Consider the following 47,793-nt stretch of genomic DNA (forward strand, 5'->3'; position numbering starts at 1 on the left):
GACTGAGCATGCAAGGAGTTATTCAAAGGCTCCCTAGGTGGTCTGTTTGATCTGGTATTTACGAATCAGTGCATCGCGCCGTGCCGGATCAAAGTTGATGTTGGCGGCTTCATAACCGGCGTGTTCCAGCATGCGTCGGTCCATGACCTTGAACCACAGCGGCGGTATATAGCTGATCAGGAACATACCGAAGTAGCCGTTGGGGAGCGTCGGCAGGCCCTCGAAATGACGCAGGCTCTGGTAACGGCGTGCGGGGTGCGCGTGATGATCTGAGTGGCGCTGCAAATGAAAAGATGCCCAGTTGGAGAACATGTGGTTGCTGTTCCAGCTGTGGTGCGGCTGGGTGCGTTCATAGCGACCATTGGCATCCTTGTGGCGGAGCAGACCGTAGTGTTCCACGTAATTGGCGGAGGTCAGCTGCAGGTAGGACCACAAGGTAGCGGCGGCAATAATGGGCAGCATTTTCCAGCCAAACAGGGCGATGATGCTGCCCCAGATGATCAGGCTTAGCACACCCGGTTGCAGAATCTCATTGTCCAGGGACCACACGGATTTGCCTTCCTTGTGCAGCCGCGCTTTTTCCAGGTGCCAGGCCCGCTTCATGGTGCCGGGAATTTCCCGCAGGGCAAACTTCCAGATGGATTCTCCCAGACGAGAGGATGCCGGGTCTTCCGGGGTGGCCACATCACGATGGTGGCCCTTGTTGTGCTCAATGGGGAAGTGGCCGTAGCCCACCGGCGCCAGTACCAGCTTGGCCAGCCAGCGCTCGGTGCGCGTTTTCTTGTGGCCCAGCTCATGGCCCAGGTTGATACCGGCGGCACCGCAGATGGTGCCGGTGAGCAGTACCATGGCAATGATGCCATGTAGTGGAAGTGAGTGGGTGCCAACAAACCACATGCCGAACAGGTACGCGCTCAGCAGGATCGGCACCAGGGCATAGGTCATTCGCCGATAGAACAGGTCGGCTTCCAGCTGTGGCACCACCTCTTCCGGCGGGTTGCTGCGGTCCTGGCCAATCAGCATATCAAGCAGCGGAATAGCCAGATAATAGAATGCCAGTGGTAACCACAGCAGCCAGGGCTCTCCGGTTGCCATCACCAATAGCGGGCCGAGGAAAACGGTGCCCGGAACAAAGAGAGACACAATCCACAGGTGCCGCTTGCGATCGCGGTACTCGACGCCGGAAGGGCCGACAAATACGCCAGCTTGACTCATGGTATGACCTCATTGGTTATTGGTGGTATCTGAGTTTCTTCATAGTGTTCCGGAAAGACCGGGGCGAGCACCCCTAGAGGTGGCAAAAAATCGTCATAAAGTGACAGATTAAACAGGGCGTTTAGGGGTAGGCTAGGGACTCACTCACTGACAGAAGAGGATCCGATGGCGCTTGGGGAAATGGACCGGTTGAAGCCGGCCATTCATCCGACCTACAGCCGTGTGCTCTGCGCGCACCTGAAGCGGGAGGGCTTCTGCGATGGGGATATCTTTTCCGGTACCCGGCTGGCCTGGCAGGAATTGTTGAGTGAGCATCGCTATCTTAGCCTGGAGCAGCTGTCGCGGTTGATCCGTCGGGCCTTGCGGTTGACCCAGGAGCCTTGGATCGGGGTGAAGATTGGCGGCAATACGCCGGTGTCATCGCACGGCGCTCTGGGTTATGCGGTCGCCTCGGCGCCGGATATACGCACATTGTTGTCTGTGGTGGCCCGCTTTGTGGGGGTGCGCCTGCAGCTGATCGAGCTAACCTTTGAAGAGCAGGATGGCTGGGGTCGGCTACAGCTGAAGGAACAAACGGACCTGGGTGACTGCCGGGAATTTTTGCTCGGTGCCCTGCTGGGCAGTTTTTTCCAGATGACCGATGCGGTGTCCACCGGCCGCTCCCGTGGCGCCCGGGTCCACCTGCCTTTCGAGCGCCCGGCCTGGGCGGAGCACTATGAACGTTTGCTTGGCTGTCCGGTGGCGTTTGATGCGGAGTGCTTTCTGATTGAGGTGCCAGCAGAGCAACTGGCATCTCCTTGCCTGACCGCAGACCCGGCCATGCACCGCAATGCCATTCGTGATTGTGAACACCAGCTCAAACAACTGGAAAAAGGCGGGCCGTTCAGTCAACAGGTCAGCCTGGTGCTACTGGATTGTCAGGGTGAGTTCCCTTCCCTGGAAATCATGGCGGAAAAATTTGCCATGTCGCCCCGCACCCTGATCCGCAAGTTGAAAGAGGAAGACACCCGTTATCAGCAATTGCTGGATGATGTGCGCAGTGAGTTGGCAGCCTGGTGGTTGACGGAAACCCAGTTGCCCATAGAGCGCATCGCCGAAAAGCTTGGCTACCAGGATACATCCAACTTCAGCCGAACCTTTCGACGCTGGTTTGGAATGCCCCCTCTCGCCATGCGCAAGGAGGGGGCGCTGTAAAAGACCCCGGCGTACACGGGGGGGATATTTAGGTTCGCCGGGGTTGTCCTCTCAGTGTTTCCTGAGGACAAAATCCACTTTTTCGCGCACCGCACAATCCGGGCACGGCCAGTCATTGGGGATTTGCAGCCAGCGGGTGCCCGGCGCAAAACCTTCCTTTTCTTCGCCGCGACTCTCGTCATACACATAGCCGCAATTGGGGCACTGGAACTGGTGTGGGGTGTCGATTTCCTGCTCCGCCTGATGGGCTTCCGCCACCGCGCCTTCCGCCACATCCGGTTCCGAGTCGGCGCTGTGATAGGTCACCGCCGGCTGTTGCCATTTCTTCAGCAGCTTTTCCCGTTTGCCCGGCTGCAGGTTGGCCTGGGTCAGGTCACCCTTGTAGTGCTGGTATACCAGCGGGTCCATCTTCTGGTACCAGACAAAAGGAATGTAGGCCGGCATCAACATGGAGGCATAACCCGAGGGCAGTTGTGGGCTGTCATCAAAGTGGCGCAGCGCCTGGAAACGCCGGGTCGGGTTGGCGTGGTGATCAGAATGGCGCTGCAGTTGATAGAGGAACAGGTTGGTCACGATGTGGTTGCTGTTCCAGGAGTGTCTTGGTTCGCAACGCTCATAGCGGCCGTCGGCTTTCTTCTGGCGCAGCAGCCCGTAGTGTTCCATGTAATTGATTACCTCCAGCAGGGAGGCGCCGTAGAACGCTTGCAACAGCAGGAAAGGCAGCACAATCCAGCCCAGCCACAGGGTCAGTAGCCCGAACAGCAACACTGTCATCAACCAGCCCTGCAGGTTTTCGTTTTTCAACGACCACAGCGGATCCTCGCAACGCTCCAGACGCTGGGCCTCGATGTGCCAGGCGGATTTGACGCTGCCGATCATGGTGCGCGGCAGGAACCGCCAGAAGGATTCACCCATGCGGGCACTGGCCGGGTCTTCCGGCGTGGCCACGTTCTTGTGGTGGCCCTTGTTGTGTTCCACAAAGAAATGCCCGTAGGCCACTGGTGCCAGGGTGATCTTGGCCAGCCAGCGCTCGGTTTTGGTTTTCTTGTGGCCCAGTTCGTGGGCGGTGTTGATGGCGATGCCGTTCACCGCGCCGACACTGAAGACAAGGCCTACCAATCCCCACATCGGCGTTTGTCCCTGGGCTACCAGCCAGGCGCCCATAATGGTGGCGAGATATTGCGTTGGGATATAGGCATAGACGATCAGGCGATAATACTTGTCGTCTTCCAGTTGCGGGACGGCAGATTCCGGCGGGTTGTTGGTGTCGGTGCCGATGACCCAGTCGGCCAGGGGAATGAGGCCGTACACCAACAGGGGGCCGCCCCAGAGCAGGCCGGGCCAGTCCCAGATAAACATGTAGATGAGTAGAAACGACACAGCCAGTACCGGAATGGCGGGGCTGAGTAACCATAGGTAACGTTTGCCGTCATGCCAGTCTGTAAAAGCGGTGGTTTGTTCTGCTGATTTCATGTCTCCACCCTGCATGCAAAGTTATCACTTTGAACCTTAATCGCTGATTTCAACGTGGCGGCAAAGGCTCATGTCATGCGCCGCGATGAAATCACGGTTTCAGTTTTAAGCTATACCCAATATTGCGGATGGCCAAGCCATGGTTTGTATTAACTTGGCAACCTTGCGGGGCTTTTCGCGGAAAGAATTTGCAGTGCGGTGGTGCGAATAAAAAGATTGTTAACGGCGATAAATTACGTTGGGATAGGGAGGGAAAGGAAGCGACACTGTTGCCGCAGAAGAAGCGACAGGGCCGGGTTTTCGCGGATTTTTCGGGAGACAACGGATGGAGAAAAACAGTAGCCACCACGAATTTGATGTGCTGATCATCGGCGCCGGGCTTTCCGGCATCGGCGCCGCCTGTCACCTGCAGAAAGAATGCGCCGGCAAGACTTTTGCCATTCTGGAGCGGCGTCAGGCCATGGGCGGCACCTGGGATCTGTTTCGCTATCCCGGCATTCGTTCCGATTCGGATATGTTCAGCTTCGGCTATGGGTTCCGCCCCTGGAATGAACTGCAGGTGCTGGCGGACGGGCCATCCATTCGCAACTATATTCACGAGACCGCCGATGAATACAGGGTCAGCCCGCATATTCATTATGGTCTGAAGGTCACCGGGGCGGCCTGGTCCTCCTCGGAGAATCGCTGGACTGTAACGGCGGAGCGCGAAGACAGCGGGGAAACGGAAACCTTTCTGTCCCGTTTTCTGATCGGCTGCACCGGTTACTATAATTATGATCAGGGTTATCTGCCGGAGTTTCCCGGTATGGACCGGTTTCAGGGTACCTGCGTGCACCCGCAGCAATGGCCCAAAGACCTGGATTACCGCGACAAGAAGGTGGTGGTGATCGGCAGCGGTGCGACAGCGGTGACACTGGTGCCGGCCATGGCGGAAGAAACGTCGCACATCACCATGCTGCAGCGATCACCGTCCTATATCTTTTCTGTTCCCGCCTACGACAAGTTTTCTGAATTACTGGATCGTGTGTTGCCGTCCGGTTGGGTCTACCGCATGGCCCGCTGGCGTAATATCAAGTTGCAGCGACTGATCTATGTGATCGCGAAAAAGTATCCCGACTTTACCCGCAAGCTACTGCTGTCCAACGTGAAACGTCATGTGGGGAAAGATTTCGACATGACACATTTTCAGCCCGTTTATCAGCCCTGGGATGAACGGCTCTGTGCGGTGCCGGATGCGGATCTGTTCCGGGATTTGCGCGAAGGCAAAGCCGACATAGTGACCGACCATATCGATACCTTTACGGAAAACGGTATTCGTCTCAAATCCGGCCGCGAACTGGACGCGGATATCATCATTGCCGCCACCGGTCTGAACCTGCAGGTGCTGGGGGGAATGAGCCTGTCCCTGGATGGCGAGCCCCTGGATGTGAGTGAGCGGATGACTTACAAGGGCGTACTGATGGAAGGCGTACCGAACATGGCCTGGATATTCGGTTATACCAATGCGTCCTGGACCCTGAAAGCGGATATCGCCTCGGCCTATATTTGCCGCTTGCTCAATTACATGGACGCGGAAGGGCTGACGGTCGTCACCCCGGAAGGGGACAGCGATCTGACCCTGGCAGACAGATCCATCATGGACGCCCTGGCCTCCGGGTACGTGAAACGTTCAAGCCATAAACTGCCGCGCCAGGGGAGACATCACCCGTGGAAGGTGGTCAACCATTACGGCAAGGATAAGCATATTTTACTGGAAGAGCCGGTGGAGGATGGCTTGTTGCGGTTTTCGTGACGGGAGAGAATTAGCTACGAGCTACGAAGTAATTCCACTATTTTTTTCTGTCTTGTAGCTCGTCCCTGGTAGCTAGAAGCTGATCATCACCCGCAACACTTCTTGAATTTCTTGCCGCTACCGCAGGGGCAGGGATCATTTCTGCCACGCTTTAATGCGCTGACTGAGGGTGTGCCGTCCAGGTAATACCAGTGGCCGTTTTCGCGCACGAAACGCGAGCGTTCTTCGAGTACGCTCAAGCCCTGACGATCCTTGCTGGTGGCGCAAAAGTGTACCCAGCCAGTATCTCCCTTTTCGCCACTGGCGATGATCTCCAGAGCCAGCCACTGCTGGTCGTCATCCAGGTCCAGCCCGACAGGGCGCTGGCTCAGGTGCCAGCTGCGGGCGATGTAGTCGGTATTTTTCATCGCAAAGGCGGAAAACCGCGAACGCATCAACGCTTCCGGTGAGGCTGCCGGCTTGCCCTGGTGGAGGGGCTGGCAACAGTGTGCGTAGTCCAGTCCGGACTGGCAGGGGCAAGCGCTCATGGGGTCTCTCCACTAAAGCAATCGAACAGCGCCAGCAGATCCTGGCGCAAGCGGGGCAGATTCTCGGCCCAGGGATCATTCAGTACCAGCGCATTCATGGCGCCGTTGAGCAACACGGTCAGTCCTTCGGCGCTGCCGGAAAAGTGCAGGGCGCCTTCTTCCATGGCTTCGCGAATGCCCTCACGCAACAGCGGGAAGCTGTAACGCTCGTCCAGGGCCCGCCAACGCTCCTGACCCAGCACCGAGGGGGCTTCGACGACCAGGATGCGTCGCACATCGTCCCGGGCCATGAAATCCACCCAGGCCAGGCTGCCAGCCTTCAGGGTGGCCAGGCTGCCGCGCTGCCCGGCGACGGCTTTCTCGATGGCTGCCATGGCTTCCCGGCTGAGCAGATCGCAAACCGCTTCGAACAGCTCCGCCTTGTTGCGGAAATGGTGGTACATGGCGCCCCGGGTCACCCCGGCACCGGACAGAATGATCTCCGTGCTGGTGTCCGCGTAGCCCTGTTCGGCAAACAAATGGCGGGCGGCATTGATCAGGCAGCCGCGGGTCTGGGCGCGACGTTGGGCATTGGTAGCCATGATGTCCTCTTCTGGTTGACAAACAGACTACCAGTTTGTTTTTATTTACTCAAAACAAACTACTTGTCTGTTTTATTCACAAGGAGGTATCAGATGAAGATCAGCGACCGTTACCCCATCGTGGTCACCGAGCATAAAGTGGCCTGCCGGGATTTCTGGCAACAGCATTTCGGCCTGGATGTGCTGTTCGACAGCGACTGGTTTGTGCTGCTGGGGGACGAGCAGCAGGGCAGCGTGGTGGCGTTCATGAGCCCGGATCATCCCTCCGCCCCACCGGGCCCGGAGACCTTTGGCGGGCAGGGACTGTGCCTGGAGATCGAAGTGGAGGATGCCCGTCAGGCGCTGGCGGATTTCCAAGCCAGTGACGGCCAGGTGGACTACCCGCTCAGCGACGAGCCTTTCGGCCAGCGCCGCTTCGGCCTGCGTGACCCGTCCGGTTTGTGGGTGGATGTGGTGGAGCAGATCGAGCCGCAGCAAGGCTATTGGGATCGGTATATGCAGGCGGTGTGAGGGGAGACGGCAAAGCCTACAGGCTCAGCAGGTGCCGTTCGATGGTAAAGACATGGTCGTCGTCAGCGTCCATGTCCCGCAACGCCTCGGCCAGCTGCAGCAGATAATCCCGGTTGCTGCCGCTGGGGCCCTGGCTGGTGGCGATGTGACGGGCAATCAGCAGTTCGTCGGTCTGTCCGAGAAAAGCGGCATTATCCTCGGTGGCAATATAGACCAGACCGTCCGCCTGATCCCCGTCGGCAAAGGTGAGCGGGGTGCGAAAGCGCAGGTAACCGTTTTTCTCCCGATGGTCGAGATGCTCGAACACATCCGGGGTAATCCGATACGCCATGCCGGTACAGAGGGCGCCCGGTGTCTGAATCAGGGTGACCACCCGGCCGGGGCGGTCAGGGGTGCCACGATGGTCATGGGATCCCTGCCAGAAACGGCGTGCCCAGTCGTGGATGGTCGCGGGCCGTCGTTCCAGAAAGGGAAAGTCCGCCTTGTAGATCAGCGAACCATAGCCAAACAGCCACACCGGCTGATGTGGGTCCAGGGAATGGCGGCGGCGGTTTTCTGCGGAGGTATCCAGCATGGTTTTCTTGATCCCGGTTCGGTGTCTTCACGGTAGCGGCGCTATACTGTTTGCTCAGTCTGAACGCCGGGGAGACCATGAAAGACGTACGCGAAGAATATCATGCCGAGGGCCTTAGCGAAGGGCACCTCCACGACAATCCCGTAGAGCAGGCCCGGCGCTGGGTGGATGAAGCCATCGAAGCCGGGTTCCCGCTGCCCAACGCCATGACCCTGGCCACGGTCAGTGCTGACGGCCAACCCTCTACCCGGGTGGTATTACTGAAAGGGATCGAAGGGGGCGGCTTTACCTTTTTTACCCATTACGACAGCCGCAAGGGCGAGGAGATTGCGGCCAACGCCAAGGTATCGTTCACCATGTTCTGGCAGCCCTTTGACCGGCAGATGATTGTGATCGGTGAAGCCAGCAAGGTGGATGAAGAGGAATCGGAAAGCTACTTTGCGTCGCGCCCCTACGCCAGCCAGATCAGCGCGGCCATTTCCCCGCAAAGCCAGCCGACCAGCCGGGAATGGCTGGAAGCGGAAGTGGAAGCCTTGCAACAGCAGCACCCGGAAGCGCCAGTGCCCCGACCTGCCAACTGGGGTGGCTATCGCATCACGCCCACGGAAATCCAGTTCTGGCACGGTCGGCCAAGCCGACTGCATGACCGTTTCCGTTACCGCAAACAGGCGGACGGGAGTTGGGTGAGGGAGCGGCTTGCGCCGTAAAATCCGCTCGAAAGGCCTTGTCGATCTATCGTTGTGCCGTCGCGGCGCGGTTGTGCTCGTTGAATGCAAGGACTTGCCGTGGAAATAATCTTCACTGTCTAATAAGCTTATAACCAGGATCGGGATAAGGCAGTACCGTTGAAGATTTTGATTGTGGACGATCATCAGCTGTTTGCTGATGCGTTAAGCATCACGCTCAAGCATGCCTATGCAGAGGCGAGTATTACCACTTGCGAACAGCCAAAGTGGTTGCTGGATAATCGCCAATTATTACCGGCGTATGATCTCGTGATTCTTGATCAGTCCATGCCTGATCTGGATGGGCTTACTCTGTGGAGCTTGATTGGCCGCCTGATGGGCGAGGCTAAAGTGCTGGTGTGTTCTGGCTCTGCCACAGAAACCACTGTGCGCCGGGCCGTGCAGTTGAAGGTCAATGGCTTCGTGGACAAAAGTGAATCGGTAGAACAGATCCTGTTTGCCATTCGTGAAGTCATGACTGGCCGTAGCTATTTTTCTGAATCCTTCCGGCTGATGGCCGGCACTGCCCCGGAAGAAGCGCTCACCCTCACTCGTCAGCAACTTGCCATTCTGGCCATGCTTCAAGATGGCCATGGCAACAAGGAAATCGCCCGCCAGCTGTTTGTCAGCGTGAACACCATCAAGACCCACCTGCGCCTGCTCTACGAAAAACTGGATGTGCCCAACCGCACTGCCTGTATCGAAAAAGCCCGTCAGATGGGGCTGCTTTAGGCTACGCTGCTGGGCGCGAGCATTTCCTCCAGTTTTGCGGTCAGGGTATCAGCGGCAACCGGCTTGAACAGCACATCGATGTCATCAGGCAGAGTCTGGATAAAATCCGGATTGGTGTTGCCGGTAATGATGAGTGTTGGCACGGGCTGACGAAATAAGGCGGTGACAGCTTCGATCACCGAGCCAGCATTGGTATGCGGCCCAATCTGATCATCGGTGATCACCACTGACGGCGGTGAACCGCGCTCTTTCAGTGCCTGCATGGCCGGTTCCAGTGCATGGTGAGCAGATACCGTTGCGCCCAGGCTGCCCAGCAACCCGCTCAGGGCTTCCGTGACGCGTTTGTCATCATCTATCAACAGCACTGTCAGTGTTTCAAACAGCGGCAGCGCATTGACCACGTTGTCAGCGGGCGGCGGCAGGCAGGTGGCCGCCGCCGGTAACGTCAAGGTGAAGGTGGTGCCTTCCCCCTTCCGAGACCGCATTTGCACCGGGATCTCGCACAGGGCACCCAGCCGGCTGACAATGGCCAAGCCCAACCCCAGTCCGTTCTGGATCGAACGTTGGTCATTGTCTATCTGCATGAATTCCTCAAACACGTCAGACTGGTAAATGTCGTCAATGCCGATGCCGGTATCCTCGATGTCCAGCAACAATTGTTTGTCTTGCTGCCGGGCGACGATACGGATATGGCCCTGTTCGGTGTACTTGAGGGCATTACTGACCAGGTTGCGAACAATGCGGGCGAACATGATGCCATCGGTGAAAATATGCTGGCCGGCCAGGTTTTCGATGATCACCGTCAATTGCTTGGCGCTTGCCTGGGGGCGTACCTCATCAAGGATCGGCTGCAGGGTATTGAGCAGATTGATAATACGCTTACGCGGTTTCAGTCGCTGTGACTGCAAGCGTGACAGCATGAGCAAGTGCCCCAGCAGTTCATTGCAGGAGGCAATGGCGGTATCCAGTTTGGCGACGATCTCGGGTTGTGGGGCGGCATTGTTTTTCAGCATGGCGGCATACAAGGTGGCCGCCTGCAGCGGTTGCCTCAGATCGTGGCTGGCCGCGGCGAGAAAGCGGGTCTTGCTTTCGCTGGCCTTGCTGGCGCGTTCACTGGCCTGTTCGGCTTCAATGCGCAGGGCAATGGTGCTGATTTGTGAGCGGTGGATGTAAAGGCTGAACAGCACCATGAAAATCAGATTGATTAGCGGGATCATTTTGATGATCCCGGGCGCCTCCGGTACGTAAACCAGAATAAAGGCCAGCCAGGCCAGATAGACCGGAGTAATGAAGCCGATAAAAATATCCGGATACACCCCCATGGACACGGACGGAATCGAGGTGGCCACCGACAGGATAACCAGACAGGTCAGCAGGGTTACCGGCGTGGCCCCTTGCAGGAAGAGATAAGGGAAACTTGACCAGAGCATCGCCCAGATCATGGCCAGGTAGAGGTTTAGTCGATGCCATTTTCGGGTTTTAGGCGCTTCGTGTTCCCGATGGGCGTTGTAAAACCGGATCAGGAAAAGCGATTGTGCTGCGACACAAAGCAGCACGGTATACCAGCCGATAAAGGGCGGTTCGGTACGCATCTCCAGAAAAAATAATGGCAGTGCCGCCGCAATAAAAAACGACAGCACCATGCGTGACCCCACCTCTTCCATGAACAGGTTGTGGCGCTCTTGAAGGATGCGTTCGCGATTTTCCGTCACCGCACGACGAAGGGTTTCTGGCATGGCTGGCAGGTTTGTAAAATGACGACGACCAGTCTAGCCCGATTATGACGGCGTGTAAGTGGCTCCCGGTGAAATTCACCCATCAGGGTGAAGAAGCGGCGTTCCCCCCGATGCTCTAATGAGCGTCTCTCTGGGATGAGTCACTAATCGGGGTAAACGTAATGATCAACAAGCAACTCACTCAACTGGCTGCCGCCATCGGCGTGGCCACCATGATGACCGCCTGTGGTGGCGGTTCTTCCAGCTCTGGCGGCGGTGGCACCACCGTGGCAGAAGGGGGCAATGGCTTTGTGGTATTTCCTGCGGCTGAAAGCGCCGGCGCCATTGCGGTGCTCCGTGCCACGGCAAGGGCGGCGCTTCCCACGGAATACCTTTACAAAACGGACGGTACCCCTGCCGGCACCAGCAAGATTGTTGATGACAATAACAACGGTTTTGAAGTGGGCCGCTTCGGCAGTGGTTACATGGCGGAGCTGGGCGGCACCTTCTATTTTGCAGGCAAGGACAGCAACGGCGATGTGGAGCTGTGGGCCACCGACGGCTCCGGTGCGGGGACAGAGCGTGTGGCGGACATCTACGCCAATGGCAGCGCCCAGCCGCACAATATGGTGCCGGCGGCAGGGAAGTTGTTTATGAATGCGGTGGTGGATGACGCCAGTGGTGTGGGCCGCGAGCTGGTGGTTTTCGATCCTGCTTCCGGTGCGGTAGAAGCACTGACGTCGACTATTGATGGCAGCCCGACCAGCAATGATGATCCTGAGTCCCTGACCCCGGTGGATGGCGGCCTGTTCTTCTTTGATCAGGATGCCGGAGATGTCTACTTCACCGATGGTACTGCGGCAGGAACCGCAAAGATTGCCACCAATAACGGCACCATCACCGGCGGCTCTCTGGCGAAATACCCGGAACTGATTGGCGATGATGATTGGCTGGGATATAACGGCAAGCTGCTGTTTACCGGGCGTTTCAACGCCACTGATGCTGAAACCCGCCTTTACGAGCTGGATAAGAATGGCAATATCGAGGAAATTGTCTTTGTTAATAACGGCTTCAACGTGCGACTGGATATCACCCAGAATGTGGTGACCAGCAACGGCAAGGTGTATTTCGTTGCGGATGCGGGCGCGAGTGTCCCGGACCTGCATATCTTCGAATATGATGGCAGTTCCGTCGTTAGACTGACCGGCGGCGAAGGCAGTCGTCCTTATAATGATGACCTGGTAGGCACGTCACTTGGTGTGTTCATGTACGCGGATCCAGGGTCAACCCCGTATCTTCTGCGCATTGATAACACAAATGGCTCTGCAGGCTCTCCTGCCGCACTGCTTGGTAGCGGAGATTACTCCTTCTCTGATGTTCAAGCCTTCTCCATGGTGGAGGCTAACGGTACGGTGTTCTTTGCGGCGGATACCGAGGGCGCCGGTGGCAGTGATTTCGGTACCGAACTGTGGAAGACCGATGGCACCTCGCAGGGGACGGAGCTGGTCAAGGATATCAATGATACTGCGGCGGGTGCAGGTTCGGAGCCTTTCCCGCTGGCGTTTATGTATCAGGTGCCTCCCACCGTGAATGGTGAGCTGGGCAGTAAGTACCTGTTCATTGCGAATGATGGCAGTTCAGGCTTGGAGCCTTGGGTGTCCGATGGTTCGGCCACGGGAACGGTTATCCTGAAGGATATCAGCGCTGGAGCGGGTAGCAGCGTGATCGACTGATTCAGGTTGTGAGCAATATCAAAGCGGGCCTCTGGTCCGCTTTTTTTATGGGCAGGGCCTTGCTCCCAAGTGATTTTGCTAATGATGCTATTCGTTGTCGCTACAAATGTTTGAACCAGAAGTATCATGTTGCCAGATTGTGGCCAGGAAGGATCCGGAAAAATTGTGCCAGATACTGAATAGCGCACCGGGTAGCGCGGCCATGGCACTGAAGTGCTTCACCGCCAGAGCCACTCCCAGCCCGGAATTCTGCATGCCCACTTCAATGGCGAGGGTGCGGGCGCGCTTTTTATCCAGGCGCAACAGCCGTGCGATGCCGTAGCCGCTGGCCAGGCCGAGACCGTTGTGGGCCACCACTGCAATAAAGATGGCCATGCCTGCCTGGGCAATGCGCCCCTGGTTCAAGGCCACGATAATCCCGATCACCACCACAATGGCGGCCACAGAAACCAGCGGAAAGACATCCCGTAGCGGTGCCAGCTGGCGGGCAAAGCGGGTATTGAGGAAACAGCCTACGGTGACTGGCAGCAGCACGATTTGCAGCAACGAAATCAGCATGCCATCAATGGGCACCGGGATGCGTTCCCCCAGATACACCCAGGTCAGCAATGGCGTGGCAACCACCGCCACCAGGGTAGAGGCAAAGGTAATGGCCACTGACAGAGCTACATCCGCCCGCGCCAGATAGGCGATCACGTTGGACGCGGTGCCGCCAGGACAGGCACCCACCAGCACCAGCCCCACCAGTAATTCCTGGGGAAGCTGCAGGGCGATGCCGATGGCAAAGGCGAGCAGCGGCATCAGGCTGTATTGCAGCAGCAGCCCCAGGCCGATAATGCCCGGCTGGCGTAGCACCCGCTGAAAATCCTCCCAGGTGAGCGACAGGCCCATGCCGAACATGATCAGCATGAGCAATGGCACAATAGCGTCTTTGCCGCCGACCAGCAGGGCTGGTTGCCAGTAGGCCAGCAGGGAAAACAGCAGGGCCCAGAGCGGGAACAGTTGGGTCATGCGGTTGAGCATCAAGGTCGCCTGTTCGTTGGGAAAGCGCCCAGTGTAAGCTGTCAGACGAAATCACGCACAGGAGTAAACCGTGAAAGCGGTGATTCAGGAAGAGGTATCCGGCTGTGGTATTGCGGCGGTAGTGGCCCCTCCCCTATGAATATGGCTTCTGATTGCAGCAGTGTTCTGATTGTTAGCATGGGCTTCCTGCAGCATGTGCAGGGTAATGTTGCGGACGGCATGTCGGGAGGATTCGATGTGGCTCTGCAGATGATGCTTGGCATCTTCAGCCTGGCCATTCTCAACGGCCTTGAGGATGGCGGCGTGTTCGTCATAGGTCGCTGCAATGCGGTCTTGCTGGGTGAAATCCAGGCGCCGGATGATACGCAGTCGTTCGGTAAGATCCTGATGAATGCGTTCCATTTCCCGGTTGCCCGCGGCGGCGACAAGTTGGCCGTGGAAGTTCTCGTCCATGACACTGACAGCAGGGCCGTCTGTTGGTCTTTCGATGGGTGATAGGCTCCATTGTTGCTTCAGTTGCTGCAGCGTTTGGTTTGCTGCAGCTCCCCTTGGGAGCTGGCAGAGGGTATCTACTGCTGCGCATTCGAGAACGGTGCGAACACCGTAGAGTTCTTCGAAATAGCGAAAATCAAACGGTTTCACCTGCCAGCCGCTGCGGAACAGCACATCCACATACGATTCACGCTGTAAACGAAATAACGCTTCGCGAACTGGGGTGCGTGAGGAGCCCATTTGTTCGGCTATATGGTTTTCGGTGAAACGGTCTCCGGGCAGCAGACGATAATTAAAGATGTCTTGCTTGAGTCGTATGTATATTTGTTCTGCCAGACTGGGATCTCTGTTGCCGGAATATCGGGTCATGAGAGTGTCTCCATCTGTTTCACTATGCAGCGGCCTATCCTTATCGGGGAGCGGTCTGATTCAGTGAATCGATATAGTGTTGCCACCCGCCCAGTTCGGTAATGTCGGTGGCGTCGTCGATAGCCCAGGGCTCGCAGATAAACCCTTTCACCCAGCGACCCTCCACGGTTTCCAGGCTGCCAATGCCCAGCGGGGCGGGGATCAGGCCGACAAAGCTGCCGAAGTGTTCGATGGGCATCTGCCACAGTTCGATGGGAATGCTGGTGCCGCCGTCCTTTTCATTGCGGATCAGGCCGGGCTTGGCGGGCACTGTGTTGGCCAGGGCGTAGAGGCGGTAGCAGGGTGCGGTGTGAGTGGCTTCCAGCAGCACCGCATCACGCTCGGTGAGCTGGCTGTTGAGTGGCATGCCGGTGAGGTGGGCGCCCACTACGGCCACGGTGATGGTGTTGTCATCGTCAATGGTGGTGGGTGTTTGTGGTGCGGGCAGATCCAGTCCGGTGGCGCCGGCCTGCCAGGGCTGGTGTTGTTGCCAGCGTTGCCCGAAGTCGGCCAGGGCATGGTCGTGCCAGGCCGGGGCGATCAGGGTGAAGCCACCGGGCAGGCCGTCATCACGAAAGCCGCCGGGTAATGCCAGGGCACACAGGTCCAGCAGATTGACGAAGTTGGTCCAGGTGCCCAGTTGGCTGTTCAGGGTGATGGGGTCGTTGCGTACTGCGTCGCGGGTGTAGATGCCCGGCGCCGTGGGTAGCAGCAGAGCATCCACCTCGGTCAGCAGAGTGTCGGACTGTCGCTTGAGTTCGGCGAGCCGGTATTGGGCGCGGAAGCTGTCAACGGCGGTGAGTTGTGCGGCGGGCTCGAGGATGTTGCGAATAACCGGCAACACCGCGTCGGGCTGCTTGTGCAGCAGGGCTTCGGTGACGGTGAAGCGTTCGGCGACCCAGGGTCCTTGATAGAGGAGGGCGGCAGCATCCTGCAGCACCATGGTGTCCACGGTAACCAGTTCGGCAATGCGGCTGAGGCTTTCCAGTTGCTGCTCCCAGAGCGCTTTCGCCCGGGTATCACCGAACCAGGGCAGGTCTTTGGGGATGCCCAGTCGGGGGCGGGACGGAAGCCTGGTGCTTTGTCGAGAGGGTGCCTGGCGACAGTAGGCATCGTCGCTATCGAACTGGCCGATGATGCGGTAAACGGTCTGGGCGTCTTCCACGTTCAGGGCAAAGACGCTGACACAGTCCAGTGTTCGACAGGCTGGCACAACACCTTTGGTGCTGGCGGCACCGCGGGTGGGTTTTAGGCCCACGGTATTGGTAAAGGCGGCGGGAATGCGCCCGGAGCCAGCGGTGTCAGTACCCAGGGAGAAGGGCACCAGCCCCAGGCTGACACTCACTGCAGACCCGGAACTGGAGCCGCCACTGAGGTAGTCGGGGTTGAACGGGTTGGGCACCTCACCATAGGGGGAGCGGGTGCCAACCAGCCCGGTGGCGAACTGATCCAAGTTGGTTTTGCCCACCAGAATCGCGCCGGCCTCGCGCAGTAGTCTGACCACGGTGGCGTCTTCCTGCGGCGTGTAGGCAAAGGCGGGGCAGGCGGCGGTGGTGGCAATGCCGGCCACATCAATGTTGTCCTTCACCGCAAAGGGAACGCCATATAAAGGCAGATCCGGGTCGGTCAGGGCGTTGGCCTGGGCAAGCAGAGAGGACTCGTCCAGCAGGTGAATCCACAGGGCACGCTCGCTGTCGTGCAGCCGCGTTACCAGTTGTTTCATGGCCTGTACCGGGGTGAGGTCACCGCTGCGGTAGGCCGCCTGCCATTGTTGAAGAGTCCAGCCAATCATTCGTTTGCACACCTGGTTGTACACAAGTTGGTATGCGGACTTGTGCAAAGGCGGTGCCAAGCCGATAAAAATATTTTAAGTGGCTGTTTTTACAAAAGTTAAATCTCTGATGGCTGACGTTATCGGCTGCAACCGTCAGGCTGGTATGCGCCACGCTGATGCAGCTGCGCCGTAAGAGTGCAAAAGGTTGCGTGGCGGCAAGTCGCTGCCATTGCCGGTAACGATGGCGGGAAAAGTGAGGTGCTATTTCCGCTTTTGGCCGTGTGTTGGCAGAGTGGACAAGGATGTCGGATCAAACAGGAGGCGTGCATGTCCTCGCGAGCTCTGGTTGTGGAAGGGGGCGCCATGCGCGGCATTTTTGCCGCCGGGGTGCTGGATGCCTTTCTGGAAAAAGATTACCGGGAATTCGATTTTGCGGTGGGGGTGTCCGCCGGTTCTACCAATCTGATTGGTTACCTGGCCGGAGATCATGGGCGCAGTCGGCACATCATTACCGATCACGCCTGCCGTGCAGAGTTCATCAACTGGCAGCGCTTTATGAGCGGCGGTCATCTGTGTGACGTGCACTGGTTATGGCATCAATCCTTGCAGGATGTGCCGCTCAGCCTGGGTCGGCACTGGCAGTCGCAGACGCCGCTATGGGTGGTCACCACCTCGGTGGAAGATGGTGCGCCTCGCTACCATCAGGCGACGCCGGATAATCTGAATGAGATCATGACAGCGTCCTGCTCCATTCCTTTTGCCTACCGTCAATTTCCCACGGTGAACGGGCATCCCATGACCGATGGCGGGCTGGGCGATTCCATTCCGGTGCGTTGGGCCTATGAGCAGGGCGCCAGGGATATCACTGTGGTGCTGTCCCGGCATCAGGGGTATCGCAAGAAGCCCAGCGCGCTGACGCCGTTGCTGAAACCCTGGGTCAAGGATATGCCGGGGTTGTATGCGGGTATGCTCAAACGCTCGCAAGCCTACAATGACGCGCTGGAATTCATCGATAACCCGCCGGCGGATTGTCGGATAACCGTGATCGCGCCGGATCGGGATTTTCCCGTGAACCGCTTGACCACCAATGGACAGAAGCTGGAACAGGGCTATTGGCAAGGGCATCAGGCGGCGTCGGTGGCGCTGGGCGTGCAGCCATTAGAAGCGGTGGGTTAACTGGTGGGTTACGCCCTTCCGGCTAACCCACCCTACACCAGTCAGGTAAGGTCAGCGCACGCGCGGCGCTTGCAACGCAATCTGCGGTCTCGAAACCCGGCGGCTTTCCATTATCAATTATTCATTATCCATTTTTAATGGTTCTTCACAGCGCCACGTCCACGCTTCCAGCTCCATGCGTTGAATGCCGCGATGATGGTTGTCCATCAGAAATACGCGCCGGTCTTTCAATACTGCCCGGTTGCCATCGGCTTTTTTGACGGCCTTGAACAGTTTCTTTTTGGCGTTGTTTTCGATCCAGGCGTCACTGAAAAACAGCCCCTGGAGTTTGCCGCCGGTTTCTATGGTGACGGTATCGCCGGCCTGGCAGCCGCTGGGTGCGGTTTTCAGAAGATAGACCTTGTCGGCCTGGCTGCTTGAGGCCAGTAATAACAGCGCGATACTGAGCAACCTGCGCATAGGGGTTCCTTTTTTTGTTATTCGCCGCAGGCGCGGCGTGCTTTTTCCACGTTCTCCCGCAGATGTTGCGGGTTGATGGTGCCGGCTATAATACTGCCGACGCCAGCGGTGCCAAGGATCTTGTTCATGCTTTCCTGCACCGGGTCCTTCCCCTGGTTGTGCAGATGGCCGCTGGCAAAGGCTTTCTTGATCAGGATGCCCTTGTTCCGGGCGGCGGCATGTTCGATCACCGGTAGCTCTTCATCATGGGTCAGGTTGTAGGTGACCATGGCCACGTCCGCCTGGTTGAGGGTGTCGATGCCGCCGGCCACGGTTTTGCTGGACATGCCGGTGGCGCGGATCAGGCCGGCCTTCTTCAGATCGTTCAGTGCATCCAGGGTGCCCATGTTGAGGACATCCAGATCGTTGCCATCGGAATGCACCAGCACGCAATCCAGGTAGTCGGTGTTGAGTCGCTTGAGGCTGCGTTCCACCGAGGTGCGCACATGCTCCGGGGAGAAATCGAAGTGGCTGTCGCCGCTATCGTTGTCGAATTCCTCGCCCACCTTGGTAACGATGACCCAGTGCTGGCGATCCTGCAGCAGTTGCCCCAGTCGCTCTTCGCTGCGGCCATAGGCCGGTGCCGTGTCGATCAGGTTCAGGCCCAGATTCCGGGACTGGGCGATCAGTTCTATTACTGCCCGGTCATCGGGAATGGTGAAGGCGCCAGGATATTTCACCCCCTTGTCGCGGCCGATCTTCACCGTGCCCAGACCGAGAGCGCTGACGGTTAACCCTGTGTTGCCCAGCGGGCGCATGAAGGACATTAAGACTCCTGAAACATTCTCGCTGTAGGAGCGCCGCTTGAGGCGCGAATTGTACTTGGGAAAGCCGTCGCAAGCAGTTTCGCGCCTCAAGCGGCGCTCCTACAGAGGGTAATTAAAAACAGCGGTGCCAGTACGGCACACCCATGGGCGCCTGTTCCAGCTCTGCCGGTACCGTTAACGGTGCCCCCGGCTCCAGCCCGCTCTCTTCCACCAGTGCCATCACTCTGTCGCCCAGATCCGGGGCCAGGGTGAGTTTGGTGGGCCAGGCGACGATCAGGTTGTGATCGCGGTGGGCGTAGGCGTTGTCCGGTTTTACCAGCGCCTGTTGTTTCGGTTCGGCGCGGGTCACGTTGAGGACGGCAAACTCGGCCTGGCTGAAATCGAGCCAGGGAAACAGCTGCTTTATTTCGGCACGGCCGGCGGCCAGTTGTTCCTGATCGCTGCGTTCCACGCCGCGCTCGGCCAGGTCGCCGCCCAGATACCAGACCACCTTGCCATCCGGGCAGTCATGGGTGGTCACGGTGAGCACCGGCTTGTTGCTGGTGCCGACGCAGTGGGCGTAAAGGCGGTGGCCCAGGTCGTGTTTCACCAGCAACATTTTCAGCGGGCGTAACTGGCTGTGTTCCTCGGGCAGCAGATGGGCCTGATGGGCGCCGTCCAGCAGTGCCGGGTTGCCATTGCCAGCGGACAGGATGGTCAGGGCCGGTTCGATACGCTGGCCATTGACGGTCACCGCATTCAGCCCTTTCTCTCCCCATTCCAGGGTATCGCGTCCCATATCGAAGGCCAGCAGGCGTTCACGCACCGGCGCGGCCAGGGCGTCGATCAGTGATTCGGTATTGATGACCAGGTCATCCAGCTTGTAGACATTGCCCTTGAAGGCTTTGTCCGCCAGGGCGGAAGGGAAATGGTCCCGCTTCAGTTTTTCGATGCGCCCGCGCAGCATCTTGCTGGCGAAGAAGTTGGTCATGCGCGAGGCCACCGAGCCACTGGACCACATGTGCTGGGTATCGCTGAGCACTTGCAGCTGGCGCAGGTCCACCGGATCGTCGCCGGCCATGGCGGCGCGCCACCGGTCCGGCATGGTGGCAATGGATTCCGATTCACTGGACAGGTTGCCGCTCAGGGCATACTTGAGGCCGCCGTGGATAATGCCCTGGCTGGCCAGGGTCTGGTCGCCGCCCAGGGTGTCGGTTTCCAGCAGCAGGCACTGGTAACCGGCGGCGTTGAGCCGGTTGATCAGCCACAGGCCGGCAATGCCACCGCCGAAGATCAGAATGTCGGGTTTCAGAGGGGAGTGATTCATGGCTCACCATCGGAGAAAGTTGCCGCTATGCTAGCATAGGCTGCGCTGCGGGCACGCAAGCAGGCAACAGGCATGACCCTGGTTTTCCTGTAGCGTGATGCAGGCAAGCAGTCCTTACATCGAGACAAGAGCGCCTATGCAAACCCTTTACTCCTTTCTTTGGTATTTACTGCTTCCGTTACTGTTTTTACGCCTGTGGCTGCGCGGTCGGCAGGCGCCGGCCTATCGTCAGCGCTGGAAGGAACGCATGGCCTGGGGATATCGCCCCGGCACCCTGAAAAACAGTATCTGGGTGCATGCGGTGTCGGTGGGGGAAACCCTGGCGGCGGTGCCGATGATCGAGCGGTTGCTGGCGGATTATCCGGATACGCCACTGCTGGTGACCACGACGACACCCACCGGTTCGGAGCGGGTGAAAGCCCTGTTCGGAGATCGGGTGACCCATGTCTATTGTCCCTGGGAATTGCCCACTGCGCTGAATCGCTTCCTGCGTGCCTTTGATCCAAAAACGGTGATCGTGCTGGAAACCGAACTGTGGCCGAACCTGTGTGCGGCGGTGAAACGTCACGGTGCCAAACTGATGTTGATGAACGGGCGCTTGTCGGAGAAAAGCTATCGGGGCTACCGCAAGCTTCCCCGCCTGGTGCGACCGATGATGGCGCGCTTCGATGCCCTGGCGGTGCAGACGCCGGTGGAACGGGAGCGTTATATCGCCCTGGGTGCCTGGCCGGAACGGGTGCATGCCATCGGCAGCGTGAAATTCGACATGAGCCTGGACGATACGGTCCGGCAGGCGGCGGCGAGCTTGCGTGGGGAGATTGGCGAGCGACCGGTGTGGATCGCTGCCAGTACTCACCCCGGCGAGGATGAGCCTGTACTGGCAGCCCACCAGGCATTGCGGCAAGTACTGCCCAATGCGCTGCTGGTGCTGGTGCCCCGGCATCCGGAACGGTTCGACAGCGTAGCGCAATTGATTCGCCAGCAGGGGCTCGAACTGGCCCGGCGCAGCAGGCAGGAGGCTATCGCTGCCGACACCCGGGTTTACCTGGCCGATACCATGGGCGAACTGCTTATGCTGTTCGGTGTCGCGGATGTGGCGTTTGTGGGTGGCTCGCTGGTGCCGGTGGGCGGACACAATTTGCTGGAGCCTGCCGGCTGGGGCAAGCCGGTCGTCACCGGGCCCCACCTGCACAATTTTACCGCCATCGCCGGACTGCTGGATGACGCCGACGCCCTGGCTCTGGTGGATAATGCGGATGCTCTGGCCATCGCCCTGCAGGCGCTGTTCCGTTATCCGGAACAACGCCAGCGTCAGGGGCAGGCGGCAGCGGCGGTGGTGGAAGCCAATCGTGGGGCGCTGGAGAAAGGGCTTGAACTGATTAGTGAACAGTTATAGATAGGGCTGTTGTAGGAGCCATGCTCGCATGGCGAACCCCTCGAAATGAGGTGAAAGCACCGCAAAGCGAGAAGGCGTATCCGATTCCTAAAGTGAGATTCGGGGAATGCTGCAACGCCTTTTCCTCGCTCAAGCATGGCTCCTACATTGCTCTTTCAGTACCGCGCGTCCGGCACCAGCGCGTCGCTGCGGCCTTCCAGATCCGGTTGGTAGATGTTCAGGGTGTTGGTGTCCGAGAGCCACTGGTTGATGCCTGCCAGGTCTCCCTGCTGAAGGTCACCGGTGGTGGATTTCAGGGTCAGGGAGTTGATGATGTAGTCGTAGCGGGCATTGGCGTAGTCGCGTTCGGCGGCGAACAGCGCCTGCTGGGCGTTGAGCACGTCCACCACATTACGGGTGCCTACCTCGTAACCGGATTGGGTGGCTTCCAGGGCTGAACGAGCGGAGCGGATGGCCTGCTTGCGGGCGCTTACGCGCAGGGCATCGGACTCCACTGTGCGGTAGGCGCTGCGGGACTGCTGAATGATATCGCGCAGGGCCTGCTGGTATTGGTAGACCGCAGCATCTGCACGCAGGGCGGCTTCTTTGCGACGGCTGTTGAGGCCACCGCCCTGAAACAGAGGCATGGTGACTTCTACCCCGATCTGTTTGGTGTCGCTGTCCGGGTTGACCCCGGTAGCAAAGCCTGTGGCGCTATTGTCTTCAGGGATGGAGTTGGCGTTCTGGTACTGGGCAACAAATTGAACCTGGGGAAGCTGGGCTCCCAACTGGCGTTTGGCCGTTTTTTCTGTCAGTTCGGAATTATACCGGGCGGCCAGAACCTGGGGGTTTTGGGACTGGGCCTTGTCGATCCAGTCATTCATGTCGGCCGGTTGCGGGCCTTTCATGGGCAGTTCGTCTTTGAGTTCAGAGAGGGTTTCCCAGCGTTGACCGCTCAGCGATTCAAGCTGATCGCGGGCGATGTCATATTGTTGCTGGGCGACAATCAGGTTCACCCGGGTCAAGTCATAGGTGGCCTGGGCTTCTTCCACATCGGTGGCGGGCACCAGTCCCACATCGAAACGTTCCTGGGTCTGTTCCAGTTGTCGGCCGATGGCTTTTTCTTCGGCCTTGGCGGAAACCAGGGTGTCCCAGGCGCGCAGGACACCGAAGTAGCCCTGGGCCACGCGCAGGACAAAATCCTGTCGGGCCTGTTGGAAATTGGCCTGGGCAATATCGGTGCTCGACTTGGCTTCTTTGTAGCCGTACCAGGCATCCATGCGGAACAATGGTTGCGTCAGTTGCACCGTGGTGGTCTCGGTGCCGAATTCCTGGGTGACGCCCAAGTCCTTCAATTCACGCTCTGTGTCATACCGGCCGTAAGTGGCGGAAACAGTGGGGAACAATGCCGCGCGGCCTTGCACCAGCAGTTGCTGGTCCGCGTCCCAGCTCATGCGGGCGGCTCGCCAGGTGCCGTCATAGCTCCAGGCGGCGTTGGCGATCTCGACCAGATCGGCGGCGTGGACGGAACTGGCCAGTGAGGTCAGCATGAGAACGAGGATCTTGGTTGGGCTGCGCTTCATTCTGGTGCACTCTTTCCTGGGTGAGTTTGGTCATTATAGTACTGGGTGGTACAGAAAATTGATACGGCTTCTGTCACACCAGTGTCGCGGTTGTTTGGCCGATAGGCGCTGGCGTATAGTGTCCGCCATCCCTGTCTTTTCCCATGTTTTCCGGAGGCCGACGTGCCAGACGATCAGCGCCCCATCACCGCTAATACGATTGATGAATCTTGCCAGCCTATCGCCGGCTCGCAAAAAATTTATGTTACCGGCTCTCGCCCGGACATTCGTGTCCCCATGCGAGAAATACACCAGAGTCCGACCCCGCTGGCGGACGGAAAGTTCGAGGATAACCCACCGGTTAGCGTCTACGATACGTCTGGCCCCTATACCGACCCGGATGTGACCATTGATGTGCGGCAGGGCCTGGCGCCAATCCGCATGAACTGGATTCAGGAAAGGGATGATACCGAGCAACTGGAGGGTTTGACCAGTGAATACGGGCAAAAGCGCGCCAAGGATCTGAAAACCGCCGGGTTGCGCTTTCAGCACACCCGCGTTCCGCGTCGTGCCAAAGCCGGCAAGAACGTGAGCCAGATGCACTATGCCCGCCAGGGCATCATTACCCCGGAAATGGAATTTATCGCCATCCGCGAGAATCAGCGGTTGCGTGAGCACCGGGAAGCGGGGCTGCCGATGGACCAGCATCCGGGGCAGGATTTTGGTGCCAGTATTCCGGCGGAGATCACCCCGGAATTTGTCCGTGACGAAGTGGCTCGGGGTCGGGCGGTGATTCCGGTGAATATCAACCATCCGGAAATCGAGCCGATGATCATCGGCCGTAACTTCCTCACCAAGATCAATGCCAACATTGGTAACTCGGCGGTGACCTCTTCCATTGAGGAAGAAGTGTCCAAAATGACCTGGGCTACCCGCTGGGGCGGCGATACGGTGATGGACCTGTCCACCGGCGACAATATCCACGAGACCCGCGAATGGATTCTGCGCAACTCACCGGTGCCCATCGGTACGGTGCCGATCTACCAGGCACTGGAGAAGGTCAACGGTGTGGCCGAAGACCTGACCTGGGAAATCTTCCGCGATACCCTGATTGAGCAGGCCGAGCAGGGGGTGAGCTACTTCACCATCCACGCCGGCGTACTGCTGCGCTACGTGCCGATGACCGCCAACCGGGTCACCGGTATTGTGTCTCGCGGTGGGTCGATCATGGCCAAGTGGTGCCTGGCGCACCATAAAGAGAGCTTCCTCTATACCCATTTCGAAGACATCTGCGAGATCATGAAGGCCTACGATGTGACCTTCAGTCTCGGTGATGGCCTGCGCCCCGGCTCCATTGCCGATGCCAACGATGAAGCCCAGTTCAGCGAACTGCGCACCCTGGGTGAACTCACCAAGATCGCCTGGAAGCACGACGTGCAGGTGATGATCGAAGGCCCAGGCCACGTGCCCATGCACATGATCAAGGCCAACATGGACGAGCAGCTGAAGCACTGTGGCGAAGCGCCGTTCTACACCCTGGGCCCGCTGACCATCGATATCTCTCCGGGCTACGATCACATTTCCAGCGCCATTGGCGCCGCCATGATCGGTTGGTACGGCACCGCCATGCTCTGCTATGTGACGCCGAAAGAGCACCTGGGTCTGCCCAACCGGGAAGACGTGAAGGAAGGCATCATCACCTACAAGATCGCCGCCCATGCGTCTGATCTGGCCAAGGGACATCCGGGCGCCCAGCTGCGCGACAATGCCCTGTCCAAGGCTCGCTTCGAATTCCGCTGGGAAGACCAGTTCAATCTGGGCCTGGACCCGGACCGTGCCCGGGAATTCCACGATGAAACCCTGCCCAAGCAGGCCCACAAGGTGGCGCATTTCTGCTCTATGTGCGGGCCCAAGTTCTGCTCCATGAAGATCAGCCAGGAAGTCCGTGAGATTTACGGCGATGGCAGGGAGCAGGTGGCGCAGGCGGACGCGGAAGCGGGCATGGAAGAGAAGTCCAAGGAGTTCCGTGAAAAGGGCAGCGCCCTTTACCATGAAGCCAATGAGTGATCTGAAGCCGCTGTTCGGCCCCGATGACGTGGAAGTGCTGGAACGGGTTACCCCGTTTCAGGGCTTCTTTCGTGTCGACACCCTGACCCTGAGACACCGGCAGTACAGCGGCGGCTGGGGCAAACCGGTACGCCGGGAGCTGTTTGTGCGCCCGCAGGCGTCGGCGGTGCTGCCCTATGATCCCCGCCGGGGTGAAATCCTGCTGGTGGAGCAGTTCCGTGTGGGCGCGCTGGAATGGCGCCAGTCGCCCTGGTGTCTGGAGTTGATCGCCGGCATTGCTGACAAGGACGGCGAAAGTGCCGCTGACCTGATCCGCCGTGAAGCCATGGAGGAAGCAGGCATTACCCTGGGCGAGATGGAAACCATCGCCGCCTATATGCCCAGCCCCGGTGGCACCAATGAGCGTCTGCAGGTATTTGTCGGCCAGGCAGATCTGGCTGACGCCGGCGGTATCTTCGGGTGCCCGGACGAAGGTGAGGACATTCGTGCCCTGACCGTGCCGGTGGCAGAGATTCCCGAATTGCTGGCGTCCGGTCTGGTGGATAACGCGGCGTCGCTGATTGCTCTGCAGTGGCTGCTGCTGCACCGCGACCGGCTGGATGCAGCCTGGGACGGAGTATGAAACGCCGCGATCGCTACCGGCTGGATTTTCGGGCCCTGATGAGCCAGTGCGAGGAAAACTACGCCCGCATGCTGCCGTTGATGAACGCCATGGGTGAGCGCGACAGCATGGATGTGGAGCTGGGTCACACCCAGCATACTCATACCTTGCAACTGCGGGTGCTGGAACGCTCCCCTTATACCACCACCGTACGCCTGGAAGACCAGGAGTTGCTGGATGTGTTGCCGGCCTCACGCCTGACCGTGCGGCTGTATCACGATGCGCGCCTGGCTGAAGTCACCGAGGCGCGTCCTTTTCGGCGGGTCAATGCCCGCTATGCCTATCCCAATCGCCATATGCACCAGCGTGATGAAAAAGTGCAGTGGAACCGTTTCCTGGCCGAGTGGTTGCGCCATGTCCACGACCATGGTCGTGATGCCGGCAACGGCTGGCGACAGCAGGTGACCGGTAATTCCTGAAGGTAGCTGTAAAGAATTGCTAACCATGTCCTGATCTTGGACGTCTTTCCTAGAAAAGTGCCATCATCTTGGTTATAAGTGATCAATGAGCGTTGAGGGAATGCTCGGGAGAGCATTCGGTGCCTCCCAAACGGGAATAATAAATCGAGGACGGGAGCGGGGATCTTGACGCAGCAGTTGCAGCCCCTTCGAGTGGTGCAGTTATCAGACTGCCATCTGTTTGCCGATACACAAGGCAAGCTGTTGGGCCTGAATACCCAGTTCAGTCTGGATAAGGTGTTGGAGCTGATCCGTGGTGAGCAGCCCAGCCCGGACCTGATTCTGGCCACCGGAGATCTGTCTCAGGATGCTTCCTTCGAGTCGTATCAGCGGCTGGAGCAGGCTCTTTCCGGCTTCCCTGCGCCGGTGTACTGGCTGGAAGGCAATCACGACAAGCCCGCCCCCATGCTCCAGGCCCTGGATTGCCATCGCGAGCGGATCAGTCCCTGTGTGCTGGAGATTGGTAACTGGACCATCATCATGCTCGACTCCACCATCCCCGGTGAAGTCCCTGGCGACCTGTTTGACGAAGACCTGAAATTTCTGGATGACGCTCTGGCCAACGCCCGAGGTGAACACCTGATGGTGTGTCTGCATCACCATCCGGTGCCGATGGAGTGTGCCTGGCTGGACACCCAGGTGGTGGGTAGTGCCGAGCAGTTTTTCGCCGTCATCGACCGCCACCCCCGTGTGCGCGCCATCATCTGGGGCCATGTGCACCAGGAATATGATGACCTGCGCAACGGCGTGCGCCTGCTGGCCGTGCCCAGCACCTGCGTGCAGTTCAAACCGAAAAGCGAAGACTTCGCCGTGGACGACAGCAACCCCGGCTATCGCTGGCTGGACCTGTACCCGGACGGCCGCATTGACACCGCCGTCAGCCGGGTGGAGGGGATTACCTTTGAGGTGGACTTCTCGGTAAAGGGCTACTGATTAATTGAAAATGGATAATTGATAACTAAAAACCTCGAATCCTGAATTGATAATGGACAACTTGTCCGGGGCCTGAGAGGCTCTTTCGTCATCAATTATCCATTCTCAATTATCAATTGGCTCTTCATCATGTCGGTTCCCGAAACCTCTCTCATCTACGTTCACGGCTTCAACAGCTCCCCAGCGTCCCACAAGGCGGGCCTGTTGCGAGAGGTGTTCGAACGCGCTGGCTGTCCTGAGCGGTTGCACGTGCCCGCGCTGCCGGTGGAGCCCAAGGCGGCCATGGCGGAGCTGGATGCGGTGATTGCCGGGGCCGGGCCGGTGGCGTTGCTGGGCTCATCCCTGGGGGGCTTCTATGCCACCTGGCTGGCTGAGCATCATGATTTGCAGGCGGTAATCGTAAATCCTGCCGTTCGACCCTGGCGACTACTGGACAAATACACAGGTATCCAGCATAACTATCACACTGGCGAGGCCTGGGAATTCAACCCGGCCTGGCTGGACGAGCTGAAGCGCTATGAAGTGCCGGCCATCAGCCAGCCGGAAAACCTGCTTCTGCTCACCCAGACCGGCGATGAAACCCTCGACTGGGAAGACGGCTGGGACTATTACGGGGACTGCCACCGCTATTGCGGCTTGGGTGGCAGCCACGGCTTTGATAACTTTGACGCCTTCATTCCGCTGATACTGCGGTTTTGTGGTATTGAAATACACGCCTGATGCCCGAGGCCAGACGCCAGACGCTTGATCCTGCCAAGCGTTCAGCGTCTGGCGTCATGCGTCTGGCGCTTCTGGAAACTCTATGGCCAATACGTATACGTCCGAAAATATTGAAGTGTTGTCGGGCCTCGACCCGGTGCGCAAGCGTCCGGGGATGTACACCGATACCTCCCGCCCCAACCACCTGGCCCAGGAAGTCATCGACAACTCGGTGGATGAAGCCCTGGCCGGTCATGCCAAATCCATCAAGGTCACCCTGCTGAAAGATGGTGGCGTGGAAGTGGAAGATGATGGCCGCGGCATGCCGGTGGACATGCACCCGGTGCAGAAGAAGCCCGGGGTGGAAGTGATCCTGTCCACGCTGCATTCCGGCGGCAAGTTCTCCAACAACAACTACCAGTTCAGCGGTGGTCTCCATGGCGTAGGCGTGTCCGTCGTCAATGCCCTGTCCACCAAGCTGGAAATTCTGGTGAAGCGGGACGGCCAGCTGCACCGGATGGAATTCGGTGACGGCGAAAAACGCAGTGACCTGGAAGTGGTCGACACTGTTGGCAAACGCAACACCGGTACCATTCTGCGTTTCTGGCCAGACGCCAAGTATTTCGATTCACCGAAGATTTCCGTTTCCCGACTCAAGCATTTGCTGCGCGCCAAAGCGGTGTTGTGCCCGGGATTGCTGGTCACCCTGGACAACCAGGTCAGCGGTGAAACGGATACCTGGCAATTCGCTGATGGTCTGATCGAATACCTGCTGGAATCCGGCCGTGGCTGGGAGCGGGTACCGGGTGAACCCTTCAATGGCGCCATGAGTGCGGAAACCGAAGCGGTGGACTGGGCGGTGATGTGGCTGCCGGAAGGCGGCGAGCTGGTGCAGGAATCCTACGTTAACCTGATTCCCACCCCCCAGGGCGGCACCCATGTAAACGGTCTTCGCTCTGGCTTGCTGGAAGCCATGCGCGAGTTCTGTGAATTCCGCAACCTGTTGCCCCGTGGCGTCAAACTGACCCCGGAAGATATCTGGGACCGGGTTGCCTATGTGCTCAGCGTCAAGATGCAGGACCCGCAGTTCGCCGGCCAGACCAAGGAGCGTCTCAGCTCCCGGCAGACCGCCGCGTTCGTGTCTGGTGTGGTCAAGGATGCCTTCTCCCTGTGGTTGAATCAGCACACCGACGAGGCAGAGAAGCTGGCGGACCTGTGCATCAACAACGCCCAGAAGCGTCTGCGCGCTGCCAAGAAAGTCACCCGCAAGAAAGTCACCAGTGGCCCGGCATTGCCCGGCAAATTGGCCGACTGTACCAGCGATGATCCTTCCCAGAGTGAAATCTTCCTGGTGGAAGGGGACTCGGCGGGCGGTTCTGCCAAGCAGGCCAGGGACCGGGTCTACCAGGCCATCATGCCTCTGCGCGGCAAGATCATGAACACCTGGGAAGTGGACTCCGCCGAAGTGCTGGGCAGCCAGGAAATTCACGATATCGCCGTGGCACTGGGTATTGAACCGGGCAGCGATGATCTGAGCGCCCTGCGTTACGGCAAGGTGTGCATCCTTGCCGATGCGGATTCCGACGGCCTGCATATCGCCACCCTGATCTGTGCTCTGTTCCTGCGCCACTTCCCGGCACTGGTGAAAAACGGCCATGTGTTTGTGGCCATGCCACCGCTGTACCGCATCGACGTGGGCAAGGAGGTTTACTATGCCCTGGACAAGGAAGAGCGTGCAGGCGTGCTGGACCGTATCAAGGCGGAAAAGAAGCGCGGCAAGGTCAACGTCACCCGCTTCAAGGGCCTGGGTGAAATGAACCCGCTGCAATTGCGTGAAACCACCATGGCGCGAGATACCCGCCGACTGGTGCGCCTGGATGTGACCGGCGGCGACGACACCCACCAGCTTATGGATATGTTGCTGAGCAAGAAGCGCGCCTCCGATCGCAAAATCTGGCTGGAAGAGAAAGGTAATCTGGCGGAGATTTGAGTGGCAAGTTGAAAGCTTCAAGTTGCAAGGCGCGGAACAAAACGTACAAGCCGGCAAGGTCGTGCACGCGAACCATCGTTAATGGCCAGCGCGAAACGCATACCGTCCAGCGAACAACGACACGGCCTCGCGTTGTAACTTTCAACTTGAAACTTGCAACTCCTTGCGCCGAAAAGAATGTATGGCCTATCGGCACTTACCGGTGCTGGGTAAATAAGAAGGCATTGAACAAATGGCTGATGAATTTGAAAGTCTTCCCCTAAGGGAATACACCGAAAAAGCGTACCTGGATTATTCCATGTACGTGATTCTTGATCGGGCCTTGCCCAATATTGGTGACGGTCTGAAACCGGTGCAGCGGCGTATTGTTTACGCCATGAGTGAGCTGGGGCTGAAGGCAACCTCCAAGTACAAGAAATCCGCGCGTACCGTAGGTGACGTACTGGGTAAATATCACCCCCATGGTGACTCTGCCTGTTACGAGGCCATGGTGCTGATGGCGCAGCCATTCAGTTATCGCTATCCGCTGGTGGATGGTCAGGGTAACTGGGGGAGTGCAGATGACCCGAAGTCGTTTGCTGCCATGCGTTATACCGAATCCAAGCTGGCTCCTTATGCGGAAGTGCTGCTTGCCGAGCTGGGCCAGGGCACGGTGGAATGGGTGCCCAACTTTGACGGCACCATGGACGAGCCCAAGCTGCTGCCGGCGCGTTTGCCCAATGTGTTGCTCAACGGCACTACCGGTATCGCGGTAGGCATGAGCACCGATATTCCGCCGCACAACCTGCGTGAAGTGGCCAACGCCTGTATTCATCTTCTCAAGGACCCGGGTGCGTCACTGGACGACCTGATGCAGTACATCAAGGGGCCGGACTTCCCCACCGAGGGGGAGGTGATTACTTCCCAGAACGACATCATCCGCATGTATGCGGAAGGGAAGGGGTCGCTCAAGCAGCGTGCCGTGTATGAGCGCGAGGAAGGTGACATCGTTGTGACTGCCTTGCCCTACCAGGTGTCCGGCGCCAAGGTGCTGGAACAGATCGCCGACCAGATGCAGAAGAAAAAGCTGCCCATGGTCAGTGATCTGCGCGACGAATCGGATCACGAAAACCCCACGCGTCTGGTGATTACGCCGCGTTCCAACCGGGTGGATACTGCCCAGTTGATGAGCCATCTGTTTGCCACCACGGATCTGGAAAAAAATTATCGGGTGAACCTGAACATGATCGGCATTGATGGCCGGCCGCAGGTAAAAAGCCTGGATATGATTCTCAACGAGTGGCTGCAGTTCCGCATGGTCACCGTGCGCCGGCGTCTGCAGCACCGTCTCGACAAGGTGCTGGAACGTCTGCACATCCTGGAAGGTCTGCTGGTAGCCTTCCTTAATATCGATGAAGTGATTCATATCATCCGCACCGAAGACGCACCCAAACCGGTACTGATGGAGCGCTTCGGGATTTCCGATCGCCAGGCAGAAGCCATTCTCGACTTGAAGCTGCGCAATTTGGCCAAGCTTGAAGAAATGAAGATCCGTGGCGAGCAGGACGAGCTCAACGAAGAGCGTGAGTACCTGGAAACCACTCTGGGCTCCATGGCGAAAATGAAAAAACTGGTGGCCAAGGAACTGCAGGAAGACGCCGACAAGTACGGCGACGACCGTCGTTCGCCGCTGGTAGAGCGTGATGCAGCTTCCGCTCTGGATGAAACCGATCTGGTCAGCGCCGATCCGGTGACCGTGGTGCTGTCCGAGAAGGGCTGGGTGCGTTCTGCCAAGGGCCATGAGGTCGATGTGGCCGGCCTCAGCTATAAGGCTGGGGACAAGTACAAGGCCTCGGCCCAGGGCAAGTCCAATCAGCCGGTGTGCTTTATCGACAGCACCGGTCGCAGTTATTCCCTGCCGGCCCATACCCTGCCCAGTGCCCGTGGTCAGGGCGAGCCCCTGTCCGGTCGGGTCAGTCCTCCGTCCGGGGCCAGCTTCATGGCAGCGGTGATGGGCAAGGACAAGGATGCCTATCTGATGAGCACCGATGCCGGTTACGGTTTCGTGGTGCGCTACGGGGATCTGCTGGCCAACAAGAAGGCGGGCAAGACGGTGCTGTCGGTACCCAAGGGGGCCAAGGTTCTGCCGCCGAAACCGATTGCCTCCACCGACGATGATCTGATTGCGCTGGTTTCCAACGAGGGCCGTCTGCTGGTGTTCCCGGTGAAGGAATTGCCAGAAATGGCACGGGGCAAGGGTAACAAGATGATGTCCATCCCCGGTGCACGGGTAGCGGATCGGGTGGAGTTTGTGCAGGACATGCAGGTGCTGGGGCCGCAGGATGCGCTCACCATCCATGCCGGCAAACGTCATTTGACTCTCAAGGCCAGCGATCTGGAGCACTACTACGGGGAGCGGGGCCGCCGTGGCGCCAAGTTGCCACGTGGATTCCAGAACGTGGACCAGATGGCCGTGGAGCGTAAAGGCGAGTAGCGCTTTTTACCGGTGAACAAAAAGCGGCACGCTCAACAGCGTGCCGTTTTTTTGTGTCCCGGTTATCGACAGTCTCAAGCTGTCGACAACCGGGACGGGTACACAGACTTGCGTGATGGCGAGAACCGGGTTTAATACACTCTCTGAGAGGAAAAAGAGTAGGAGCATCGTCATGGCTGCCACGATCACGGGCGTTATCACCGCACTATTATTGCTGCTCAATACTCTGATACTGATTGGCCCCATGATGCTGGTGGCGCTACTCAAGGTGATTCTGCCAGGCTCGCGGGCACGCCAGATCTGTTCCTCGGTAGTCATGGCTATCGCGGAAACCTGGGCCGAGATCTGCAAGGCCATCTTTGCGTTGATGACACCCACCCAGTGGGAGATTCGTGGTGTGGAGGATTTGCGCGGTGACACCTCTTATCTGGTGGTCAGCAACCATCAGTCCTGGGTGGATATCCCTGCGTTGATTCAGGCGTTCAATCGCCAGACGCCTTACTTCAAGTTCTTCCTCAAGAAAGAGCTGATCTGGGTGCCGTTTCTGGGGCTGGCATTCTGGGCGCTGGATTACCCCTTCATGAAACGCTACAGCAAGGCGTTTCTGGAGAAATACCCCCACCTCAAAGGCAAGGATCTGGAGATCACCCGGCAGGCCTGTGAAAAATTCCAGGGCATACCGGTGACGGTGGTGAACTTTCTGGAAGGCACCCGCTTTACTGCTGCCAAGCATGATAACCAGCAGTCCCCCTACCGGCATCTTCTCAAGCCCAAGGCTGGTGGTGTGGCCTTTGTGCTGGCCGCTTTGGGTGACAATCTGGATGCCATACTGGATGTGACCATCCTCTATCCGGCAGGGGCGCCACCGGGGTTCTGGGATTTGTTATGCGGCCGGGTGGATCGGGTCGTGGTGGATGTACAGACTCGCCCCCTGGAGCCGGCGCTATGGCGTAGCGATTATCAGGAAGACCCGGTTTTCCGGGCAGAAATGCAGCAGTGGGTCAGTGATCTGTGGGCGCAGAAGGACGCGCGACTGGTGCAGATGGCAGAACAGGAAAGCGAGGGGAGTGCACAACCCGCTGAGCGCGCTGGTAGCGAGTAACCAGACTTAACTGAGAGAGGCATTGTCCCTGCCTCTGCAGAGGCCAGGGTCAATGCCTTGTCGGTGACAGTCCGTTAGAAACTCAGTGAGGCCGCCAGATAGGGGCCGCCCATATCCAGGTCCGCATCCAGGTCGCTGACATCATCCAGCTTCAGGTCCATGTGCTTGTAGCCCAGCTCCACGCCAAGCAGGAAATCCGAACGCCAGCCGATACGAGCGGTCAGATCCCGCAAGGTGTTGCCGTCGTAGCTGATCGTATCGATCTCGCCACCGACATAGACGCCAGGCACCGGCAGGTTGAGTCGGCCAGAGGCATGCAGCATGGGCAGGGTCTCGTCGAAGTTCTTGGTGGTGCTGACCAGCAGGTTGTCCAGGTTGATGCTGCCCTCGATCTTGCGGACGGTCACCCCCAGATTCACTTTCAGGGCATTATCCAGCGGTGTGTAGTAGAGCGTGCCGTCGAGGATATCCAGATCGATATCGGTTGCGACCTCGGTGGTAGCCAAAAATGTCCGGCCATTGAAGGTAATGTTGCGTTGCAGGCGATTACTGGCGTCATCTGAGAGATCCAGGCTGCGCACCCGCACATTGGGAATCAACGGTACGGCATGTTCCACGCCGAGATAGAGTACCTGCTGGTTGGCTTCATCAAAGCCCAGATCATCCTGCATGCGGATATCTTCACCACCGGAGGCCACTGTGCCCTCAAACTCGGTGTCCCAGCTATAACCGCCGCCATAAACGGCAATACCTGGTGCAGACCAGGCCAGGGGGGCGGCCAGTAAACCGGCTGCCAGGAGACTGATGCGTTTCATGGAAACTCCTGCTAGTGAGTGAAAGGTCAGTATTGCAGGTCTACAAGGGTGTCACCAAGTCCACAGGGATTCTGGTACCATGCCCACAACAATGACGATTCATTCGCCGGGGCTCGGCAGGTTAGGCCCTGCTCCTGCTGACAGTGACCTATGTTTCTAGATGAAATGCCCGGGACGTTCCGCTACCCGGCACCGGAAGATGCACAAGACAAAGACCTGCTGGCGGATATCCAGCGCAAGGGATGGCACCATTTTGCGGTGGCCGGTGGCGATGGTCAGCCTGGTTTCACGTTCAGTGTGGGGCATTTCCTCAATCTGAATCACCCGGAACTGATCGTGCTGGGGCTCAAGGATTCCCTGGCGAGCCGCCTGCTGGACAGTGCCGCCGTGCGGATTCGTGGTCTGAACAAGCCCTATCAGCCATATCGCCTGTATAACGATATCGCCGATGGCCTGGAAGTCATGTTTCTGCCGGTGGCCTTCCCGCATTACAAGGAATACCTGGGCTTCGCCAACTGGTTCTACCAGAGCCTGCCTGCGCCGTACCCGGCACTGCAGATGGTGTGGCCCGATACCAAGGGCGTGTTCCCCTGGCAGCCTGGCTACGATGCCCGGTTCCACCGTGCCCAGCCGCTGCTGGGGGTGCCGCCTGCGTCCCCGTTAACCCAGAATCGCCGTTGAGTTCGGAGAGCAAGATGGCCAATTCCCTGCAAGAACAATTGATGAAAGCCGGTCTGGCGGACCAGAAGAAGGCCCGTCGCGCCAAGCAACAAAAACGCCAGGAAGCCAACCAAGCCAAGCGTGGCGAGATTGAGCTGGAGGACCCGGCCGAGCGGGCCCGACGCCAGCGCGAGGAAAAGGCCGAATCGGATCGCCAGCGTGAAGCCGCCCGCAAGGCGGAGCGCGAGAAAAAGGAAATCGCCGCCCAGATCAAACAGATGATCGAACAGAGTCGTCTGGATCGACAGCGTGGCGATGTGGCCTACCAGTTTGTGCAGGACAAGAAGATCAAGAAGGCCTGGGTCACCGCCAAGCAACAGGCTCAGCTTGAGCGTGGCCAGATCGCCATTGTGGCCCTGGGCGACGGCTATGAGCTGGTGCCCACGGTAGTGGCAGAAAAGATTCGCCAGCGTGAGGAGTCTGCGGTACTGCTGCTGAACGAGCGAGGCAATAACGCCGTGGACGAGGATGACCCCTACAAGGACTTCCCGATCCCCGACGACCTGATGTGGTAGCGCGCGCAGCGCCAGCTACGAGCTACGCTCGATTGGGTTGAAATGGTCTGGAAAGTTCCTAGGACCTCGGTATTCCTACGAAGCCACTGTAGGAGCGGCGCTTGAGCCGCGAACCTTGCGTAGCAAGGAAATCGCCCGCAGGGCGATCAGGAATTCCAGAACTCGACAGGTTTCACAAAATCGAACCTGAAACATGAGCGCACACCCACAGCGACCCGCACCCTTACAACAACCAGGCCCGAACCATGACCGCATCTCCCACTCTTGGCGCTCGCCACTCCCTGGAAATTCTCAAACCGATCCATAACGGGCTGCTACTGGATGGCGGTTCGTTGGGGGAGGTGCTGTTGCCGTCCCGGGAAGTGGAAGGCCAGAATCTGGGCCCCGGCGATAGTGTGCTGGTCACTCTATACAGCGATGGTCAGGGTCGGCCCATGGCCAGCCTGCGTGCCCCTCGCGCTCAGCATGGTCAGGTGGCGTCCCTGAAAGTGGTCTCCACCAGCAAGGTGGGGGCCTTTGTGGACTGGGGCATGCCCAAGGACCTGCTGCTGCCCTTCGCCGAGCAGAAGGGGCCGGTGCGCGAGGGAGACTGGGTACTGGTGATGATCACCACTGACCGGGAAGGGCGGCTGCTGGTCAGTGCCCAGTTGGACCGCTTTCTGGACGATACCAGCGACGATTACCAGCAAGGTGACGAGGTGTCTCTGGTGGCGGCCCATGCCACCGATCTGGGCTACAAGATGGTGGTGGATAACCGCTCCTGGGGCATGATTGCCAAGCAGGAGTTGCGCGCGCCGCTGCGGCCGGGTCAGCGGGTTACCGGCTATGTCCAGCGCCTGCGCGAGGACGGCAAGATCAGCCTGTCACTGAACCCCCCCGGAGCGTTGAAGAGCGAAGGCTTGAGTGAGCAGATTGTGGCTGCCCTGGAAGCCGCCGGTGGCGAACTGCCGCTGGGTGACAAGAGCAGCCCGGAAGCTATCTTTGCCACTTTCCGTTGCAGCAAGAACGCCTTCAAGCAGGCCATCGGTGGGCTTTATAAAGAACGCCGCATCGTCATCGACAAGCAATCCATCCGCCTGACGCCGCAGGACTGAGCCGGCGTCTACCCGGTATTCAGGGACTCCCCAGGGTGGCGCCAGTCACCAAGGTCGAATTCATCGCGGCCAGGATTCAGGCATCATGGCCTGAATAGTCGGAGTCTCTACGCATGTTGTTAACCCTCTATCTGATCGGCATCACCGCCGAAGCCATGACCGGTGCCCTGGCCGCGGGGCGCCTGCGCATGGATCTGTTCGGTGTAGTGATGGTGGCCTGCGTCACCGCCATGGGCGGTGGTTCGATTCGTGATGTGCTGCTGGGGCATTATCCCCTGGTCTGGGTGGCCCATCCGGAGTATCTGGCACTGACTGCCATGGCGGCCCTGGTCACCACCTGGGTGGCACCGTTGATGCGCCGCTTGCGGATGCTGTTTCTGATCCTGGATGCCATGGGCCTGATGGTGTTCACCGTGATCGGCGTGAAGGTGGCGCTGGATATGGGATTGGCAGCGCCGGTGGCGATTTTGTCCGGGCTGATTACCGGCATCTTTGGCGGGGTGATTCGCGATCTGCTCTGTAACCGGGTGCCGCTGGTGTTCCAGAAAGAGCTTTATGCGGTGGTTTCGCTGGGGGCAGCCTGCCTGTATCTGCTGTTATTGCACTGGCAGTCGCCGGTCTGGTTGGCCACGGCGGTGACGTTGGCGGCAGGCTTTATGGTGCGCCTGCTGGCGATTCGTTATCAGTGGCATCTGCCGCGTTTTCATTACAACGTACCGGAAGACTGAGAGCGTTACTGCCAGTTCATCGTCGGGTGCGTTTGTTTCTCACCGAGCAGGGCGCCAAGCTGGTCAGCAACGGGCAGCGAATCCGCGAGCAGGCGTTTGCCTCGCTGCTGCAGAACCTGGATGGGGTGGAGCGTAAACAGTTGCTGCAGCTACTGGAAAAATGTTTGCCGGACGGGTCATAGGCTTGCCATAAACTGTTGGTCCTGATGTCCCGGAGCCGGTAAGGTTTGTCGCTGCTACAGGAGCAAGGAAGTGCAATCAATCATCAAGGAGCAGGTATGAATACGTTTCGAATCGGGGTTTTGGGTGTGTCCTTCTGTCTGGTGCTGGCGTCTCCGGCGCAGGCTTTCGATCTGAAGAAGATGACGGACTCCGCCAATGCGGCGGTGGACAAGGCTTCCGAGAGCGCCGATGCGGGCATCAACAAGGCGTCCGAGACAGCCAACGATGGCATCAACAAGGCGGGTGACTCTGCCAACAGCACGCTGGATAGCGTCAATGGCGGCATGGCCGTTTCCGGTGAAGCCAAGGCACTGGTCGATTCCCTGTCCACGGATCTGGACGTGTCCGGTCAGCAGGCCGCAGGCGGTGCCGGTGCCTTGCTGGCCATGGCACAAAGCAACCTGTCCGGTGACCAGTTCAGCGGTGTCCTTAACAAGGTGCCGGGGCTGGAATCCCTGCTTGGCGGCGGAGAAGGCGGTGGTGTGGCGTCGTCCATGCTGGGCAATATTTCCAGCATGCAGGGTGTCACCAAGGCGTTCGGCGCGCTGGGTATGAGCCCGGAGATGGTCAGCCAGTTCGCGCCGAAAATTCTCGGCTTTCTCGGTGACAAAGGCGTCACCGGTCAGGTGCTGAATAGCCTCAAGGGCTTGTGGGGCGTCTGATCGTCGCATCCATCTTGACGGTCTGCTGGCGATGTCACAGCTAAAATACTGATTTTGCCAGGGGCGTATTGATGGATTCCTTGTCGCAGGTTGTTCTGGGTGCCTCGGTGGGCGGTGCGGTCATGGGCCGCACGCTGGGGCGCTCGGCATTACTGGGTGGTGCCTTGTTGGGCACCTTGCCCGACCTGGATGTTCTTATCGACTATGGCGATGCGGTGGCCAACTTCACCGAGCATCGCGGTTTCAGCCATTCCCTGCTGGTGTTGCTACCCGCCTCGTTGTTGCTGGCCTGGGTACTTCAGCGCTGGCGTCCGGCCATCAGCCTGTGGCGCTGGTGGGCCTTCACCGGTCTGTGTCTGCTGACCCACCCGTTACTGGATTCCTTTACCACCTATGGCACCCGCCTGTTCTGGCCGCTGGGTGATCCGGTGGCAATCAGCAGCATCTTCATCATTGATCCGCTTTATACCCTGCCGTTGCTGTTTGCTGTGTTGTGGGCCCTGTGGCGGCCGCCGGCCAGGACGGCGCTGGCCACCGGGCTGACGCTGTCTTCCCTGTATCTTTGCTGGAGTATGATGGCCCAGCAATGGATGACACAGCGGGTCATGCCAGTGCTGGCGGAGCGGGGGCTGGATCAGGCGCCGCGCCTGGTGCAGCCCATGCCGTTTTCGACCCTGCTGTGGCGGGTAACGGTGCTGGGTGAGCAGCAGCGACTGGAGATTGTCACCGGGGTGCTGGATAGCGGCGATGCCCTGACGGTTGAAACCTTCCCCCGCTCGCCGCAGGACTATGCCGAGGCCATGCAGGTGCCGGCGGGGCGCAAGCTGGCCTGGTTTACCAGGGGGTTCATCGATGTGGAAGCCGGGCCAGACCAGTTACTGGTCACGGATATTCGCCTGGGGGTACCGGGTTTGCACCCCTTTCAGTTTGTGCTGGCCGAGCATAAAGACGGTGGCTGGAAGGCTTTGCCCAGCTATAAGCTGCCGCGGCCAATGGCCAACCCGCAGGCCTGGCCGGCGCTGCTGGACCGGACCCTGGCCCGCCAACCGATTCTTTGCCTGACCACCCTGGAAGCCTTGCCGGCCGGCAGCGCCTGTCCATCGGTGATGCCCTGACGCCCGACCCCGCTCGGCAACAGTGGTGATTACCCGGGATGATGGGGGAGTGGTGGGGAGTTAACTGTTGCGCGTGAAAAGAGAGGTTTGATCTGTAACGCAAGAGGCCGCGCCCATGGTTTGAGCGCGGCCTCTTGCGTTGAAAAAAACAGCACAAACAAATCGCGTCGCTGTTAACTATTCAATGTTAACTGTTAACTACTTTCCCACCCCGCCAACACCAACTTGCCAATCGTCTGCCCGCTTTCCAGCTTTCGGTGGGCGGCTTTCAGGTTGTTGGCGTTGATCGGGCCCAGGCCTTCGCTGAGGGTGGTCTGGATGGTGCCGGCGTCTACCAGGGTGCGGAGCTGGTCGAGGATGTCGCCCTGGCGCTGCATGGTTGCGGCGAACATGGCGCGGGTGAACATGAACTCCCAGCAGAAGCGGGCGCTTTTCGGTTTCAGGGGGTTCAGGTCCAGGGGGGCACGGGCATCGACGATGGCGCAGATGCCACCGAACGGGGCCACCGCCTGGCAGGCGCTGTGCCAGTATTCGTCCAGGCTCTGGGTGACCAGGATGCCGTCCACCTGGGGGTGACCGAGCAACTCCAGTTGCGGCAGCAGTTCCTTGCGGTAATCCACCACCTGATGGGCGCCCATGGCCTGGCACCAGTTGGCGGAGGTCTCGCGCCCGGCGGTGGCAATCACGGTCAGCCCAAAATGGTGGGCGGCCAGCTGGATGGCGATGGAGCCCACGCCACCGGCGCCGCCGATTACCAGCAGACTTTTTCCTTCGCATTCGCCGGGCCGGAAACCGAGCTGGTCTTCCAGGGCTTCCCAGGCGGTGATGGCGGTCAGGGGCAGGGCGGCAGCTTCCTGCATGCCCAGGCTGTCCGGTTTTTTTGCCACCAGGCGCTCGTCCACACACTGGTATTGGGCATTGCTGCCCTGACGCTGCAGGGCGCCGGCATACCAGACCCGGTCGCCTGCCTGAAAATTCTTCACCTCGGCGCCCACTGCCTCAACCACCCCGGCGGCATCAAATCCCAGTACCCGATAGCCGCCCTGGTCCACCGGACGCTGGCGCAGTTTGGTGTCGATGGGGTTCACGGATACCGCCTGTACAGACACCAGCAGATCCCGGGGACCGGGAGACGGCAAGTCCAGCTGGATATCTTCCAGCGCGTGTACATCATCAATGGTTCTGGGTTGGTTGAAACCGATCGCTTTCATGCTTTGCCCCTACAACGTAAACACACAAGCTTTGGCCCACTTGGCAGGGCAGACTATGCCACAGTAACCGGATTGTCGCCTTGCGACCGTCGCAAAAAACGATAACGTTTTCGGGAGAGCACACGCATGAAGTTCGAGGAATATCGCCAATTTGATGCCATGGGGCTGGCGGAGCTGGTGGGTAAGGGCGAGGTCGCTGCCAGCGAGTTGCTGGAGACTGCCATCGCCAGGGCGGAGCAGGTGAATCCCTCCCTGAATGGTCTGATTATTCCCCTTTACGAGCAGGCCCGGTCGCGCGCCGCCTCACCGCTGGAAGGCCCCCTGGCCGGGGTGCCCATGCTGGTGAAGGACTTGTTTCAGGAAATGGGAGGGGCGCCCAGCTATCAGGGTAACAAGGCGCGCAAGAAAAACGATATCCGCGCGGATCAGGATTCCACCCTGGTGGCCCGCTGGAAGGCCGCTGGTCTGGTGCCCTTCGGTCGCACCAATACCCCGGAGTTCGGCGCCAAGGGGATCACCGAGCCGGATTCCTATGGCCCGGCCCGCAACCCCTGGAACCCGGACCATACCCCCGGTGGTTCATCCGGTGGCTCTGCCGCCATGGTGGCGTCCGGGGTGGTGCCTGTAGCCGGCGCCAATGACGGTGGTGGCAGTATCCGCATCCCGGCAGCCTGCTGCGGCCTGTTCGGACTCAAGCCCGGTCGCGGGCGCACTCCCTGGGGGCCCACCTTTACCGAAGCCATGCACGGCATTGCGGTGAACCATGTGCTGACCCGCTCGGTGCGTGACAGTGCGCTCCTGCTGGACCTCACTCACGGGGATGAGCGCGGCAGCCTGTTCCAGATCGCGCCGCCGGCGCAGCCCTATCAAGTGGCTGCGGCATCCCGTCCCGGGACCCTGCGAATCGGTTTTTCCACGGCGTCGCCGCTGGGCACACCGGTGGATCCTGAAGCCGTCAAAGCGGTGGAGAAAACCGTGGCCCTGCTACGGGAGCTGGGCCACGAGGTGGTCGAGGCCGAGCCGCAAATGGATGCCAAACAGATGTGCATGGACTGGCTCTCCGTCTGGTTTGGTCAATGTGCCGCCGAGGTTGATGAAGTGAAGGCGTTGACCGGCTGTGGTGACGAAGGGTTCGAGCTAGATACCCTGGCCATTGCCGCCTTTGGCCGCGCGACGCCTGCCCATGAATACGTGAAATGTCAGACCCGTTGGCAGCAGTACATGATCGCCCTGGATACCTTCCTGGAGCAGTACGATTTCTGGCTGACGCCGACGCTGGCCATGCCCCCCGCACGAATCGGGGAAATGGCCACTCCGGGCTGGCAGCAGAGCGCCCTGAAAATGCTGCTCAAGGTGGGCGGCGAAAAACTGTTGATGAAAACCGGCATGATCGAACAGATGGCCATGGAGAACTTCAAATACATGCCCTTCACCCAGTTCGCCAATGTCACCGGGGTGCCGGCCATGTCGGTGCCGTTGCATTGGTGTGACTCTGCTTCAGGAAAACCGGGCCTACCGCTGGGGTCCCAGTTTGTCGGTGGCCATGGCGATGAAGGCAAGCTGCTGGCGCTGGCGGCGCAACTGGAAGAGGCGGCACCCTGGTTCGACAAGGTGCCGATGTAGAGGCTAAACGGCGAGTTACGAGTTGCGAAGAGCGAAAGGTTTTTCGTTACTCGAACCTCGTCACTCGTTTTTGATTTTTGTCATCGCTTCGAGCCTGCCGGGATCACGCCCGGGCAGGCGCTTTGTGGGATGACGTTTCAGTGCACCGCCGCTGCTTTTGCTGCAGGTGAGCGTGCCAGGTAGGCCAGCGCCTGTTCCGTGTCGCCTTCGTGGATCGGGTGGAAGCGGGGTGACAGCCAGCGCAGGGTGGCGTTGACCAGGAAGGTGAAGGTGGGCACGTTCTCGGTGCGCTTGCCGGTCTGTTCCAGTTGCATCAGCAATTGCGGTATCAGGGTACGGCCCATTTTGCGCACGCTTGGGTCCGGGTCCTGACGGGCCAGGCTGCGGCCGCCCTCGGAAATGAAGTAGATGAACAACGGAAACACGATGGCCATCAGTGCCTGACGGCTCACGTAGAAGCCGAGCTGTGTCTTGCACAGGTGTTCGAACAGGTCGAAGGCTACCGTGCGATGCTCCACCTCTTCCGCCAGGTGCCACTTGAACAGATCCACCATGGCCGGGTCGCCGTTTTCTTCCCAGGTGTCGTTGTCCATGGCCCACTGGCCGAGTACACCGGTGAAGTGCTCGATGGCGGCGATCAGCCCCACCCGCAATACCAGCCACTGTTTCTGAATCGCCTTGCGCTGCAGGAATTTCATCCCGAAGGGAGCCTCGCCGAGGAAGGTGCCGAACAGCCACTCCACCCGCTGCACGTACTCATCCACACTCAGCCCATGGCGTTCCAGATAAAGCTGGGCCTTGCTGTGGGCCCGGGAGTGCACGGCTTCCTGACGGATAAAGCCTTCCACGTCGGCGCGCAGCTGGTCATCGGTGACCAGGGGTAATGCCTGGTTGTAGACCCGGCAAAACCACAGTTCTCCGGCGGGTAGCAGCAGATGGATGCCGTTGATGATATAGGTGGAAAAGGGATCATCCTTTAGCCAGTGCAGTGGCGTCGCGTCGAAATCGAACTGCACACGGCGGGCTTTCAGTTGATGGCGCACAGGGCTGTTCATGGCTGTTGTTCTCCCGTTGTTATGGTCAACACGTCATCAATTCAGGCGGTAATGTCCAGACGCGCTACTTGCCGGGAGAGCACCGGGGCAAAGCGGCTGAGCAGTCGGGTGGTCCAGGCTTCGGCACCCACCAGGGACAGGGCCGGGTTATTCAGCACGGCGTCGAAAATGGCGGTGGCCACCTGGTCCGGGGAAAAGTTGCGGCGCTTGTACAGGGCATCGGCCCTGGCTCGCTTGTCCGCTTGTTCTTCGTCGCCAAGGCCGGCATAGACGGTGCTGTTGGCAATGCCGGTGGCGACAAAGCCGGGGCAAATCGAGGTGACGCCGATATGGTGCTCGGCCAGCTCCGCACGCAGGCATTCGCTGAGCATGTGCACCGCGGCCTTGCTGGTGGAGTAGGCGGCCAGCTTGCGGTTGGGGGCGAAGGCGGCGGCGGACGCCACGTTGATGATGTGGCCCCTGCGGTGGCCGTCGATCATCTGCTGGGCAAACAATCGTGAACCATGGATCACGCCCCACAGGTTGACCTTGAGCAGGCGCTCCCAGTCTTTGCTGGAAGTCTCCAGTACGCCACCGGCCATGCCGATGCCGGCGTTATTGATGACGATATCCGCGCCACCCAGTTCCTTGCCCGTCCAGCTGGCCAGGCGCTGCATGGCCTGGGCTGACCCCACATCCACCTTGCGCGGCCAGGCTGCGGCGCCCAGTTCGCGGGCCTGTTCGGCGGTGCTCTTGGCGCTCTCTTCATCAATATCCACGCACACCACATCGGCGCCTTCAGCGGCAAAGCGCAGGGCGGTGGCACGGCCAATGCCGGAACCTGCGCCGGTGATGACGGCGGTTTTGCCGTACAGCGGCAGGCCCAGTCTTTCCGGGCGAACGCGGGCATGCTGCAGGGCGCCCGGCATATTGCCGTTTTCCACGCCGGCCACGAAATCGCCAATCCAGGCAGCCAGAGTGTCCGGGTGGCTCAGCGGTACCCAGTGGTTGGCATTGATATCGCGGCGGTACAGCTCGTCCACCCACTCGTGCAGGTCTTCAAAAAGCTGGGTGCCCACATAGTTGTCACGGGTGGGCACGATCAGCTGTACCGGACAGGGAGCGTGGCGGGCTTCCGGGTTGATCAGCTTGTTGCGAAAGTTGGCGCGGTACAGCTGCACGCCGTGCTTGCCGTCCTTGCCCTGGGTGGGGTTGGCTTCCGGCTCCTGCACATTCTCGCGGTGCTTCAGATAGCGGGGCCAGAGCTTGTCCAGGCCTCCCTGCCAGGCACCGGGGGCCAGTACTGGCAAGTGAAAGAAACCGATGTACCAGGAACTGAGTACCTGCTTGAACACCTTGGTCTTGGCGGAAGGAGACAGGTTCAGGGTGCGCCGGCGCATCCAGTGGCCCATGTGATCCAGGCAAGGGCCGGAGATAGTGGTGTAGGACTTGATGCGTGCCTTGAGCGGCCCTTCGGCGGTGACAGATTCCCAGCTCTGGATGGAGCCCCAGTCGTGTCCCACCAGATGAAAATCCCGCCCGGGGACAGTGGCGTCCACCACTGCCGCCAGATCCGCAGACAGCAGGCTCATGCGGTAATCCGCCCGCTTGCGGGGCGCGTCGGAGGCACCGGCACCGCGTACGTCGTAGCTGATCACGAAGTACTTCTTCGCCAGCCGATCCGCCACCGGTTGCCAGATACTGTGATTGTCAGGGTAACCATGAACCAGTACCACCGGCACCTTGCTGCTGTCCCCAAAGGTATAGACCTGCAGATTGACACCCTGGCTGGTCACCGTGGCTGTGGTTGTCATAAGGCACTCCTGAAAGATGGCGACGCCAGATCTGGACGACGTCAAGTTAACCGAATGTATCAGTGAGCAATGTAACGGTCAACGAGCAGAGTGTGACTATTGGGACCGGGAATCCGGCGCCAGCGGCCAAGCAGCAAGGGTAGGCATCATGCGTTCCCGGGCGTCTTGAGAGTTCCCGTGAATGCTGGGGCCTTACAATCTTTACCATTTTGAGATCCGTTATTGTTTGATATTGATTCTCAATAACAGCAGAATGCCGCCGCTTCTATACCGATTAACGGAACGAACGGGGGATGTAATGATAACGACTCTGGTAGCACTACCACGGCGTACCTTGCTGGCAACCTTGGCCCTGGCTATCACGACAGCATCGGCGGCGGCTGAGCAAAACGGGCAGAGCCATGAGCTGAAAGCGATCAATGTGGTGTCCGCTGCCGGTTTCGAACAGAAGATCTCTGAGGCTCCGGCCAGCATTTCCGTGATTGGTGAGCAGGAGCTGCACAGCCGCCCGTTTACGTCGGTGGTCGATGCGGTGCGTGAGCTGGAAGGGGTGGATGTGGGGGAAACCCGCGACAAGACCGGCCAGGCCTCTGTTTCCATGCGCGGTATGGGCTCGGATTACACCCTGATCCTGATCGACGGGCGTCGCCAGAATAATCATGGTGACATCTACCCGAACAACTTCGGTGGCAACCAGTTCAACCATATTCCGCCCATGGATGCCATTGAGCGCATCGAGGTGATCCGTGGTCCGGCCTCCACGCTCTATGGTGCCGATGCCATGGGTGGGGTGATCAATATCATTACCAAGAAGAACTTCGACCAGCCGGCGGCCAGCATTACCGTGGGTGGCACCTTTCAGGAACAGAGCGAGTTCGGCAATGACGTGACTACCGACCTGTATGTTTCCGGCCCGTTGGTGCCCGGCAAGCTGGGTCTGGCCCTGCGCGGCAGTCTCTATGACCAGCAGGCGTCCGATCCGCAGTTTGATCCCGCCATTGCGCCGGATGGAACGGTTGTCGATCGGGAGCTGGGCTTTGGCGGTGGTGGCGCTACGGTGCGCAACAAGGACATTGCCGGTGGCTTCACCCTCCGCTGGACGCCAGTGGACAACCAGCGTATCTCGCTGGATTACGACCAGTCCGAGCAGGTGTACAACAATGACAAGAGCCAGGTCGGCACCCAGGACAGCGTGGACCGTCTGCCCATGGCCGGCTATGCCAAGAATCAGGAATTCACCCGTGACCAGGTCGCGCTGACCCATGAAGGGGACTGGGATATCGGCTACAGCACCGTTTCCCTTACGCACCTGGCGACCAACAACAAGGGCCGCACCCTGCCGCTGACGGCGGCGGAGCGTGACCAGTACGATCAGATGGTTACCAATGGGGCCACGAATCAGGAACTGGAAGCGGCTTTTCTGCCGCGCCCGGCGCGCACCTTGGAAAGCCGGGAGTGGCGACTGGATGGCAAGCTGGAACTACCGGTGAATGCCCAGCACTTTGCTGTGCTGGGTACCCAGGTGATTCGTGGCGAACTGGAAGATGGCGTGTTCGGTCTTGAGGAAGGTCGTAGCGGCCGGGTTTCCGACCACAACATGTGGGCCCTGTTTGCCGAGGATAACTGGACCCCGGTGGATCCCTTTACGCTTACCGCCGGTGTCCGTTACGACAACCATGAAACCTTTGGCGATCAACTCAGCCCACGCCTTTATGGCGTTTATGAACTGACGCCCGCCTGGACCGTGAAGGGGGGCGTCAGTACCGGCTACAAGACGCCCAAGACCACCGATCTGTATTCAGGGATTACCGGTTTCGGCCGTCAGGGCACGCTGCCCTGGGTGGGCAACCCGGACCTGGAACCGGAAACCAGCGTTAACTCCGAAATCGCCCTGTACTGGGAGAGCGTCAATCGTCATAACTTCAACGTGACCTATTTCCAGAACGATTTCAAAGACAAGATTGTGCGCCAGGACAGCGCGCTGTGCTCTGCCAACGGGGGGCAGAAACCCTGTGTGGATCTGGGCGCCTACGACTCCCTGGGCGGCATCGTTACCCAGCCGGTGAATGTGGACAAGGCGGAAATCAAGGGTGTGGAAGTGGCCGGTCGTTACCAGTTCCTGCCGCGCTGGGCGCTAAAGATGAACTACACCTATATCGATAGCGAACAGAAGAGTGGAGACCAGAAAGGTTACCCGCTGACTGGCACTGCCAAGCACATGGTCAATGCCACCCTGGACTGGCAGACCACTCAGACTTTCGGCATGTACCTGACCATGGAAGGACGGCACGACCGTTTCCGCGGCTTTGGTCGCAGCGGTCTCAACACCGATTCCAGCGGCGGCGAGTACTGGAAAGATTATGAAATCTTCCACCTGGGTGCACGCTGGGCCATGAATGACACGCTCACCTTTACCGCCCGGGTCAACAACCTGCTGGACGAAGACTTCACTACCTATGACACCGCATTTGAAGATGATGGCATGGGTGGCTTCGAGCCGGTTTACTTTGACGACTACAACAACAAGGATGCCCGCCGCAGCTACTGGCTGAGCATGCAGGCGCGGTTCTAGTTCAGTTGACAGTGAACAGTTGACAGCGTCGCGGATTGACGCCTAGCAAAAGGAAGGCAAAGAGGCCGCGTCCAACCGTTGAGCGCGGCCTCTTGCGTTTAGAAGAACTCCCGTAGGGTGCACTGAGCCTAAG

At 59.2% G+C, this 47,793-nt stretch carries 42 protein-coding genes; 25 read left to right on the top strand and 17 right to left on the bottom strand.

Annotation, left to right across the window (positions count from 1 at the left end; translation table 11 throughout):
- Window positions 1–33: 33 nt before the first annotated feature.
- The gene (locus tag T9A_RS15895; RefSeq protein WP_035250429.1) at window positions 34–1,215 is read right to left on the bottom strand and encodes an alkane 1-monooxygenase; all 1,182 of its coding nucleotides are present in this window, start codon (window positions 1,213–1,215) and stop codon (window positions 34–36) included.
- 165 nt (window positions 1,216–1,380) lie between these two features.
- Here T9A_RS15895 and T9A_RS15900 point away from each other — a divergent pair, with 165 nt between their 5' ends.
- Window positions 1,381–2,409: an AraC family transcriptional regulator gene (locus T9A_RS15900; RefSeq protein ID WP_035250432.1), complete on the top strand. Its 1,029-nt coding sequence runs from the start codon at window positions 1,381–1,383 to the stop codon at window positions 2,407–2,409.
- 51 nt (window positions 2,410–2,460) lie between these two features.
- Here the strand turns inward: T9A_RS15900 and T9A_RS17405 are convergent, their stop codons facing one another.
- Complete coding sequence (locus T9A_RS17405; protein ID WP_035250435.1) at window positions 2,461–3,882, bottom strand: fatty acid desaturase; 1,422 nt, start codon at window positions 3,880–3,882, stop codon at window positions 2,461–2,463.
- A 325-nt stretch (window positions 3,883–4,207) separates the two neighbouring features.
- Here T9A_RS17405 and T9A_RS15910 point away from each other — a divergent pair, with 325 nt between their 5' ends.
- Window positions 4,208–5,674 (top strand): flavin-containing monooxygenase, encoded by a 1,467-nt coding sequence (locus T9A_RS15910; protein WP_035250438.1) that lies wholly within the window; start codon window positions 4,208–4,210, stop codon window positions 5,672–5,674.
- 86 nt (window positions 5,675–5,760) lie between these two features.
- Here T9A_RS15910 and T9A_RS15915 read toward each other — a convergent pair whose 3' ends face one another.
- Together T9A_RS15915 and T9A_RS15920 are read right to left on the bottom strand one after the other, a co-directional pair.
- The gene (locus T9A_RS15915; protein ID WP_035250441.1) at window positions 5,761–6,201 is read right to left on the bottom strand and encodes a YchJ family protein; all 441 of its coding nucleotides are present in this window, start codon (window positions 6,199–6,201) and stop codon (window positions 5,761–5,763) included.
- Window positions 6,198–6,782 carry a TetR/AcrR family transcriptional regulator gene (locus tag T9A_RS15920; RefSeq protein ID WP_052043109.1) on the bottom strand — a complete coding sequence of 195 codons (585 nt, stop codon included), beginning with the start codon at window positions 6,780–6,782 and terminating at the stop codon, window positions 6,198–6,200. Before T9A_RS15920 ends, T9A_RS15915 begins: the two co-directional genes overlap by 4 nt.
- Before the next feature lie 93 nt (window positions 6,783–6,875).
- Here T9A_RS15920 and T9A_RS15925 point away from each other — a divergent pair, with 93 nt between their 5' ends.
- The gene (locus T9A_RS15925) at window positions 6,876–7,292 is read left to right on the top strand and encodes a VOC family protein (RefSeq protein WP_035250443.1); all 417 of its coding nucleotides are present in this window, start codon (window positions 6,876–6,878) and stop codon (window positions 7,290–7,292) included.
- 16 nt (window positions 7,293–7,308) lie between these two features.
- On the opposite strand, the gene T9A_RS15930 is transcribed toward T9A_RS15925, so the two are convergent.
- Window positions 7,309–7,866, bottom strand: coding sequence for a gamma-glutamylcyclotransferase (locus T9A_RS15930; protein ID WP_035250446.1), 558 nt, complete (start codon window positions 7,864–7,866; stop codon window positions 7,309–7,311).
- 77 nt (window positions 7,867–7,943) lie between these two features.
- On the opposite strand from T9A_RS15930, the gene pdxH reads away from it, so the two are divergent.
- Together pdxH and T9A_RS15940 are read left to right on the top strand one after the other, a co-directional pair.
- Complete coding sequence (pdxH, locus tag T9A_RS15935; RefSeq protein WP_035250448.1) at window positions 7,944–8,573, top strand: pyridoxamine 5'-phosphate oxidase; 630 nt, start codon at window positions 7,944–7,946, stop codon at window positions 8,571–8,573.
- A 138-nt stretch (window positions 8,574–8,711) separates the two neighbouring features.
- On the top strand, window positions 8,712–9,323 hold the full coding sequence (locus tag T9A_RS15940; protein WP_035250453.1) for a response regulator transcription factor: 612 nt from the start codon (window positions 8,712–8,714) through the stop codon (window positions 9,321–9,323).
- On the opposite strand, the gene T9A_RS15945 is transcribed toward T9A_RS15940, so the two are convergent.
- Window positions 9,320–11,059, bottom strand: a complete 1,740-nt coding sequence (locus T9A_RS15945) for an ATP-binding response regulator (protein WP_035250456.1) — start codon at window positions 11,057–11,059, stop codon at window positions 9,320–9,322. The genes T9A_RS15940 and T9A_RS15945 overlap by 4 nt on opposite strands.
- Before the next feature lie 161 nt (window positions 11,060–11,220).
- Here T9A_RS15945 and T9A_RS15950 point away from each other — a divergent pair, with 161 nt between their 5' ends.
- Entirely contained in the window at window positions 11,221–12,771 is a 1,551-nt protein-coding gene (locus T9A_RS15950) for a hyalin (RefSeq protein WP_035250458.1), read from the top strand.
- An 87-nt stretch (window positions 12,772–12,858) separates the two neighbouring features.
- Here T9A_RS15950 and T9A_RS15955 read toward each other — a convergent pair whose 3' ends face one another.
- The 3 genes from T9A_RS15955 to atzF all read right to left on the bottom strand — a co-directional run bounded on the left by T9A_RS15955 (window position 12,859) and on the right by atzF (window position 16,486).
- Window positions 12,859–13,794 (bottom strand): bile acid:sodium symporter family protein, encoded by a 936-nt coding sequence (locus tag T9A_RS15955; RefSeq protein WP_035250461.1) that lies wholly within the window; start codon window positions 13,792–13,794, stop codon window positions 12,859–12,861.
- 84 nt (window positions 13,795–13,878) lie between these two features.
- Window positions 13,879–14,655 (bottom strand): GntR family transcriptional regulator, encoded by a 777-nt coding sequence (locus tag T9A_RS15960; protein ID WP_084573538.1) that lies wholly within the window; start codon window positions 14,653–14,655, stop codon window positions 13,879–13,881.
- Between the two features lie 40 nt (window positions 14,656–14,695).
- Window positions 14,696–16,486 carry an allophanate hydrolase gene (gene atzF, locus T9A_RS15965; protein ID WP_035250465.1) on the bottom strand — a complete coding sequence of 597 codons (1,791 nt, stop codon included), beginning with the start codon at window positions 16,484–16,486 and terminating at the stop codon, window positions 14,696–14,698.
- A 309-nt stretch (window positions 16,487–16,795) separates the two neighbouring features.
- Between atzF and T9A_RS15970 the strand changes: the two genes are divergently transcribed.
- Window positions 16,796–17,644, top strand: a complete 849-nt coding sequence (locus tag T9A_RS15970) for a patatin-like phospholipase family protein (protein WP_156964925.1) — start codon at window positions 16,796–16,798, stop codon at window positions 17,642–17,644.
- A 117-nt stretch (window positions 17,645–17,761) separates the two neighbouring features.
- On the opposite strand, the gene T9A_RS15975 is transcribed toward T9A_RS15970, so the two are convergent.
- From T9A_RS15975 to T9A_RS15985, 3 genes are all read right to left on the bottom strand, one after another.
- Window positions 17,762–18,103: a hypothetical protein gene (locus T9A_RS15975; RefSeq protein ID WP_035250468.1), complete on the bottom strand. Its 342-nt coding sequence runs from the start codon at window positions 18,101–18,103 to the stop codon at window positions 17,762–17,764.
- A 17-nt stretch (window positions 18,104–18,120) separates the two neighbouring features.
- On the bottom strand, window positions 18,121–18,909 hold the full coding sequence (locus tag T9A_RS15980; protein ID WP_035250471.1) for an aldo/keto reductase: 789 nt from the start codon (window positions 18,907–18,909) through the stop codon (window positions 18,121–18,123).
- A gap of 112 nt (window positions 18,910–19,021) precedes the next feature.
- Window positions 19,022–20,215, bottom strand: coding sequence for an FAD-dependent oxidoreductase (locus T9A_RS15985; RefSeq protein WP_035250474.1), 1,194 nt, complete (start codon window positions 20,213–20,215; stop codon window positions 19,022–19,024).
- A 136-nt stretch (window positions 20,216–20,351) separates the two neighbouring features.
- On the opposite strand from T9A_RS15985, the gene waaA reads away from it, so the two are divergent.
- Window positions 20,352–21,611, top strand: coding sequence for a lipid IV(A) 3-deoxy-D-manno-octulosonic acid transferase (gene waaA / locus T9A_RS15990; RefSeq protein WP_035250477.1), 1,260 nt, complete (start codon window positions 20,352–20,354; stop codon window positions 21,609–21,611).
- 155 nt (window positions 21,612–21,766) lie between these two features.
- Here waaA and T9A_RS15995 read toward each other — a convergent pair whose 3' ends face one another.
- Window positions 21,767–23,173, bottom strand: coding sequence for a TolC family outer membrane protein (locus T9A_RS15995; RefSeq protein ID WP_035250480.1), 1,407 nt, complete (start codon window positions 23,171–23,173; stop codon window positions 21,767–21,769).
- Window positions 23,174–23,335: 162 nt separating this feature from the next.
- Here T9A_RS15995 and thiC point away from each other — a divergent pair, with 162 nt between their 5' ends.
- The 8 genes from thiC (at window position 23,336) to T9A_RS16035 (ending at window position 33,535) form a co-directional block, all read left to right on the top strand.
- The gene (gene thiC / locus T9A_RS16000) at window positions 23,336–25,219 is read left to right on the top strand and encodes a phosphomethylpyrimidine synthase ThiC (RefSeq protein WP_035250482.1); all 1,884 of its coding nucleotides are present in this window, start codon (window positions 23,336–23,338) and stop codon (window positions 25,217–25,219) included.
- Window positions 25,212–25,841, top strand: coding sequence for an NUDIX domain-containing protein (locus tag T9A_RS16005; protein WP_035250484.1), 630 nt, complete (start codon window positions 25,212–25,214; stop codon window positions 25,839–25,841). Before thiC ends, T9A_RS16005 begins: the two co-directional genes overlap by 8 nt.
- Window positions 25,838–26,299 carry a DUF1249 domain-containing protein gene (locus tag T9A_RS16010; RefSeq protein ID WP_035250486.1) on the top strand — a complete coding sequence of 154 codons (462 nt, stop codon included), beginning with the start codon at window positions 25,838–25,840 and terminating at the stop codon, window positions 26,297–26,299. Before T9A_RS16005 ends, T9A_RS16010 begins: the two co-directional genes overlap by 4 nt.
- A 165-nt stretch (window positions 26,300–26,464) precedes the next feature.
- On the top strand, window positions 26,465–27,271 hold the full coding sequence (gene cpdA / locus T9A_RS16015; protein ID WP_035250488.1) for a 3',5'-cyclic-AMP phosphodiesterase: 807 nt from the start codon (window positions 26,465–26,467) through the stop codon (window positions 27,269–27,271).
- Between the two features lie 129 nt (window positions 27,272–27,400).
- Window positions 27,401–27,991: a YqiA/YcfP family alpha/beta fold hydrolase gene (locus T9A_RS16020; protein WP_035250489.1), complete on the top strand. Its 591-nt coding sequence runs from the start codon at window positions 27,401–27,403 to the stop codon at window positions 27,989–27,991.
- Window positions 27,992–28,073: 82 nt separating this feature from the next.
- The gene (gene parE / locus T9A_RS16025; RefSeq protein WP_035250490.1) at window positions 28,074–29,960 is read left to right on the top strand and encodes a DNA topoisomerase IV subunit B; all 1,887 of its coding nucleotides are present in this window, start codon (window positions 28,074–28,076) and stop codon (window positions 29,958–29,960) included.
- A gap of 232 nt (window positions 29,961–30,192) precedes the next feature.
- The gene (gene parC / locus T9A_RS16030; RefSeq protein ID WP_035250492.1) at window positions 30,193–32,433 is read left to right on the top strand and encodes a DNA topoisomerase IV subunit A; all 2,241 of its coding nucleotides are present in this window, start codon (window positions 30,193–30,195) and stop codon (window positions 32,431–32,433) included.
- 172 nt (window positions 32,434–32,605) lie between these two features.
- Window positions 32,606–33,535 (top strand): 1-acylglycerol-3-phosphate O-acyltransferase, YihG family, encoded by a 930-nt coding sequence (locus T9A_RS16035; protein ID WP_035250494.1) that lies wholly within the window; start codon window positions 32,606–32,608, stop codon window positions 33,533–33,535.
- Window positions 33,536–33,609: 74 nt separating this feature from the next.
- Here T9A_RS16035 and T9A_RS16040 read toward each other — a convergent pair whose 3' ends face one another.
- Entirely contained in the window at window positions 33,610–34,350 is a 741-nt protein-coding gene (locus T9A_RS16040) for a TIGR04219 family outer membrane beta-barrel protein (RefSeq protein WP_035250496.1), read from the bottom strand.
- 150 nt (window positions 34,351–34,500) lie between these two features.
- Between T9A_RS16040 and T9A_RS16045 the strand changes: the two genes are divergently transcribed.
- The 7 genes from T9A_RS16045 to T9A_RS16070 all read left to right on the top strand — a co-directional run bounded on the left by T9A_RS16045 (window position 34,501) and on the right by T9A_RS16070 (window position 39,406).
- A complete protein-coding gene (locus tag T9A_RS16045) occupies window positions 34,501–35,031 on the top strand; it encodes a DUF4262 domain-containing protein (protein WP_035250498.1) in 531 nt (176 codons plus the stop codon).
- Between the two features lie 14 nt (window positions 35,032–35,045).
- The gene (locus T9A_RS16050) at window positions 35,046–35,585 is read left to right on the top strand and encodes a DUF2058 domain-containing protein (protein ID WP_035250499.1); all 540 of its coding nucleotides are present in this window, start codon (window positions 35,046–35,048) and stop codon (window positions 35,583–35,585) included.
- A 245-nt stretch (window positions 35,586–35,830) separates the two neighbouring features.
- Window positions 35,831–36,679, top strand: coding sequence for a CvfB family protein (locus T9A_RS16055; protein WP_035250502.1), 849 nt, complete (start codon window positions 35,831–35,833; stop codon window positions 36,677–36,679).
- A 113-nt stretch (window positions 36,680–36,792) separates the two neighbouring features.
- Window positions 36,793–37,407, top strand: a complete 615-nt coding sequence (locus T9A_RS16060; RefSeq protein WP_035250505.1) for a trimeric intracellular cation channel family protein — start codon at window positions 36,793–36,795, stop codon at window positions 37,405–37,407.
- Between the two features lie 26 nt (window positions 37,408–37,433).
- The gene (locus T9A_RS17125) at window positions 37,434–37,589 is read left to right on the top strand and encodes a winged helix DNA-binding protein (RefSeq protein WP_156964926.1); all 156 of its coding nucleotides are present in this window, start codon (window positions 37,434–37,436) and stop codon (window positions 37,587–37,589) included.
- Window positions 37,590–37,685: 96 nt separating this feature from the next.
- Complete coding sequence (locus tag T9A_RS16065) at window positions 37,686–38,291, top strand: DUF2780 domain-containing protein (protein ID WP_035250508.1); 606 nt, start codon at window positions 37,686–37,688, stop codon at window positions 38,289–38,291.
- A 71-nt stretch (window positions 38,292–38,362) separates the two neighbouring features.
- Window positions 38,363–39,406: a metal-dependent hydrolase gene (locus tag T9A_RS16070; RefSeq protein WP_035250511.1), complete on the top strand. Its 1,044-nt coding sequence runs from the start codon at window positions 38,363–38,365 to the stop codon at window positions 39,404–39,406.
- Between the two features lie 194 nt (window positions 39,407–39,600).
- On the opposite strand, the gene T9A_RS16075 is transcribed toward T9A_RS16070, so the two are convergent.
- Entirely contained in the window at window positions 39,601–40,617 is a 1,017-nt protein-coding gene (locus tag T9A_RS16075; protein WP_035250514.1) for a zinc-binding alcohol dehydrogenase family protein, read from the bottom strand.
- Between the two features lie 126 nt (window positions 40,618–40,743).
- Between T9A_RS16075 and T9A_RS16080 the strand changes: the two genes are divergently transcribed.
- Window positions 40,744–42,240: an amidase gene (locus T9A_RS16080; RefSeq protein WP_035250517.1), complete on the top strand. Its 1,497-nt coding sequence runs from the start codon at window positions 40,744–40,746 to the stop codon at window positions 42,238–42,240.
- A 137-nt stretch (window positions 42,241–42,377) separates the two neighbouring features.
- Here T9A_RS16080 and T9A_RS16085 read toward each other — a convergent pair whose 3' ends face one another.
- On the bottom strand, window positions 42,378–43,295 hold the full coding sequence (locus T9A_RS16085; RefSeq protein ID WP_035250519.1) for a metal-dependent hydrolase: 918 nt from the start codon (window positions 43,293–43,295) through the stop codon (window positions 42,378–42,380).
- Window positions 43,296–43,336: 41 nt separating this feature from the next.
- Window positions 43,337–45,088: an SDR family oxidoreductase gene (locus T9A_RS16090; RefSeq protein WP_052043111.1), complete on the bottom strand. Its 1,752-nt coding sequence runs from the start codon at window positions 45,086–45,088 to the stop codon at window positions 43,337–43,339.
- A gap of 298 nt (window positions 45,089–45,386) precedes the next feature.
- Between T9A_RS16090 and T9A_RS16095 the strand changes: the two genes are divergently transcribed.
- The gene (locus T9A_RS16095) at window positions 45,387–47,660 is read left to right on the top strand and encodes a TonB-dependent receptor domain-containing protein (RefSeq protein WP_035250525.1); all 2,274 of its coding nucleotides are present in this window, start codon (window positions 45,387–45,389) and stop codon (window positions 47,658–47,660) included.
- The last annotated feature ends 133 nt before the right edge of the window (window positions 47,661–47,793 follow it).

The sequence above is a fragment of the Alcanivorax jadensis T9 genome, from assembly GCF_000756655.1.
Taxonomy (GTDB): domain Bacteria; phylum Pseudomonadota; class Gammaproteobacteria; order Pseudomonadales; family Alcanivoracaceae; genus Alcanivorax; species Alcanivorax jadensis.

Coding starts and splice junctions, on each gene's coding strand:
- parE (WP_035250490.1), top strand. CDS start 28,074: ATGGCCAATACGTATACGTCCGAAAATATTGAAGTGTTGTCGGGCCTC.
- T9A_RS16085 (WP_035250519.1), bottom strand. CDS start 43,295: ATGAACAGCCCTGTGCGCCATCAACTGAAAGCCCGCCGTGTGCAGTTC.
- atzF (WP_035250465.1), bottom strand. CDS start 16,486: ATGATTGGCTGGACTCTTCAACAATGGCAGGCGGCCTACCGCAGCGGT.
- T9A_RS16060 (WP_035250505.1), top strand. CDS start 36,793: ATGTTGTTAACCCTCTATCTGATCGGCATCACCGCCGAAGCCATGACC.
- T9A_RS16005 (WP_035250484.1), top strand. CDS start 25,212: ATGAGTGATCTGAAGCCGCTGTTCGGCCCCGATGACGTGGAAGTGCTG.
- T9A_RS15945 (WP_035250456.1), bottom strand. CDS start 11,059: ATGCCAGAAACCCTTCGTCGTGCGGTGACGGAAAATCGCGAACGCATC.
- T9A_RS16055 (WP_035250502.1), top strand. CDS start 35,831: ATGACCGCATCTCCCACTCTTGGCGCTCGCCACTCCCTGGAAATTCTC.
- T9A_RS15955 (WP_035250461.1), bottom strand. CDS start 13,794: ATGCTCAACCGCATGACCCAACTGTTCCCGCTCTGGGCCCTGCTGTTT.
- T9A_RS15900 (WP_035250432.1), top strand. CDS start 1,381: ATGGCGCTTGGGGAAATGGACCGGTTGAAGCCGGCCATTCATCCGACC.
- T9A_RS15960 (WP_084573538.1), bottom strand. CDS start 14,655: ATGACCCGATATTCCGGCAACAGAGATCCCAGTCTGGCAGAACAAATA.
- T9A_RS16095 (WP_035250525.1), top strand. CDS start 45,387: ATGATAACGACTCTGGTAGCACTACCACGGCGTACCTTGCTGGCAACC.
- T9A_RS16050 (WP_035250499.1), top strand. CDS start 35,046: ATGGCCAATTCCCTGCAAGAACAATTGATGAAAGCCGGTCTGGCGGAC.
- T9A_RS15930 (WP_035250446.1), bottom strand. CDS start 7,866: ATGCTGGATACCTCCGCAGAAAACCGCCGCCGCCATTCCCTGGACCCA.
- T9A_RS15970 (WP_156964925.1), top strand. CDS start 16,796: ATGTCCTCGCGAGCTCTGGTTGTGGAAGGGGGCGCCATGCGCGGCATT.
- T9A_RS15915 (WP_035250441.1), bottom strand. CDS start 6,201: ATGAGCGCTTGCCCCTGCCAGTCCGGACTGGACTACGCACACTGTTGC.
- T9A_RS15980 (WP_035250471.1), bottom strand. CDS start 18,909: ATGTCCTTCATGCGCCCGCTGGGCAACACAGGGTTAACCGTCAGCGCT.
- T9A_RS16090 (WP_052043111.1), bottom strand. CDS start 45,088: ATGACAACCACAGCCACGGTGACCAGCCAGGGTGTCAATCTGCAGGTC.
- T9A_RS15950 (WP_035250458.1), top strand. CDS start 11,221: ATGATCAACAAGCAACTCACTCAACTGGCTGCCGCCATCGGCGTGGCC.
- T9A_RS16020 (WP_035250489.1), top strand. CDS start 27,401: ATGTCGGTTCCCGAAACCTCTCTCATCTACGTTCACGGCTTCAACAGC.
- T9A_RS15920 (WP_052043109.1), bottom strand. CDS start 6,782: ATGGCTACCAATGCCCAACGTCGCGCCCAGACCCGCGGCTGCCTGATC.
- T9A_RS16045 (WP_035250498.1), top strand. CDS start 34,501: ATGTTTCTAGATGAAATGCCCGGGACGTTCCGCTACCCGGCACCGGAA.
- waaA (WP_035250477.1), top strand. CDS start 20,352: ATGCAAACCCTTTACTCCTTTCTTTGGTATTTACTGCTTCCGTTACTG.
- T9A_RS16070 (WP_035250511.1), top strand. CDS start 38,363: ATGGATTCCTTGTCGCAGGTTGTTCTGGGTGCCTCGGTGGGCGGTGCG.
- T9A_RS17405 (WP_035250435.1), bottom strand. CDS start 3,882: ATGAAATCAGCAGAACAAACCACCGCTTTTACAGACTGGCATGACGGC.
- T9A_RS15995 (WP_035250480.1), bottom strand. CDS start 23,173: ATGAAGCGCAGCCCAACCAAGATCCTCGTTCTCATGCTGACCTCACTG.
- T9A_RS15975 (WP_035250468.1), bottom strand. CDS start 18,103: ATGCGCAGGTTGCTCAGTATCGCGCTGTTATTACTGGCCTCAAGCAGC.
- T9A_RS15985 (WP_035250474.1), bottom strand. CDS start 20,215: ATGAATCACTCCCCTCTGAAACCCGACATTCTGATCTTCGGCGGTGGC.
- T9A_RS16010 (WP_035250486.1), top strand. CDS start 25,838: ATGAAACGCCGCGATCGCTACCGGCTGGATTTTCGGGCCCTGATGAGC.
- T9A_RS15910 (WP_035250438.1), top strand. CDS start 4,208: ATGGAGAAAAACAGTAGCCACCACGAATTTGATGTGCTGATCATCGGC.
- T9A_RS15895 (WP_035250429.1), bottom strand. CDS start 1,215: ATGAGTCAAGCTGGCGTATTTGTCGGCCCTTCCGGCGTCGAGTACCGC.
- T9A_RS15925 (WP_035250443.1), top strand. CDS start 6,876: ATGAAGATCAGCGACCGTTACCCCATCGTGGTCACCGAGCATAAAGTG.
- pdxH (WP_035250448.1), top strand. CDS start 7,944: ATGAAAGACGTACGCGAAGAATATCATGCCGAGGGCCTTAGCGAAGGG.
- T9A_RS16075 (WP_035250514.1), bottom strand. CDS start 40,617: ATGAAAGCGATCGGTTTCAACCAACCCAGAACCATTGATGATGTACAC.
- T9A_RS16040 (WP_035250496.1), bottom strand. CDS start 34,350: ATGAAACGCATCAGTCTCCTGGCAGCCGGTTTACTGGCCGCCCCCCTG.
- T9A_RS16080 (WP_035250517.1), top strand. CDS start 40,744: ATGAAGTTCGAGGAATATCGCCAATTTGATGCCATGGGGCTGGCGGAG.
- T9A_RS16035 (WP_035250494.1), top strand. CDS start 32,606: ATGGCTGCCACGATCACGGGCGTTATCACCGCACTATTATTGCTGCTC.
- T9A_RS16065 (WP_035250508.1), top strand. CDS start 37,686: ATGAATACGTTTCGAATCGGGGTTTTGGGTGTGTCCTTCTGTCTGGTG.
- parC (WP_035250492.1), top strand. CDS start 30,193: ATGGCTGATGAATTTGAAAGTCTTCCCCTAAGGGAATACACCGAAAAA.